General features: G+C 33.2%; 59 protein-coding genes (2 of these 59 cut by a window edge). 35 read left to right on the top strand and 24 right to left on the bottom strand.

Translation table 11 applies throughout. From position 1 onward, the window contains the following. Positions 1-711: the 3' portion of an imidazole glycerol phosphate synthase subunit HisF gene (hisF, locus tag ACFFVB_RS11520; RefSeq protein ID WP_382382952.1), read on the top strand. 45 nt of this gene lie to the left of the window's left edge; only the last 711 of its 756 coding nucleotides appear in the window; its start codon lies beyond the left edge, outside the window; it ends in the stop codon at positions 709-711. 25 nt (positions 712-736) lie between these two features. Beyond that, positions 737-1,336: a bifunctional phosphoribosyl-AMP cyclohydrolase/phosphoribosyl-ATP diphosphatase HisIE gene (gene hisIE, locus ACFFVB_RS11515; protein ID WP_382382950.1), complete on the top strand. Its 600-nt coding sequence runs from the start codon at positions 737-739 to the stop codon at positions 1,334-1,336. 60 nt (positions 1,337-1,396) lie between these two features. Here hisIE and ACFFVB_RS11510 read toward each other — a convergent pair whose 3' ends face one another. Continuing rightward, positions 1,397-1,810: a hypothetical protein gene (locus ACFFVB_RS11510; RefSeq protein WP_382382949.1), complete on the bottom strand. Its 414-nt coding sequence runs from the start codon at positions 1,808-1,810 to the stop codon at positions 1,397-1,399. 105 nt (positions 1,811-1,915) lie between these two features. Between ACFFVB_RS11510 and ACFFVB_RS11505 the strand changes: the two genes are divergently transcribed. The 4 genes from ACFFVB_RS11505 (at position 1,916) to ACFFVB_RS11490 (ending at position 4,518) form a co-directional block, all read left to right on the top strand. After that, positions 1,916-2,704 carry a tRNA pseudouridine synthase A gene (locus ACFFVB_RS11505; RefSeq protein ID WP_382382947.1) on the top strand — a complete coding sequence of 263 codons (789 nt, stop codon included), beginning with the start codon at positions 1,916-1,918 and terminating at the stop codon, positions 2,702-2,704. A 323-nt stretch (positions 2,705-3,027) separates the two neighbouring features. Next, positions 3,028-3,186, top strand: a complete 159-nt coding sequence (locus ACFFVB_RS11500; protein ID WP_382382945.1) for a DUF1328 family protein — start codon at positions 3,028-3,030, stop codon at positions 3,184-3,186. A 44-nt stretch (positions 3,187-3,230) separates the two neighbouring features. Further along, a complete protein-coding gene (locus tag ACFFVB_RS11495) occupies positions 3,231-3,770 on the top strand; it encodes an SANTA domain-containing protein (RefSeq protein ID WP_382382943.1) in 540 nt (179 codons plus the stop codon). Between the two features lie 70 nt (positions 3,771-3,840). Then, on the top strand, positions 3,841-4,518 hold the full coding sequence (locus tag ACFFVB_RS11490) for a DUF2461 domain-containing protein (RefSeq protein ID WP_382382941.1): 678 nt from the start codon (positions 3,841-3,843) through the stop codon (positions 4,516-4,518). A gap of 21 nt (positions 4,519-4,539) precedes the next feature. Here the strand turns inward: ACFFVB_RS11490 and ACFFVB_RS11485 are convergent, their stop codons facing one another. Continuing rightward, positions 4,540-4,953: a glyoxalase gene (locus ACFFVB_RS11485; RefSeq protein WP_382382939.1), complete on the bottom strand. Its 414-nt coding sequence runs from the start codon at positions 4,951-4,953 to the stop codon at positions 4,540-4,542. 120 nt (positions 4,954-5,073) lie between these two features. On the opposite strand from ACFFVB_RS11485, the gene ACFFVB_RS11480 reads away from it, so the two are divergent. The 3 genes from ACFFVB_RS11480 to ACFFVB_RS11470 all read left to right on the top strand — a co-directional run bounded on the left by ACFFVB_RS11480 (position 5,074) and on the right by ACFFVB_RS11470 (position 6,751). Beyond that, positions 5,074-5,466: an acyl-CoA thioesterase gene (locus ACFFVB_RS11480; protein ID WP_382382937.1), complete on the top strand. Its 393-nt coding sequence runs from the start codon at positions 5,074-5,076 to the stop codon at positions 5,464-5,466. Between the two features lie 84 nt (positions 5,467-5,550). After that, a complete protein-coding gene (locus tag ACFFVB_RS11475) occupies positions 5,551-6,054 on the top strand; it encodes a hypothetical protein (protein WP_382382936.1) in 504 nt (167 codons plus the stop codon). A gap of 22 nt (positions 6,055-6,076) precedes the next feature. Continuing rightward, positions 6,077-6,751, top strand: a complete 675-nt coding sequence (locus ACFFVB_RS11470; RefSeq protein WP_382382935.1) for a YiaD family glycine zipper/OmpA-like lipoprotein — start codon at positions 6,077-6,079, stop codon at positions 6,749-6,751. Between the two features lie 89 nt (positions 6,752-6,840). Here the strand turns inward: ACFFVB_RS11470 and ACFFVB_RS11465 are convergent, their stop codons facing one another. From ACFFVB_RS11465 to ACFFVB_RS11440, 6 genes are all read right to left on the bottom strand, one after another. After that, entirely contained in the window at positions 6,841-8,091 is a 1,251-nt protein-coding gene (locus ACFFVB_RS11465; RefSeq protein WP_382382934.1) for a mechanosensitive ion channel family protein, read from the bottom strand. After that, complete coding sequence (locus ACFFVB_RS11460) at positions 8,092-8,382, bottom strand: DUF3817 domain-containing protein (protein WP_382382933.1); 291 nt, start codon at positions 8,380-8,382, stop codon at positions 8,092-8,094. 98 nt (positions 8,383-8,480) lie between these two features. Further along, positions 8,481-9,887: a TolC family protein gene (locus ACFFVB_RS11455; RefSeq protein ID WP_382382932.1), complete on the bottom strand. Its 1,407-nt coding sequence runs from the start codon at positions 9,885-9,887 to the stop codon at positions 8,481-8,483. After that, positions 9,884-11,239, bottom strand: coding sequence for an HlyD family secretion protein (locus ACFFVB_RS11450; RefSeq protein ID WP_382382931.1), 1,356 nt, complete (start codon positions 11,237-11,239; stop codon positions 9,884-9,886). Before ACFFVB_RS11450 ends, ACFFVB_RS11455 begins: the two co-directional genes overlap by 4 nt. Continuing rightward, positions 11,239-12,906: a peptidase domain-containing ABC transporter gene (locus tag ACFFVB_RS11445; protein ID WP_382382930.1), complete on the bottom strand. Its 1,668-nt coding sequence runs from the start codon at positions 12,904-12,906 to the stop codon at positions 11,239-11,241. The genes ACFFVB_RS11450 and ACFFVB_RS11445 overlap by 1 nt, the downstream gene beginning before the upstream one ends. 427 nt (positions 12,907-13,333) lie before the next feature. Further along, a complete protein-coding gene (locus ACFFVB_RS11440; protein ID WP_382382929.1) occupies positions 13,334-14,167 on the bottom strand; it encodes an OmpA/MotB family protein in 834 nt (277 codons plus the stop codon). A gap of 319 nt (positions 14,168-14,486) precedes the next feature. Here ACFFVB_RS11440 and ACFFVB_RS11435 point away from each other — a divergent pair, with 319 nt between their 5' ends. The 8 genes from ACFFVB_RS11435 (at position 14,487) to ACFFVB_RS11400 (ending at position 21,536) form a co-directional block, all read left to right on the top strand. Continuing rightward, a complete protein-coding gene (locus tag ACFFVB_RS11435) occupies positions 14,487-15,200 on the top strand; it encodes a 3-ketoacyl-ACP reductase (RefSeq protein ID WP_382382928.1) in 714 nt (237 codons plus the stop codon). A 138-nt stretch (positions 15,201-15,338) separates the two neighbouring features. Continuing rightward, positions 15,339-16,886 carry an SDR family NAD(P)-dependent oxidoreductase gene (locus tag ACFFVB_RS11430; protein WP_382382927.1) on the top strand — a complete coding sequence of 516 codons (1,548 nt, stop codon included), beginning with the start codon at positions 15,339-15,341 and terminating at the stop codon, positions 16,884-16,886. Positions 16,887-16,989: 103 nt separating this feature from the next. After that, positions 16,990-17,325, top strand: coding sequence for an ArsR/SmtB family transcription factor (locus ACFFVB_RS11425; RefSeq protein WP_382382926.1), 336 nt, complete (start codon positions 16,990-16,992; stop codon positions 17,323-17,325). A gap of 49 nt (positions 17,326-17,374) precedes the next feature. Beyond that, positions 17,375-17,848, top strand: a complete 474-nt coding sequence (locus ACFFVB_RS11420; protein ID WP_382382925.1) for a DUF6428 family protein — start codon at positions 17,375-17,377, stop codon at positions 17,846-17,848. Positions 17,849-17,860: 12 nt separating this feature from the next. Further along, the gene (locus ACFFVB_RS11415; protein WP_382382924.1) at positions 17,861-18,469 is read left to right on the top strand and encodes an arsenate-mycothiol transferase ArsC; all 609 of its coding nucleotides are present in this window, start codon (positions 17,861-17,863) and stop codon (positions 18,467-18,469) included. Positions 18,470-18,471: 2 nt separating this feature from the next. Then, positions 18,472-19,536, top strand: a complete 1,065-nt coding sequence (gene arsB, locus ACFFVB_RS11410) for an ACR3 family arsenite efflux transporter (RefSeq protein ID WP_382382922.1) — start codon at positions 18,472-18,474, stop codon at positions 19,534-19,536. A gap of 69 nt (positions 19,537-19,605) precedes the next feature. Then, positions 19,606-20,493 carry a carbon-nitrogen hydrolase gene (locus tag ACFFVB_RS11405; protein WP_382382921.1) on the top strand — a complete coding sequence of 296 codons (888 nt, stop codon included), beginning with the start codon at positions 19,606-19,608 and terminating at the stop codon, positions 20,491-20,493. Between the two features lie 2 nt (positions 20,494-20,495). Then, positions 20,496-21,536 carry an agmatine deiminase family protein gene (locus tag ACFFVB_RS11400; RefSeq protein ID WP_382382920.1) on the top strand — a complete coding sequence of 347 codons (1,041 nt, stop codon included), beginning with the start codon at positions 20,496-20,498 and terminating at the stop codon, positions 21,534-21,536. Positions 21,537-21,623: 87 nt separating this feature from the next. Here ACFFVB_RS11400 and nhaA read toward each other — a convergent pair whose 3' ends face one another. From nhaA to ACFFVB_RS11375, 5 genes are all read right to left on the bottom strand, one after another. Then, entirely contained in the window at positions 21,624-22,973 is a 1,350-nt protein-coding gene (gene nhaA, locus ACFFVB_RS11395) for a Na+/H+ antiporter NhaA (RefSeq protein WP_382382919.1), read from the bottom strand. 94 nt (positions 22,974-23,067) lie between these two features. Further along, the gene (locus ACFFVB_RS11390) at positions 23,068-24,747 is read right to left on the bottom strand and encodes a SulP family inorganic anion transporter (RefSeq protein WP_382382918.1); all 1,680 of its coding nucleotides are present in this window, start codon (positions 24,745-24,747) and stop codon (positions 23,068-23,070) included. Between the two features lie 49 nt (positions 24,748-24,796). Further along, on the bottom strand, positions 24,797-25,288 hold the full coding sequence (locus tag ACFFVB_RS11385; protein WP_382382917.1) for a hypothetical protein: 492 nt from the start codon (positions 25,286-25,288) through the stop codon (positions 24,797-24,799). 147 nt (positions 25,289-25,435) lie between these two features. Further along, positions 25,436-26,824, bottom strand: a complete 1,389-nt coding sequence (locus tag ACFFVB_RS11380; protein WP_382382916.1) for a HAMP domain-containing sensor histidine kinase — start codon at positions 26,822-26,824, stop codon at positions 25,436-25,438. Further along, on the bottom strand, positions 26,814-27,512 hold the full coding sequence (locus ACFFVB_RS11375; RefSeq protein WP_382382915.1) for a response regulator transcription factor: 699 nt from the start codon (positions 27,510-27,512) through the stop codon (positions 26,814-26,816). Before ACFFVB_RS11375 ends, ACFFVB_RS11380 begins: the two co-directional genes overlap by 11 nt. A 186-nt stretch (positions 27,513-27,698) precedes the next feature. On the opposite strand from ACFFVB_RS11375, the gene ACFFVB_RS11370 reads away from it, so the two are divergent. The 5 genes from ACFFVB_RS11370 to ACFFVB_RS11350 all read left to right on the top strand — a co-directional run bounded on the left by ACFFVB_RS11370 (position 27,699) and on the right by ACFFVB_RS11350 (position 32,327). Further along, positions 27,699-28,550: a universal stress protein gene (locus ACFFVB_RS11370; RefSeq protein ID WP_382382913.1), complete on the top strand. Its 852-nt coding sequence runs from the start codon at positions 27,699-27,701 to the stop codon at positions 28,548-28,550. Positions 28,551-28,874: 324 nt separating this feature from the next. Next, positions 28,875-29,492 (top strand): fumarylacetoacetate hydrolase family protein, encoded by a 618-nt coding sequence (locus ACFFVB_RS11365; protein ID WP_382382912.1) that lies wholly within the window; start codon positions 28,875-28,877, stop codon positions 29,490-29,492. Between the two features lie 90 nt (positions 29,493-29,582). Continuing rightward, positions 29,583-30,155 carry a TetR/AcrR family transcriptional regulator gene (locus ACFFVB_RS11360; protein ID WP_382382910.1) on the top strand — a complete coding sequence of 191 codons (573 nt, stop codon included), beginning with the start codon at positions 29,583-29,585 and terminating at the stop codon, positions 30,153-30,155. A gap of 45 nt (positions 30,156-30,200) precedes the next feature. After that, positions 30,201-31,346, top strand: coding sequence for an MBL fold metallo-hydrolase (locus ACFFVB_RS11355; protein WP_382382908.1), 1,146 nt, complete (start codon positions 30,201-30,203; stop codon positions 31,344-31,346). 63 nt (positions 31,347-31,409) lie between these two features. After that, positions 31,410-32,327, top strand: coding sequence for a DMT family transporter (locus ACFFVB_RS11350; RefSeq protein WP_382383863.1), 918 nt, complete (start codon positions 31,410-31,412; stop codon positions 32,325-32,327). A gap of 11 nt (positions 32,328-32,338) precedes the next feature. On the opposite strand, the gene ACFFVB_RS11345 is transcribed toward ACFFVB_RS11350, so the two are convergent. From ACFFVB_RS11345 to ACFFVB_RS11320, 6 genes are all read right to left on the bottom strand, one after another. Beyond that, positions 32,339-32,716: a hypothetical protein gene (locus tag ACFFVB_RS11345; protein ID WP_382382906.1), complete on the bottom strand. Its 378-nt coding sequence runs from the start codon at positions 32,714-32,716 to the stop codon at positions 32,339-32,341. Positions 32,717-32,753: 37 nt separating this feature from the next. Then, positions 32,754-33,110 carry a hypothetical protein gene (locus tag ACFFVB_RS11340; protein WP_382382904.1) on the bottom strand — a complete coding sequence of 119 codons (357 nt, stop codon included), beginning with the start codon at positions 33,108-33,110 and terminating at the stop codon, positions 32,754-32,756. Positions 33,111-33,115: 5 nt separating this feature from the next. Then, positions 33,116-33,532, bottom strand: a complete 417-nt coding sequence (locus ACFFVB_RS11335; protein ID WP_382382902.1) for a GreA/GreB family elongation factor — start codon at positions 33,530-33,532, stop codon at positions 33,116-33,118. 13 nt (positions 33,533-33,545) lie between these two features. Continuing rightward, complete coding sequence (locus ACFFVB_RS11330) at positions 33,546-34,841, bottom strand: Glu/Leu/Phe/Val family dehydrogenase (protein WP_382382900.1); 1,296 nt, start codon at positions 34,839-34,841, stop codon at positions 33,546-33,548. A gap of 384 nt (positions 34,842-35,225) precedes the next feature. Beyond that, on the bottom strand, positions 35,226-36,551 hold the full coding sequence (locus tag ACFFVB_RS11325) for a sigma-54-dependent transcriptional regulator (protein WP_382382898.1): 1,326 nt from the start codon (positions 36,549-36,551) through the stop codon (positions 35,226-35,228). A gap of 2 nt (positions 36,552-36,553) precedes the next feature. Next, a complete protein-coding gene (locus ACFFVB_RS11320) occupies positions 36,554-37,642 on the bottom strand; it encodes a sensor histidine kinase (protein WP_382382896.1) in 1,089 nt (362 codons plus the stop codon). A gap of 261 nt (positions 37,643-37,903) precedes the next feature. Here ACFFVB_RS11320 and ACFFVB_RS11315 point away from each other — a divergent pair, with 261 nt between their 5' ends. After that, the gene (locus ACFFVB_RS11315) at positions 37,904-38,833 is read left to right on the top strand and encodes an EamA family transporter (RefSeq protein WP_382382894.1); all 930 of its coding nucleotides are present in this window, start codon (positions 37,904-37,906) and stop codon (positions 38,831-38,833) included. Positions 38,834-38,851: 18 nt separating this feature from the next. Here ACFFVB_RS11315 and ACFFVB_RS11310 read toward each other — a convergent pair whose 3' ends face one another. Both ACFFVB_RS11310 and ACFFVB_RS11305 read right to left on the bottom strand, forming a co-directional pair. Beyond that, positions 38,852-39,523, bottom strand: coding sequence for a LytR/AlgR family response regulator transcription factor (locus ACFFVB_RS11310; RefSeq protein ID WP_382382892.1), 672 nt, complete (start codon positions 39,521-39,523; stop codon positions 38,852-38,854). Next, the gene (locus ACFFVB_RS11305) at positions 39,516-40,541 is read right to left on the bottom strand and encodes a sensor histidine kinase (RefSeq protein WP_382382890.1); all 1,026 of its coding nucleotides are present in this window, start codon (positions 40,539-40,541) and stop codon (positions 39,516-39,518) included. The genes ACFFVB_RS11310 and ACFFVB_RS11305 overlap by 8 nt, the downstream gene beginning before the upstream one ends. Before the next feature lie 217 nt (positions 40,542-40,758). Between ACFFVB_RS11305 and ACFFVB_RS11300 the strand changes: the two genes are divergently transcribed. The 4 genes from ACFFVB_RS11300 to ACFFVB_RS11285 all read left to right on the top strand — a co-directional run bounded on the left by ACFFVB_RS11300 (position 40,759) and on the right by ACFFVB_RS11285 (position 44,544). Further along, positions 40,759-41,043 (top strand): EF-hand domain-containing protein, encoded by a 285-nt coding sequence (locus ACFFVB_RS11300; RefSeq protein ID WP_382382888.1) that lies wholly within the window; start codon positions 40,759-40,761, stop codon positions 41,041-41,043. A gap of 275 nt (positions 41,044-41,318) precedes the next feature. Continuing rightward, positions 41,319-42,659, top strand: a complete 1,341-nt coding sequence (locus ACFFVB_RS11295) for a DEAD/DEAH box helicase (RefSeq protein WP_382382886.1) — start codon at positions 41,319-41,321, stop codon at positions 42,657-42,659. A gap of 5 nt (positions 42,660-42,664) precedes the next feature. Further along, complete coding sequence (locus ACFFVB_RS11290) at positions 42,665-43,978, top strand: DEAD/DEAH box helicase (RefSeq protein WP_382382884.1); 1,314 nt, start codon at positions 42,665-42,667, stop codon at positions 43,976-43,978. A gap of 119 nt (positions 43,979-44,097) precedes the next feature. Further along, the gene (locus ACFFVB_RS11285) at positions 44,098-44,544 is read left to right on the top strand and encodes a KTSC domain-containing protein (protein WP_382382883.1); all 447 of its coding nucleotides are present in this window, start codon (positions 44,098-44,100) and stop codon (positions 44,542-44,544) included. A 367-nt stretch (positions 44,545-44,911) separates the two neighbouring features. Here the strand turns inward: ACFFVB_RS11285 and manD are convergent, their stop codons facing one another. From manD to ACFFVB_RS11270, 3 genes are all read right to left on the bottom strand, one after another. Further along, positions 44,912-46,129, bottom strand: coding sequence for a D-mannonate dehydratase ManD (manD, locus tag ACFFVB_RS11280; RefSeq protein ID WP_382382881.1), 1,218 nt, complete (start codon positions 46,127-46,129; stop codon positions 44,912-44,914). Positions 46,130-46,260: 131 nt separating this feature from the next. Next, positions 46,261-48,018: a sodium:solute symporter family transporter gene (locus ACFFVB_RS11275; protein WP_382382880.1), complete on the bottom strand. Its 1,758-nt coding sequence runs from the start codon at positions 48,016-48,018 to the stop codon at positions 46,261-46,263. A gap of 8 nt (positions 48,019-48,026) precedes the next feature. Then, positions 48,027-49,163: a Gfo/Idh/MocA family protein gene (locus tag ACFFVB_RS11270; RefSeq protein ID WP_382382879.1), complete on the bottom strand. Its 1,137-nt coding sequence runs from the start codon at positions 49,161-49,163 to the stop codon at positions 48,027-48,029. Positions 49,164-49,604: 441 nt separating this feature from the next. Here ACFFVB_RS11270 and ACFFVB_RS11265 point away from each other — a divergent pair, with 441 nt between their 5' ends. The 8 genes from ACFFVB_RS11265 to ACFFVB_RS11230 all read left to right on the top strand — a co-directional run. Then, entirely contained in the window at positions 49,605-51,104 is a 1,500-nt protein-coding gene (locus tag ACFFVB_RS11265) for a BCCT family transporter (RefSeq protein WP_382382878.1), read from the top strand. A 201-nt stretch (positions 51,105-51,305) separates the two neighbouring features. Continuing rightward, complete coding sequence (locus ACFFVB_RS11260) at positions 51,306-51,599, top strand: putative quinol monooxygenase (RefSeq protein WP_382382877.1); 294 nt, start codon at positions 51,306-51,308, stop codon at positions 51,597-51,599. A 31-nt stretch (positions 51,600-51,630) separates the two neighbouring features. Beyond that, entirely contained in the window at positions 51,631-52,425 is a 795-nt protein-coding gene (locus ACFFVB_RS11255) for an SDR family NAD(P)-dependent oxidoreductase (protein ID WP_382382876.1), read from the top strand. Positions 52,426-52,447: 22 nt separating this feature from the next. Then, complete coding sequence (locus ACFFVB_RS11250) at positions 52,448-53,461, top strand: zinc-binding alcohol dehydrogenase family protein (protein ID WP_382382875.1); 1,014 nt, start codon at positions 52,448-52,450, stop codon at positions 53,459-53,461. Positions 53,462-53,657: 196 nt separating this feature from the next. Then, a complete protein-coding gene (locus tag ACFFVB_RS11245) occupies positions 53,658-54,989 on the top strand; it encodes a TolC family protein (RefSeq protein ID WP_382382873.1) in 1,332 nt (443 codons plus the stop codon). Then, the gene (locus tag ACFFVB_RS11240; protein WP_382383861.1) at positions 54,989-56,215 is read left to right on the top strand and encodes an efflux RND transporter periplasmic adaptor subunit; all 1,227 of its coding nucleotides are present in this window, start codon (positions 54,989-54,991) and stop codon (positions 56,213-56,215) included. The genes ACFFVB_RS11245 and ACFFVB_RS11240 overlap by 1 nt, the downstream gene beginning before the upstream one ends. A gap of 17 nt (positions 56,216-56,232) precedes the next feature. Further along, positions 56,233-56,979, top strand: a complete 747-nt coding sequence (locus ACFFVB_RS11235; protein ID WP_382382871.1) for an ABC transporter ATP-binding protein — start codon at positions 56,233-56,235, stop codon at positions 56,977-56,979. 91 nt (positions 56,980-57,070) lie between these two features. Then, positions 57,071-57,671: the start of an ABC transporter permease gene (locus tag ACFFVB_RS11230; protein WP_382382870.1), read on the top strand. The gene runs 620 nt beyond the window's last position; the window shows 601 of its 1,221 coding nt (coding positions 1-601); it begins with the start codon at positions 57,071-57,073; its stop codon lies beyond the right edge, outside the window.

Below are 57,671 nucleotides of genomic sequence, written 5' to 3'. Positions count from 1 at the left end.
AGAACCGTAAAAGGTGTTAATTTTGTCGACCTTATTGATGCTGGAGATCCGGTAGAATTAGCAAAGCAATACGCTTTAGAAGGTGCAGACGAATTGGTGTTTTTAGATATTTCGGCAACTTTAGAAGGTAGAGGAACGACTCTCGATATGGTTTTACATGTTGCAGAACAAGTAAATATACCATTTACTGTAGGAGGCGGGATTTCTTCAATAGAACACGTAGACGCTTTATTACAATGTGGAGCAGATAAAATATCTATAAACTCTTCTGCTGTTAAGCGCCCTGAATTGGTTAAAGAATTATCAGAAAAATTCGGAAGTCAGTGTGTGGTTGTAGCCATTGATGCTAAAGAAGTAGACGGACAATGGAAAGTGCATTTGGCAGGAGGAAGTATTCCTACTGAAATCGATTTATTTGAATGGGCCAAGCAAGTTGAAGATTTAGGAGCGGGTGAAATTTTATTCACCTCCATGAATCACGATGGAACAAAAAATGGTTTTGCAAATGAAGCTTTAGCGAAACTTTCAAATATGCTTAATATTCCAATTATCGCTTCTGGTGGAGCAGGAAGCATTCAGCATTTTGTAGATACGTTTAAAGACGGAAAATCTGATGCCGCTTTGGCAGCGAGTGTGTTTCACTTCGGAGAAATTCCTATTTCAGAATTAAAAGAAGAATTAAAGAATAATAATATAGCCGTAAGATTGTAAAATTTTACATTTCAAATTAATAGTGATGAATATAGATTTCAATAAAAATAGCGACGGACTAGTGCCTGCAATTATTCAAGATGTTTCAACTAAAAAAGTGTTGATGCTTGGTTATATGAATGCTGAAGCTTTAGAGAAAACGAAAGAAACGAAATTAGTTACCTTTTACAGTAGAACAAAACAACGTTTGTGGACTAAAGGTGAAGAAAGCGGAAATGTCTTAAATTTAGTGGATATAAAATTAGATTGTGATAATGATAGCTTATTAATTTCAGTACTTCCAAAAGGACCAACATGTCATAAAGGGACAGATACATGCTGGGCAGAACCAAATGAGGAAACTTACGGATTTATTTCACATCTTGAGGATGTTATTAAGGACAGACGTCTAAATTCTACGCCCTCAGAATCGTATGTGTCTTTTCTATTTGAGAAAGGCATTAATAAAATAGCTCAGAAAGTAGGAGAGGAAGCTGTTGAAGTTGTTATTGAAGCAAAAGATAACGATGCTGATTTATTCCTAAATGAAAGCGCCGATTTATTATTTCATTACTTAATTTTACTTCAGGCTAAAGGTTTTGAAATAAAAGATGTTGTTGAAATCTTAAGAGGAAGAGAAAAATAATAAAACTAAAACAGGTACATTTAATCCTATAAAGTGCACCTGTTTTAATTTCTACCTTATTTAAATAAGCCAGTTTTTAGATTTACTATATTTAGAAAATAAGAGTAGTAATATAGAAAACACCAATGTTAAAACGGGTATAAGTAGGCTAGGTGGTTTAACTACGTAAAAGACATAGCTCATCTGAGCAATTACTGCAATTAATGAAGTAAGCGCAGAAGGATATGCAAATCGTTTACGAACCATTAATAATATACTGGCAAGAAAACCAAACATAACTGCTACTGCATAAGCACGCATAACCCACGTGGGCATTTCTGCAATTTCTTGTAATTGTATTTCTGTATATTTTGATCTAAACGCTTCTGTGTTATTCGCTTGGATAAAATACTGTTGAACACCCAAACCATTCCAAAGTAAATAAAATCCGGTTACAATCCAATACCAAATAGGGAGTTTAGCTGAGTCACTCATAAATCAAAATAATTTGTAAATTTAATAGGGTTTAAAAGTAGTGAAATTTTTGAGAAGTCTATTAAAATCGGTTACTTGCGTCTCTTTATATAAAATCATTTTCAGTTGAATAAACGTTATTTCTATCTTATCGAAATTCAGTATCTCGGTTATCGTTTTCACGGTTGGCAAAAGCAACCTAAATTAAAAACGGTACATCTTATGATTGATAAAACCATGCGTTATATCATGGATGGGAAACCCTTTAAAACCTTAGGTTCGGGAAGAACAGATGCTATGGTATCCGCCCAACAAGGAGCTTTCGAATTGTTTTTAGAAGATAGAATTGAGGATGAAGTTGCCTTTTTAGAATTATTTAATTACAATTTACCTCAGGATCTAAGAGCATTATCAATTACAGAAGTCGATAAAGATTTCAATGTTATTAATGCATCTAAAATGAAAGAATACGTTTATGTATTTGCTCATGGTGCTAAATATCATCCGTTTTGTGCACCGTTAATGACAACGATTTTAGATCCTTTAGATATTGAAAAAATGAAGTTGGGAGCGAAGCTTTTTGAAGGAGCTCACAATTTTAAAACCTACTGCTACAAGCCTTCAGAAACAGGTGTTTTTAATCGTGTAATTGACACCTGTGAATTGGTAGAAAATACTGTCTTCACAGCTAGTTTCTTTCCAGAACAGTCTTATATGTTACGTGTAAAAGGAAAAGGGTTTATGAGAAACCAAATTCGTTTAATGATGGGAGCACTTATAAAACTAGGGAAAAATGAAATTACTTTAGACTATATACAGGAGAGTTTAAAGCCAGAAAGTATAGAAGTTATGGATTATATCGCTCCAGCTTCAGGCTTAGTTTTAAATGCTGTCGAATTTGAAACGACACCTTAAATAATCCAAAATCAAGTAATCACTAGTATACTTGTATTATATATAAGAGTACGTTGTTTCTTTAAATTCACTCTCTACTACAAAGTCATAAAAGACACATTAGAATATAGCATTTGGTTATGTTTAAATTCTACAACATATGTGTTCTTGTAACTGTGTTTATACAGTAATGCCTTAAAAACAATACTTTTAAATGCAAATACTGTTATTTATAGGGGGCTTTTTATTGAGTCAAAATAAATTTTATTAGAGAACTTCTACGCCGTACGAAACATTTAATTTTACAATAGATAATAATATTAATCACTTAAAAAATTAAAATTATGTTACGTTGGACCATCACATTTATAATTATAGCAATTATCGCAGGAGTTTTAGGATTTGGAGGAATTGCAGGAGCATCGGCAGGAATTGCAAAAATCTTATTTTTTGTTTTTCTAGTGCTTTTTGTACTATCGCTTCTAAAAGGCGTTATGAAATAATCGCATAGATCTTAAACAAATTAAAATCTTTAAAAATTAAATTTATGAAATCAATATATATAGTAGTAGCATTACTGTTTATGTATACGGTAAATGCCCAGACAGATCCTAAAAAAGATATTACTGTCGAATCTAAGAAAGTAACAACAACAGTAAATAACGGGACGGAAATTAAAAAGAATACTGTCGAGTATAATAAAAGAACAGAGCAAGATGTTAAATTAGCTGAAGGCGATAAAAACAAAATAAATCAAAGCCGTGTAGATACACCGGCTCAGATTACAGAGACTGTTCGCGTAACTGATAACACTCCATTTACATCGGATAGAAAATCTATACGATACGAATTGGAAGGTAAAATGTGTCAGTTCGATATGCACGAAAACGGATTCTTAATTTCAGATTCTTCCAGTAATATTCCTACAAAAGTAGAACAATCGGATGCCGATTCTACTCAATTTGTAATGAATGATAATGGAAAGACGGGAATTGGTTATTTCGATGAAAAAGGAAATTTTATTGTGCAACAGTTCGATAAAAATTCAAATGAAATAGTATCTAAAATATATACTTTAATGAAATAAAAGTAGAATGTTTTAACTTGATTAAGCCCTAGTTTACTGGGGCTTTTTTATATCTTTATCCTAACAAAAAATGTATTATATGATTTCTAAGCGTGTACTTGATTATTTAACTGAATTAGAACAAAATAACGATAGAGTATGGTTTCAAGAGCATAAATCTGAATTTAGGGCTGTTGAAAAAGAGATGAAAGAGGCATACAATACATTATTTACGCTTATAAAAACACATGATGATGTGGATGCGGTAAAAGTCTTTAGAATATATAGAGACGTTAGGTTTTCGAAAAATAAAACACCTTATAAAACGCATTTTGGCGGATCTATTCACCGTACAAAACCCAATCTAAGAGGTGGCTATTATTTGCAAATTAAGCCAAATAACGAATCCTTTTTAGCAACTGGATTTTGGGATCCTTCGAAAGAAGATTTGTTAAGAATTAGAAAAGAATTCGAGGTCGATGCGCAAGAAATGCGAGATATTATGGCAGATGACAAGTTTAAATCGACTTGGGGAAATTTAGAAGGAGAAGAGCTTAAAACATCTCCAAAAGGATTTGATAAAAGTCATCCCGATATTGATCTTATAAGAAAAAAGCAATTTATTTTCACTAAGCATTATACAGATAAAGAGGTTTTACATCCTGATTTTCTTAACAAGGTAAATGATGATTTTAAAACCATTAGACCTTATTTTAATTATATGAGCGATGTGCTAACGACTAATATTAACGGAGAATCGCTCATATAATTTATGAGATTTTTTGTTTAATCAAACCACTTTTGCTAATTGACTATCCAAAACTTGGAGGTTACTAACTAGTTGATCTTTTACAATGTTCATCATGCGTTTATTGAGTGCTGATGAATTTTCGATGTAAGCTAGATATTCATCTACAGTAAATTGTCCGATAATCATACCTTTTATAGCGTTTCTAAATTTGATGTCTTTCTGAATGGCATTTTCAATAAAAATAATTTTTTTTGGTGTTGTTAAATCATAGAACATACTTTTATGTTTTGTGATGTAATTTCTAAACACTTCAATAAATAAGTCCTTTTGAAATTTAATAACTGGCCGTAATGTTTCGTTTTGAAAACGTTCGTCACTACTCATGTTTTCGCTAAGATTTCCGTAAGATGTTGCTGGACGGCTAGCTTTAAGATTGTTGTGTCTTGTTGTCATAATTATTAAACATTTTTATTAAAATTATTAATTATCGGATTTGAATTTTTTGTTAACGCTATAACTTGTTAACGTTGTTATGAACAATTATTAATTTACCTTTACCGAAAAATATTAATTATGAGATTTCATACCAGAAAATGGGTAAAACCAGAAGATTTAAATGCTAACGGAACGTTATTTGGAGGTAAGTTATTAGCCTGGATTGATGAAGAAGCGGCATTGTATTCTATTATTCAATTAGAGAATAGCAAAGTTGTAACTAAGTATATGTCTGAGATAAACTTTTTAAGTTCTGCTAAGCAAGGAGATATTGTTGAAATAGGTATACGTGTTGAAAAATTCGGAAAAACGTCTTTAACACTTTTTTGTGAAGTGCGTAATAAAATGACTAGAGAAGCTATTATTCATGTCGATAATATAATTATGGTAAATTTGGGTGAAGATGGAAAACCTAAAGCTCATGGAAAAACTGAAATCGAGTTTGTTAAGGATCGGTTAGGTAATCAATAATTCTCTTAATTTTTTAAATAAAATAAATAAATAGTACGCTAAAAATATTAAATTAGTATTAATTAATAAATAACCACTTTAAACATGAAAAAATTAATTTACATGACTTTGGCACTTTTGGTATTTTCATGCTCGGGTACTAAGTCTACTACAGCAAAGCAACCAAGTAAAAAAATGTTAAAAGGAACTTGGGAGGTTTCTAATATTAAATTTGTTGGAGATAAAGGATTATACAAAGCATTTTTATTCGACTTAGCAGATTCATCTTGTTTTAAAGGAGGAGAATGGGTGTTTATACCCAATAATGGTTCTGGTAAATTTTCTACAAACGTTAATAGTTCAGTTTGCGAAGCCTATACACAAACCATTCATTGGTCGTTTTTAGAATCAGCAGATGGATTCACGCAATTCCAATTTAAATATGTTGGAGACGATGTTAAAGCTAAAAATGTGAAATCGGGATATAGAGGAACGATTCAAGAAATTAGTGAAAATATGATGATTCTTAAAGTCGCATCTGAATATGAAGGTAATCCGTTCGATGTTATTTTAACGTATAACAAGACTTCGGATAGTATTGAAATGTAATAATTAAAAAAATAAAATAAACATGAAAAAATCAACAAGTATAATACTCGCTATAGCTTTAATGTTTTCATTATCTTTTGTGAGTTGCGATGCACTAAATAATGCAAATGATACTCAAAAAGGAGCAGGAATTGGTGTTGCTGGAGGCGCATTAATTGGTGGACTTATTGGAGGTAACATTACTGGAGCCTTAATTGGTGCTGCTGTAGGTGGTGCTGCCGGAGGGGTTATTGGTCACAGTATGGATAAACAAGCAGATAAAATTGAAGATGCTTTACCTGGAGCAGAAGTTAATCGTGTGGGTGAAGGTATTCAAATTGTTTTCGATGATAAGAGTGGTGTAACTTTTGCCACGAATAAGGCCGATTTAACAGCAAAGGCTAAAGAAAATTTAGATGCTATTGCAGATGTATTTATTGAGTTTCCCGATACTAATTTATTAGTTGAAGGCCATACCGATAATACAGGAAACGACGCTTATAATATGACATTATCTGAAAAGAGAGCACAATCTGTTGTAACATATTTAAAAGGTAAAGGTGTAACAGGAGATCGTTTTGACGTTAATGCTTACGGTGAAACTAAACCTAGATTTGATAATACCACTTCTGAAGGACGTTCTAAAAATCGTCGTGTTGAAATTGGTGTTTCTGCTAATAAAGAAATGATTGATGATGCTAAAGCTCAGGCTAACTAGTTATTACAAACAGTATAAATAAAATAAAAAAAGTCGAGCATTTTGCTCGACTTTTTTATTGATTATATTTTAACACCTTGTGTTAAGTTTTAATTTTGTTCAAGTTCTGGAGAATAATTTGAGAACTCGTAAATTTCTAAATCAAAATAAGGAATGGCCGCTAAACTGTGATCGAAAATATCGGACATGATATATTCGTAATTCTGCCAGCGTTTATCACTACTAAAAGCATAAATTTCTAAAGGAAGACCTTGAGAAGTAGGAGCGAGTTGTCTCGTCATTATCGTCATGTCTTTATTTATTGCAGAATGACCTTCAATATAACTTTGTATATACTTTCTAAAAACACCAAGATTAGTCATGTTACGCCCATTAATTAATACAGACTTATCAATATTATTATTGGTATTATAACTGGAAATATCGCCTTGTCTTTGCGTTAAATAGTCTGTTAGTAGTTGAATTTTTTTAAGCTCATTAATCTTATCATCTGTTAAATAATGTACACTTTTAGCTTTAATAATAAGTGCACGCTTAATTCGTCTTCCCCCTGAATTACTCATTCCTCTCCAGTTTTTAAAAGATTCAGTAATTAGAGCATATGTTGGTATGTTGGTAATCGTCATATCAAAATTCTGAACTTGAAGCGTGTTTAAGTTAATTTCAATAACATCACCGTCAGCACCAAATTTCTCCATGGTTATCCAATCCCCAATTCTTACCGTATCGTTAACAGCGACTTGAATACTGGCTACAAACCCCATAATGGTATCTTTAAAAATTAATAACAAAATAGCAGATGCCGCACCTAAAGTGGTAAAAAACTTTGTGAAATTAATTGATGTAAGCATCACAAAAATAATAGCAATACCAACTAACCAAAGCAGTAGCATGAGTACTTGTATATAACTGTCTATTGGTTTGTCTTTTAATCTCGGTATCGTTTTAAAGAAAGACTCTAAAGTGCGTAAAACACTTCTAATAATCCAGATTATAAGTAATACACAATAAAGCTGTAATAATAATTCTACAGCGCTTTCAAAACCTGGGAAATCTATAAATACAAGAGGTATGCACTTTAAGGCAATAATCAAAGGAACAATGTGAGCGAAATTTCTAGGAACTTTATGGTTGATTAATATATCGTCGAATTTTGTTTTAGATTTCGCCGCAAAAGAGGAGAAAGCTTGAAGTAGTATTTTTCTAGCAACAATATCTGTAATAACTATAATTACAATCAACAAAACCAATAAGGCTAACATATTTAAATATGTAGCTGAGTTCTCAGAAGCATTTAGTTGTATAAAATAATCGTAAAAAAAATGTGTAAATTTTCGCATTTATGAAGCAGGTTTAAAATATTTAGAATCTGCAATAAATGTTCCAAAAGGAACAAGAGAAGCAATTAAAACCAGTCCAATTGTTTTTACACTCCACTTTAATTCAATTCCAACTAATAGCGCTAAAACAATATAGGCTACAAAAAGTAAACCATGGGGCATTCCCAGAAGTTTTACATATTGCGGATCGTCCAAAACATATTTAACAGGAACGGCCACACCTAATAAAAGGATGTAAGAAATACCTTCTAAGAAGCCAACAATGCGCAGTGTTTTTAATAGTGAATACATAAGTTAATTTAATTTTTGCAAATATAAGAAAGGAGACATGAGATGATAACAATTTTGAATATATTCCTTCGCAAATAATTGATTTCTTTTAACTTATTTTAAATCGATAACCCCAAACTATTATAGAGCTTGGCAATAGCTGTTAAGTGTTTGGTTTGTAAACTATTTTCTTTTAATTGGGCATCGATTAATTTTTGTTCACGAGAATTTATTAGAAATAATGAACTGTCTCCCAATGCAAACTTGCGTTCTTCTGCTTTTACCATGGCTTCGTAATCGCTTACCATGGTTTTTAACAATTCATTCTGATTTCTTAGTGAATTTATCTCAATTTCAATAGCTTCTGCTTTATTCTTTATGTTTAAAACGGCGCTCATCCGATCCAACTTGGCATCTTGTAATTTTAAGTTTGCAAGTTGTAAATCGCCACGCTCTTTCCTTAAAAATATAGGCATACTAAAATTCACATATGCTTTATAATTGGCCGTATTAAAGGAGTCTAATCGCTCTGCTTCTTGAGTTAAAAAGTTATACTGTAAATCTAATTTAGGGAGTAATTTCGTTTTTTTATAGAATTTGTCAATATCCAATTGTCCGATTTTTGCATCTAAACTCATTACTTTAGGGTGTAAATCTAATAGCGCATCATTATTATCTAAATCCTCTATAAGTAATAAGGCTTTTAGGTTTTCTATAGATGGTGAAGTTGGTAAAACATCCGATTGTACTTCCATAGGAATATCATTTACCCATAAAAAGTTACTGAGTTGAAGTCTTGATTTTTGCATATTTAAATGTGCCACCTCTAATCCCAATTGTCTATCTGAATAAATAATTCTAGCTTCAGTGATATCTATAGTTGCTAATTCTCCAGCTTCGGCACTACTTTTAATGGCTTCTAAACGTGTTTTAGCATTTTCTAAAAACGATTCATAAATTTGATGTTCTCTATTGGCTTGAAACCAGTCGAAGTAAGCTTTACTGGCTTCAAACAGGACATCATTAATTAATAAGTTACGTTCGGCAAGGGTTTGTTCTTTGAAAAATTTAGCCTTTTTTAATGTCGACATACGCTCGTCAATCAATAAACCTTGAGCTAAAGAGAACGAGACACCTGCGCTGTATAATCCGTCTTCGGGAACCGTTAAACTAGGGTTTAAATAATAGCCTGTATTATTTTCATAATTAGCCTTAAATTCAATACCGTACCATGTTGGTATTTTAAATGTTGAATAAAAGACGTCATAATATTCGGTGCCTTTAAATTTCTTTCTACTATAATCCACCTCAATTTTCGGATCAAAACCACCTCGAGCCTTTAGAAGATTGGCTTCACCAGAGCTCAACGCAATATCGGCTTGTTTCATAACCGGGTGATATTTCTTAACATATCCCAAATACTCTTCAAAAGACAAGATTTCGGGATCTGACAGACTTTGTGCATGTACGGACAACCCAAATGTGTGTGTTGAAATAATAATTAATATGAATAGTCTTAGTTTCATTTCTTACTGCCTTTAGTATTTCCTGTTTCTTCGGGTTGGTAGTAATTAGGAGGGAAGCCATTTAAGTTTCTCCATAATTCGAACCAAATGGGAACATCTTCTAACAGGGCAAAGGTATTAGCACCAGAACCCACACTTACTTTTTCTGGCCAAGGGGTTTCCTCGGAAAACGGAGCGATTAGAACTCTAAATTTCCCGTTAGGACTTATAAAAGATTCTATGGCCACTACTTTTCCAGCAAAAGTTCCGTGCGAAGTATTAGGCCAGCCGCTAAAGAAAATAGATGGCCAACCATCAAATTGAATACGTACTTCGTCCGAGATGTGTAATAATGGTAAATCGATAGGATTTATATAGGTTTCTACAGCATGCTGGTAATTTGCAGGCATAATTCCTACAATTTGTTCACCCTCTTTAAATGTTTCTCCAATACCACCTTTTATAGCTTTAGTAATATAACCGTCTTGAGGCGCTTTAATAAAGTACATATCGCTACGCATTTGGTAATTTGTAGATTGGCTCTCTAACTTAGAAACCTGAGCTTCGGCATCGTATCGATTTGTTTCAGCTGTGAATTTATCACTGTTAGCTTTCGCAATTTTATCTGCATATTCTGCACCAATTCTACTAATTTCAATACGCGCGTTTATAATGTTGTTTTCACTAGTCAGTAACTTATTCTCTGCGGCGATTAATTTCGCTTGTGATTCTTGAAGTTTTACGCGTGTGACTTCAACATCTTTAACCGATTTTAAACCTTCGTCTTGCAACGTTTGTGTCCGAATAAATTGACCTTCAGTAATTTTTAAATTACTTTTTATGGCTTCTAGATCCATACTGTCGCTTACTACTTTAAAATGGGCTTGTTCAAGTTTGTTTTTAGCTTGAGATAATTTTAATTGTTCTTCGTTCTTTAAAGCAACAATTTGTCCTTCTAAAGCACTTACTTTTTCAATATAAGATAATACCGACTTGCTTTTAGCATCTCTTTGTACATTAGTTCGAGCTACTAAATTCGGATCTTGATATTCATTTTTAATTTCAGAAATGTGTAAAATCGTATCTCCTTTTTTAACAAATTGACCTTCCGTAACATGCCATTTTTCAATACGTCCAGGAATAGGAGATTGAATGGTTTGCGGTCTTTGGTCTGGTGTTAACGTTGTCACAAAGCCTCGACCTCTAACATTTTGCGTCCACGGTAAGAATAAAGCAATAATTATAATGATAGAAAAAATGGTTAACAATTTATTAAACACCTTACTATCTTTTGCCGAAAATGCTTTTTTATAGGCCTTAAATTGCTCTAAAGACACTTTTTTATTAAGCTGATTTTTTGATATGTTTAGCATTATATATTCGCTTTATTAATTATTTGTCCATCAGATATTTCTAAAGTTTTATTGCAATAGGTCCACCAATGCACATTCTGACTAGAAACAACGAGTGCCCATGGTCTGTCTTTTCCTGTTAAATATTTTATTAATTGTTCGGCTTCATCATTTTCAAAATATTCTAAAGGATCTTTTAATAGAAGCAGTTTTGGTTGGTGAACTATCGCTCTAGCTAATAGAATACGTTTGGAGACGGTAAACGGTATTTGTTGACCTTCTGGATCTAGCTTCGAGCCAATTCCGTTTGGTTGTGTTTTTATAAAAGGTAATAAGCCTGTGTTTTTTAAAACTTCGTGAAGATGTTCTTGAGAAACATCTGTTCTTCCAAAAGTTATATTTTCTAAAATAGTACCTTCAAACGGTAACTGAGAAGGCAGCACTTGTCCAACACAAGCACGATATTTACTAGGCCAAATACCAATCATTGAAATATCGTTTACATAAAAAGCTCCGTAAGTAGATGTTAGTAATCCTGATAGTATTTTTAATAATGTCGTTTTTCCTGCACCCGATTTTCCATCTAAAATAATACGATCTCCTTTGTTTATGTTGAAAGAAATCTGACTTAAAACCTTATAATTAGTTGGATCACGATAGGTTAATTTATCCAACTCGATATGTAAATCACGTTCTACTTTAAAAGGATCTTCTCCAGATTGTGGTTCTAATTCTTTATCTACTACTTGTCCGATTTTCTCTAGAGAGGTAAGTACATCGTAAAAAGATTCTAAACCATGGATTAATTTTTCGACAGACGAAATCACTAATAAAATAATAATTTCTGCAGCTACAAATTGACCGATATTCATTTGCTGATTAATTACAAGTAAACCACCAATACTTAACAACCCAGCAGTTACCAATACTTTAAATCCGATTAATTGCATGAATTGAACCACTAAAATTTTAAAATGATCTTCTCGTGCATCTAAATATTTTGTGGTTAAATAATCGTTTTTATCCATGGATAACGACGTTTTTCCTGAAAGTTTAAAACTGGTTAACGAGCGTGAAACTTCTTGAATCCAGTGCGCAACTTTATACTTGTTTTTAGATTCAAGTAAACTGGTTTGTAAACCTTTTTCGGCAGTAAAGCGAAATACTATATATATAAGGAGTACCAAAAGTAAACCGTATAAGATAAAAAAGGCATGATAAAAAGATAAAAGGATTAGTCCGAATATAATTTGAAGTGCTGCCGCAGGAAAATCGATTAAAATTTTAGATAACCCTTTTTGAATCATTAAAATATCGAAAAATCGATTTGCCAATTCTGGCGGGTAATTATTATAAAGTTCCTTCATTTTAATTTTAGGAAATCGATACGCGAATTCAAAAGAAGCTCTGGTAAAAATTTTCTGCTGAATAGATTCTAAAATACGCATCTGCATAAGTTGTAAAATACCCTGGAAAGCAACTCCTAAGGTAACTAAAATGACTAATACAATCCAAGAAGAAGAGACTTGTGCTCCTTGAATTAAGTTAATTATGGCTTGTATTCCTAAGGGTAGAGTTAATGCTACTAATCCAGCGAAAATTGCATAATAAAAAATCTGACGGATGTCTTTTTTATCTAATTTCAGTAGATTAACAAAACGTTTCCAGGGAGACATAGTTTCTTTCATATAAACCAAATGCGTTACTTTTTTTTGCAAAAATATTATCAGTAATTGTCTAAAATAGTGTGAAAAGAATGACTCATGTTATAGGTATACCTAAACCCGAATGATGTTCGGCAAGTAGCATTATTGTCGAGCACTTTTAAAACCTATAGACAAAATATATTGCTTTAGAATTGCAGCAATATCTAAAGGTAGATAATTAAAATCGCAAATAAAATATGTACTATTTAAAATTAATTGTTTTTTTTGTGAATACTATTTTACTGGTTTCACAGCGGAAATTTAAAATAATAAATACCCAAATACATGATTAGAAAAGTTAAGGATTTCTTAATTGCGAAATATTGAATTTTTAGCTTTTAATTTTTTTGATATAATAAAAAAAGACCGCCATAAGGCAGTCTTTTGTATATATCAATAAGTGTAAATATTATTCGACATTCCCCATTAACGCAAAGAACTTGTTAATATTTGGGAGTATAACAATACGTGTTCTTCTGTTTTTTGCTCTATTCTCATTAGAACTATTTTCAATTAAAGGATGGTAACTACTTCGTCCAGAAGCAATCATCTTTTCTGGGGCAACTTTATAATCATCTTGTAATTTACGTACAACCGATGTCGCTCTTAAGACACTTAAGTCCCAGTTGTCTTTAATAGCACCAGTATTAATACTTCTAGAGTCTGTATGACCTTCGACCATAACTTCTATACTTGGCTCAGAATTAATGATATCTGCCAATTTTTGAAGGATGTCGTTAGCTTTGTTACTTACTCTATAGCTCGCAGTATTAAAAAGCATTTTGTCAGAAATAGAGATCATAACTACTGTTTCATTAATATCGATCGCAATATCTTCGTCCTCGTTTAAAGAATTATTGTCTAAAGATTTCTGTAAATTATAAGATATCGCAAGATTCATAGAATCCTTAAGTGTTTTTGCTTCACTCAATTTTGAAGGATCTACATGTTTCAACGTTTCACGCATACTTTTCTTGGTATCGTTAGAAATAACAGCAATATCTCCAACGGCAACCATTTGCGCATCGTTTTCTTCGGTTAACGAATTTATTTTACTGTTATATGAATCAACGCGAGATTGAATTTCGCTAAATTTAGCCTCTAACTCTTCCTTTGCAACAGTTGTTTTTGTCAGTTGACTTTTTATTTCTCCATTTTCATGCTCTAAAGCGACGTATTTCTTTTTTGAAACACAAGAGGCCATTAAACATAAAGTAATTACTCCGATTGAAATTCTTTTCATAATTGTCTATTTTGATTTAATATATGTACGCTTAAATTGGATGTATAGATTTTTGAAAATTTATTGGTTTTACATGATTACAGTCTAAAGAATTGATTTATTGTAGGATAACTCCTTAAAATATTTTAAAATAAATCGTTTAAACTTTATTATAACCGACAAAGCGCTAGGTTTTAAATAATATTTTTCAAAACTACAGTTGCTGTAGAAGCTTGACGACTGCATTCTAATATTTTTTTAACGCATTCGCTATGTAAATGTTTTTACTGAAGTGGAATTATTTTTAAATTTGAATGGAATTAAAAACATTAATTTATAGATGAGATCATTAAAAGGACAGCGTGCGTTAATCACCGGAGCAGGGAAAGGCATTGGTAAAGCATTAGCTTTAGCATTGGCAGCAGAAGGTGTACATATTGCTTTATTAGCAGGGTCTGAAAAAGAGATTGAAGATGTGGCCACTAAGGTTAGAAAATTAGGGGTCGAAGCTATTACAGTTACAGCAGACGTAACGTCTAAGGAAGATATTAATATAGCCGCAAAAACCATTTTATATCAGTTTAAAACAATAGATATTTTAATTAACAATGCTGGGATTGCGAAATTTGGTTCCTTTTTAGCCTTGGAGCCAGAAGAGTGGGAGCATATTATAAAAGTGAATGTAATGGGGATATATTATGTAACCCGCGCTTTTTTACAAGATATGATTAATAATAAGTCTGGAGATATCGTAAATATTTCATCTACTGCAGGACTAACAGGAAATGTATCTACAAGCGCATATACAGCATCAAAATTTGCGGTTTTGGGATTAACAGAATCATTAATGCAGGAAGTTAGAAAATACAATATTCGTGTAACCGCATTAACACCAGGTAATTCTGAAACGGGTTCAATGGAATTAAATCTATCCAATATAAATGAAGAAAATGAAAAGCAAGCAGAAGATTTTTCGGAATTAGTTATTGCTCAACTTAAATTGAATAAAAGGATAGTGATTAAAAAATCTAATATTTGGTCTGCCAATTCATAAAAAAACAATTATTAAAGTTGAAAGCACAGTCCTATATAAGTTATGACTTTGAATATATATTAAATCGTATTTAGTCCAATTTAAATACAATTATCAACTAAAATTAAAACTATATTTGCGCGCTTAAAGTTTAGGATCATGAACGAAAACACTGAAGAACAAAATACAGAATTAAATCAAGATCAGATTGATGTTTGTATTGCTATGCTAGAAAAGTTGGTAGGCGATACAAATCAGTTATTCGAACTTCCTGAAGAGAAACGCATTGCTTTAATGAAAGCCGCTGGACAAATTACACGTCCGAATAGAGATGAATTTCAAAAAAGACGTAAGGATGCTAAGAAGGCAGTAAAACGTAAAATGATTGAAAGAGATAAGCATGCGCGTAAAGAAACAGGAATACGTTCTGCCCGCGAAAATCCTATTTTTGTAGCTCCTAAATTAATAGATTTAACAAAAACAGAAGACAGTGATTTGGAATTAGAATCACCAAGAAACTGTTACGTCTGTAAAAAGGTATACACAAAACTGCATCATTTTTATGATACGATGTGTACAGAATGTGCCGATTTTAATTACGCTAAGCGCTTTCAGACAGCCGATTTAAGAAATCAAGTCGCTGTAGTTACTGGTTCTCGATTAAAAATCGGTTATCATATTACATTAATGTTATTGCGCTCTGGTGCTACGGTTGTGGCAACTACGCGTTTCCCCGCAGATTCTGCTTTACGCTTTTCTAAGGAAAGTGATTTTACAGAATGGGGACATAGATTACATATTCACGGTTTAGATTTAAGACATATACCAAGTGTAGAAATCTTTTGTAATTATATCGAACAGAAATACGACAGATTAGATATTTTAATTAATAATGCTGCACAGACAGTAAGACGACCTGCGGGTTTCTACAAGCATTTAATGGCTAATGAAGACTTACCAGTCGAGCAATTACCGAAGTTTGCTCAAGATTTACTAAAAGATCATATCGATTGTATTACCGAATTAAAGACATTAACTCAAGCGGCGTCAGATAATAAAAATATGCCTGTTACTTGGCATGGACCGGAACCAGGAATTGGATTAAGAGCTTCTGCTAAATTATCGCAAATTCCATATAGTTTCGACAATTCTTTACAAGCGAGTGAAGTCTTTCCTGAAGGGGAATTGGATGTCGATTTACAACAAGTCGATTTACGAAAAACGAACAGTTGGAGATTAAAGTTAGGTGAAATAGAAACTACAGAAATGGTAGAAGTTCAGTTGGTAAATGCTGTTGCGCCATTTGTACTTTGTAACCGTTTAGCGCCGATAATGCAGAAGGAAAACACCGGACAGAAACACATTATTAACGTGACTGCAATGGAGGGTAAGTTTCATCGTTTTCATAAAGAAGACCGCCATCCGCATACCAATATGGCGAAAGCCGCCTTAAATATGATGACGCATACTGCGGCAGCCACTTTAGCCAAAGATGGTATTTTTATGAATGCTGTAGATACTGGTTGGGTTACCGATGAGGATCCTGCAGAATTATCGAAACGTAAAGTTGAAGAACACGATTTTCAGCCACCATTAGATATTGTCGATGGAGCAGCTCGTGTTATGGATCCGTTAATAGACGGAATAAACACTGGTAAACACTGGTGTGGTAAGTTTTTGAAAGATTATTTTCCAATCGATTGGTAGGATAAAAATCAAGTATACAATATTAAGAGATAGTTAAATGACTATCTTTTTTTTGTTCATTTAACAATTAATCGTAATATTGCAATGAATAAATAATTATATTATGGGTATTACTAAGTCCGAAATTTTTTCCGATAAACATAACGACATTGCACGTATTGCAAAAGTGTTAGGTCATCCAGCACGAATAAGTATTTTAGAATATTTAATTAAATCTAATAGTTGTGTGTGTGGTGATTTAGTAGAGGAAATAGGTTTGGCACAACCAACAATTTCGCAACATTTAAAAGAATTGAAAAATGCTGGGATTATACAGGGGACTATTGAAGGCACTAGCGTGTGTTACTGTATAAACACAGAAAAATGGAATGACATACAAAATAAGTTGAATCTGTTTTTCAATCAAAATGTATCGTGTTCTGAAACAGATTGTTGTTAAAAAAATTTAAATTTAATCATCGCAATATTGCAATTAATACATTTCAATTATGACCTTACTAGAAATTAAAAATCATTTAGAAGATCTAAATCAAATCGCTTTTCAATTACCGGACGGAAGCTTAGTTCCAAGTCATTTTCATGTGACGGAAGTCGGAAAAGTAGATAAAAATTTTATAGACTGTGGTGGCACCGTTCGTAAAGAATCAGTAATCAACTTTCAATTATGGGAAGCTCATGATTACGATCACCGTTTGCATCCTGAAAGATTAGTTTCAATTATAGAACTATCACAACGTGTTTTAGGACTTGAAGAAACCTTAGATATTGAATTTGAATATCAGGGAGATACGATTCAAAAATATAATTTAGATATCAGAGAAGGTGTATTTCAATTAACTTCAAAATTTACAGATTGTTTAGCAAAAGATAATTGCGGAATTCCTCAAGAAAAGCCGAAACAAAACCTAAACCAATTAACTCAACCAGCTAATACATGCACTCCTAATTCTGGATGTTGCTAAAAAAATAAAGAGATGAATACTAAAATAGCCAATCATATTGAAAGCCTAGATTTTTCAAATATATCAGAAGAACGTAAGCAAGTTTTAAAACCTTTACTGGATTTTATACAAGAAAAGCATTCCAAGAAAATTAAAACGCGATTAAATTTTATTTGTACGCATAACTCTAGACGTAGTCATTTGGCGCAAGTTTGGGCACAAACAGCAGCATTTTATTACAATTTAAAAAATGTATTTTGTTATTCTGGCGGGACGGAGGCTACTGCTATGTTTCCTATGGTTGCCGAAACTTTATCAAATACAGGTTTTGATGTTCAAAAAATAACTGAAGGTGATAACCCGGTATATGCTGTAAAATTTGATCATAATGAACCACCAATTATAGGGTTTTCCAAGCGTTATAATGATGCTTTTAATCCCGAAACTAGATTCATTGCTATTATGACATGTTCTCAGGCAGATGGTGGTTGTCCGTTTATAGCTGGTGCCCAAGAACGTGCCGCGATTACTTTCGAAGATCCTAAAGCGTTCGATAATACACCCGAACAAGCAGAAAAGTATAACGAGCGCAGTTTACAAATTGCAGAGGAAATGTTTTATATATTTTCAAATATCAAATAGTCATGGCTGCATTAAAAAAGTTAAGTGTTTTAGATAATTACCTAACATTATGGATTTTCTTAGCCATGTTAATTGGTGTTGCAATGGGAAATTTTTTTCCTCAAATTCCAGATGTAATAAACTCGTATAATCAAGGAACTACAAATATTCCAATCGCAATTGGTTTAATATTAATGATGTATCCGCCTTTAGCTAAAGTGAATTATGCCCTTTTGCCTAAAGTGTTTAAAGATGTAAAAGTATTATCGATTTCATTAGTTCTAAACTGGATTATTGGACCTTTTTTAATGTTCTTTTTAGCAATAACTTTTCTAAGAGATTACCCTGAATACATGGTTGGTTTAATATTAATCGGACTTGCACGTTGTATTGCAATGGTTTTGGTATGGAACGATTTGGCAGAAGGAAGCAGTGAATACGGCGCTGGTTTAGTGGCCTTAAATAGTATATTTCAGGTGTTTGGCTACAGTTTTTACGCTTGGATATTTATTACAGTTTTACCTCCGTTTTTTGGTTTTGAAGGTGCTATTGTAGACATTTCAATAGCTACTATAGCAGAAAGTGTGGCTATATATTTAGGAATTCCATTTCTTTTAGGGTTTCTAAGCCGTTATTTTTTAGTGAAATTAAAAGGTGAGATGTGGTATAATACCAAATTTATTCCAGCGATTTCTCCATTAACACTTGTGGCCTTATTGTTTACTATAGTTGTCATGTTTTCATTAAAAGGCGAGATGATTGTAGATATTCCGATGGACGTTGTAATCATTGCAATTCCATTGTTAATCTATTTTACTTTAATGTTTATCATCGGATTCTTTATCAGTAAAGCGGCAGGAGCAACTTACGATAAAACAGCAGCCATTGCATTTACAGCCGCAGGAAATAACTTTGAATTAGCTATAGCCGTTGCGATTGCGGTTTTCGGATTAAATTCAGGGCAAGCATTTACCGGAGTTATTGGGCCATTGGTAGAAGTGCCGGCTTTAATTTTATTGGTAAGAGTGTCTTTTTGGTTACGAAAAAGGTATTTTAAGGGATCAAATACGATGAAAATAGATTCATAATTATTTTATATAATCTTTAGCATTTCACTTTTATAAAATAATTACTTTTACAACATAATCTTAAGAGTTATGTCTGTAAAAAAATACAAGATAGCGGTTGTTCAACTAAACTTGAACGACGTTGCTGAGAACAATTTAAAAAAGTGTTTAAGTTGGGTAAGAGATGCTGCAAATAAAGGGGCAGAGGTTATTCTTTTACCAGAATTATACAGTAGTCATTATTTCTGCCAAAGTGAAGATGTAGATAACTTCGCTTTGGCAGAACCTTTATACAGTACATCTTTTATAGCCTTTAGTGCTTTAGCTAAAGAACTAGGAGTTGTAATAATAGTACCATTTTTCGAAAAACGTATGGCTGGGATTTATCATAACAGTGCGTATATTATCGATACAGATGGTACGGAAGCTGGGTTGTATAGAAAAATGCATATCCCAGACGATCCTCACTTTTATGAAAAATTTTATTTCACACCAGGTGATTTAGGATTTCAAGCCATTCAAACTAAAAAGGGTAAAATCGGGACTTTAATCTGTTGGGATCAGTGGTATCCTGAAGCGGCGCGTTTAACAGCTTTAAAAGGTGCCGAAGTTTTATTTTATCCAACAGCAATAGGTTGGCATCCTCAAGAAAAAGAAGAGTTTGGAGAAAACCAACATGGTGCATGGATGAATGTTATGAAAGGTCATGCCGTAGCTAATGGTGTCTTTGTGGCTGCTGCAAACCGTATAGGTTTAGAGCAATATTTACCAGGGACAGCAGGTATTCAGTTTTGGGGATCTTCATTTATTGCAGGGCCTCAAGGTGAAATTTTAGCGCAAGCATCTCACGATCAAGAAGAAATATTAATTGCTGAAGTCGATTTAGATTTACAAGAAAATGTACGTCAGAATTGGCCATTTTTTAGAGACCGTCGTATCGATGCTTTTGGTGATATTACTAAACGTGCAATAGACTAATTATGGATTCTGAAGCAATTAGATTTCCGGCCGAATGGGAACATCAAGAAGGTGTTTTATTATGTTTTCCTTATAACGGAAACGATTGGCCAGGAAAGTATCAGGCCATACAATGGGCATTCGTGGAGTTTATAAAAAAAGTGGCTCAAGTTGAAAAAGTTTTCTTAGTTATTGAAAATAATACGCAACAAAATAAGGTTAATGAAATGCTTGAAATGGCTCACGTTAACTTAAATAATATTAATTATATAGCCCATAAAACAAATAGGAGTTGGATGCGTGATTCTGGTCCGATTATCGTTAAAAAAGGAGGGGAGCGTATCGCGATGAATTTCAATTTTAACGGATGGGCAAAGTATCCAAATCATAAACTAGATCGCGGTGTTCCTAAGGTGGTTTCTGACGTTTTAAATGCGTCTTTAACCCAAGTGATGTATCACGGAAAACCTGTGGTTTTAGAAGGTGGTGCGATTGATTCTAATGGGAAGGGGACGTTATTAACTTCAGAAGAATGTTTATTACATCCGTCAATTCAGGTTCGAAATGAAAATTTCACGAAAGCTGATTATGAGGCTGTGTTCAAAGAATACTTAGGAGTTACCAATGTGATTTGGTTAGGAGATGGTATTGTAGGCGATGATACACATGGGCATATTGATGATTTGTGTCGTTTTATAAATGAAGACACCATTATTACTGTGGTAGAATCTAATACAGAAGACAGTAATTATAAGGCGCTACAAGATAATTTAAAGCGATTACAGGCTTCTAAACTAGAAACTGGTAATACGCCAAATATTGTAACATTACCTATGCCTAAACCGTTGTTTTTTGATGGTCTTCAAATTCCAGCGAGTTATGCTAACTTTTTAATTTTAAATAAAATGGTATTGGTACCTACGTTTAATGACAGTAAAGACCGTGTGGCCTTGAATATAATAGCAGATTGTTTCCCTGATCGTGAAGTGATTGGAATGAGTGCTATAGATCTTATTTGGGGATTTGGCACACTGCATTGTTTAAGTCAGCAAATTCCGGCTTAGCACCCAAAGTAAAAACATAAAAAAAGCGACCTTTTTAGGTCGCTTTTTTGGTTATATAGGTTTTGTAAAGCTATAACTATAAGATGTTTATTCTTCTTCCTCTTCTTCTTCGTCGCTCAATAGAATTTCACCTGATGCTGGTTTTACTGATTTTAAAACAAAATAACCAATTAAACCTGCGATAGATGATCCAATTAAGATACCAACTTTTGCGGAATCTTGATAAAGTAAACTACCGTGAAATGCTAAATTTGATACAAAAATAGACATTGTAAATCCAACACCTGCTAAAAAACCAGTACCTAAAATGTGTTTAAATTTAACTTTATCAGGGAATGCTGCAATACCAAGTTTTACTGCTAAATAAGAGAATCCAACCACACCAATACATTTACCAATAATTAATGCGATGGCAATATGAGAAGCCAAATCGAAATCTAAATGATCGGAAGCCCCAAATACGATACCTGCATTAGATAAAGCGAAAATAGGCATAATAAAGTATGCAACCCAACCGTGGAAAATATGTTCTAAATGTTGTAAAGGCGATTGTACACGACTTGTCCATGCTTGAAGATCATCGATTAAATTAATCTGAGTATGTGTTAGGATCGGACTATCGGAAGTTCTTTTTTTAAGTAGTCTAGTTGTTATAGACTCTAGCTGGTTCATGTCGATAGACAATTCCGTTTTACGTTGAATAGGAATTGTTAAGGCAATTAAAATACCCGCAATGGTAGGGTGGATTCCTGACTTCAAGAATAAGAACCATATAACCACAGCAAGCGTGAAGTATATAATTTTGTGATAAAAACCTTTCCAACCCAGAAAGAATAAAATTCCTAGAGGTATAAAAGAGTATAATATTAATGCCCAATCTATATTGTTACTATAAAAAATCGCGATGGCTAATACAGCAACTAAATCATCTACAATAGCAAAGGCTGTTAAAAATATTTTTAAGGCTAATGGCACACGCTTTCCTAGTAATTGGATAATTGCTAAAGAAAATGCAATATCTGTAGCCATTGGTATTCCCCAACCAGCATGAGTTTCTGGATTTGTATTTAATGCTAAATAAATTCCAATTGGAATAAAAACACCACCTAAAGCGGCAAAAATAGGTAAGGAGGCTTTTTTTAAGCTATTTAATTCTCCAATAAGAATTTCCCGTTTAATTTCTAATCCAATTAAGAAGAAGAAAATAACCATTAAACCATCATTGATCCAGTGCAATAAATTTTTTGAAATATGAAAATTTCCTATTTCAAAACCGAGTTCATAATTCCAAAGATTTACATAGGAATCTGAGAACGGTGAATTGGCCCAAAGTAGGGCGATTACGGCTGCTGAAAAGAGAAGGATTCCTCCAAAACTTTCTACTTGGACAAATTTTGTAATGGGTCTTACAAAGTAATGATCTAATTTTTGTTTCATAGGTCTTTCAAATAAGTGTATATAAAATAAAAAGCCTATAGTTATCAAATTTTTGATAACTATAGGCTTCTAAAATATTATGCGTTATAAAACATTATCCTGCTTTAGGCAAATCCTTAACCTTTAAAACATTTGAAGGAATTTTTAACCCTTCATCTATTTCGTGTAATGCAACTTTATCTTCATTATCTGATAAAACAGAAGTCACATGGTTGACAGAATTTTCAATTTTGTATTCTTTTCTAAATCCTATCAAAGATACATTAATATTTTTGTCAATACAACCATAATTCACAAAGTCTTTTATCAGTTGCAGTACGTCGTGATCTATATATACTGTGTTTGAGGCATCTACGACGATCGAACTATTTGCAGGTAAGTGTGCAAACGTTTGTTTAATCGCTGCTTTATTCAGGAAAGACACCTCTTGAGCAAGCTCCATTTGTATGGTTTTTCCTGTTGAATGATTTTCTCTTCTAAAGAAATATGCTAGTTTTAAATTACCTCTTAAGATAAAGAAAATACTAACTGCCATACCAATACCAACACCTTTAAGTAAATCTGTAAACACCACGGCAATTACAGTAACAACAAAAGGGATAAATTGGAATTTCTTACTGTTTTCCCACATGTGAATAAAAACTTTAGGACTCGCTAATTTAAAACCAACTGCAATTAATACAGCTGCTAAACAAGCTAAAGGAATTTTATTTAAAATTGTTGGCATGGCCAATACAGCAATAAGTAAAAATACACCATGAGAAATAGCTGACAATTTTGTGCGTCCACCAGAGTTTACATTCGCAGAAGATCTTACAATTACAGACGTCATTGGCAGACCCCCAATCATACTGCTAATAATGTTACCTATACCTTGCGCTTTTAATTCTGTGTTGGTGTTAGAGTATCTTTTTAAAGGGTCTAATTTATCTGCGGCTTCAATACATAATAAAGTTTCAATACTTGCTACTGCAGCAATTGTTAAGGCTACAATCCAAACGTTTATGTTTCCAATTTGACTGAAATCTGGTAAACTAAATTGTGATTTGAAAGCTTCAAAAGATTCTGGAACAGGTAAGCTTACTAGATGCGCAGGTGTAATGGCCAAAGGTGAGTTTAAAGCTACAAATGCTTCGTTAACAGCAACACCAGCGACAACAGCCACTAAAGAACTTGGAATAGATTTAATTTTCTTTAAAACAGGAACTTTAGTAAACGCGATAATTATTCCTAAAGATATTAGAACAATAATTATAGCCCCTAAATGCATGTTATTTATACTTTGGATTACTGTTGAAAACATATCGTGTTTACCTTCAGCATTGATATGAAAGAAATCTCCTTCGTGAACTGCGTCGTAACCTACAGCATGTGGTAATTGCGTTAAGATGATAATGATACCAATAGCGGCTAACATACCTTCGATAACATTAGACGGTAAATAGTTGGAAATAATACCGGCTTTTAAAAATCCTAAAATTAATTGGAACACCCCAGCTATTAAACCAGCTAATAAAAAAGCCTCCCAAGATCCTAAGGTTGCAATTGCTGTTAACACAATAGCAGTAAGTCCTGCGGCAGGACCAGATACACTTAAATTAGATCCACTAAAGAAACCGACAACGATACCTCCAATAATACCTGAAATAATTCCAGCGAATAGAGGAGCCCCACTAGCGAGTGCAATTCCTAAACACAATGGTAGTGCTACTAAAAAGACAACTAAACCGGCCTTTAAATCGGATTTTAAATATTTTGTGCTAATGTTCTTCATTGATACTTCTTTTTAAATTATTATTTTAATTAGTTTGTTTGATTGTTTGTTATCTGAAACTGAATTGTTTTAAGGTTAAAAACCAAAAACGGGTAGGTTTGTCTCGTTTTTCTCCTTTATATGCTACGCGAGATACTTCTGGAGATAAATGGTCTATTAATGGTGTGATGTCAAAACATTTTTTATTAGGAAATTGGCATAATTTTGTATTCGGAATTATGGATTTGTCTATGTTGTTCACACGCAGAAAATCATTAAATTCATGATTAGAACTTCCTGTATATAATTCTATTTTTACATTATAAATTTTATTCTTGTGCTCTAAAATTAAATCTGAAAGGGTATTGTTAAAAACCTCATGTGCTAACGTTTTAATTAATCTAGCTTTAGAATAACGTAAAGGATTAAAAGCGCTTAAACGCAATAAATAACCAGAAGCCAATACGAGCTGTATGGGTTCATTAGGATTATGTAATACAGCATTTTTAATAAGCTGTAAGGATTTTGCACTAAAATCGGTTGGTATAAGTACCGTCTTCATTCCTGTAATTTTCTTAATGCAAACATACCTCCACCGTATTAGAGCGATATAAGAACGAGATTAGAATAAGATTAGAATTTCACAACAGACTTAACCCGTTGTTATGTAGTCTTTTGGTGTGTTAAGAAGTAAGAAATGGTGAGTTTATTATTTAGATATAGAAAATTCTTGGTGTTTATTAGGAAATATTAAGGTGACAATGGTACCTTTTTTGTGCTCAGAAAACACTTCTATAGTACCGCTATGGAGTTTCATAATCTTATTTGTAAGTGGTAATCCAAAGCCGTAGCCTTTTACATTTCTAACATTTGCAGCGCGATAGAACGGCTGATAAATGTTTTTAATTTCATTTGGAGGAATACCTACACCTTGATCGGTAACAACAATTTTTATAGACGCATTATTAGTGATTATTTTAACGATTACTTTTTTATTATCAGAAAATTTTGAAGCATTATCTAAGACATTATTTAAAGCAATATTAATTAATCCGTAATTGCCTTCAACCACTAATAAATCAGGGTTGTCGGGGAAATCATTAAAGTCTATTTCTATTTTATTATCGGGATTTATTAAATCTATATTTTCTTTTACTTCTAAAATTAATTCGTCCAATCGAATAGGTGTAATAAGCAATCCTTTTTCATCACTTTCTGTTTGCGCAAATTTCAGGAGACTATTTATTAAGGCATCTAATCGCAAAGCTTCTGTTTCTACTCCTTCTAAAACTTTAGTGTATTCTTCAGGCGAACGCTCTTTAAGCAATGCAATTTCTGTCTGACCTAATATGGCTGTTAACGGATTTTTTAACTCGTGAGAGGCATTATTTATAAAATTACTCTGTATTTCGAAGGAGGTTTCCAAACGATCTAACATGCCATTAAACGTGTTTGCTAACTCGCTTAATTCGTCTTTGTTATTTGTGGTCTGTAATCTTTCGTGTAAATTAGTTACACGAATGGTGTTTACTTTTTCAATGATTCGAGCAAGTGGTTCTAGTGTACGCTTAGCAAAGAAACTTCCAAGAAAGAACAAAACAAGAATGGTTAAAAGGAATAAAAAGATTAGTAAATGTATTAGTTTAGATAATTCATCTATACCATCTTCATCGTGTGCAGTTAGAATGACAAAATGAGATTTATTTCGTTCCTTGTAATTTAAACCCGATAAGAAGGTGTCTCCAATTTTAATTTCAGCGTAATTTTTATTAATTAAATCCGCGTAATATGTTTGGGGAATTTTAAGTTCTATTTCTGAAATAATTTGGTTTAGGGTTGCGTCTGTGGCAAAAATATATTCTTTTTCTTTTGGTAAGGTTTGTAGATGTTTTCTTATGAGTTCTTCATAGATCTCGACACCTAATTTGTTTTTTTCAAAATGAGATTGCTCCGCAATTAAAGTTCGTTTTTCTAACTTTTTAAAAAATTCGTTGGTGCGATAATCGGACGCGAAGACATAAATAATAGAAAAAATAACAAGTTGCATAGTCGCAACAAGTATAACGAAGATGAGGGTGATTTTGTTTTTAATTTTCATCTTCGGGATCTTTCAAAATATAGCCCATTCCAACAACGGTTTGGATTAATTTAGGCGTGAATTTCTTATCTATTTTATTTCTTAAATAATTTACATACACATCTACAACATTTGTTCCCATATTAAAACTAATATCCCAAACGTGTTCTAAAATATCGACTCTGGATAAGACTTTATTTTTGTTTTTAAGCAAATATTCTAACAAACGAAATTCTGTAGAGGTTAATTTAATTTCGGTGTGATCTCGTTTTACTATTTTTGTGTCGTTATTTAACTCTAAGTCTGCTATTTTAAGCAGTGAGCCATCAGGAACTTTAATATTCTTTCGACGTGCTACAGCACGTATTCTCGCCAAAAGTTCTTTAAATTTAAAAGGTTTTGTTAAATAATCGTCTGCTCCAGTGTCCAGTCCTTTTACAATATTGTCTGTACTCCCTAGCGCGGATAAAAATATAATAGGAATAGTTATGAAGCCTAAACCTTTTATTTTAGACGCGATTTCGTAACCATTCATTCCTGGTAAAATCACATCTAATAAAATTAAGTCGATCTCTTTTTGTAGCAAAAGTTCTATGCATGTTTCTCCATCGTAGGCAATACAGGCATTGTATCCAACTTCTTCTAAACCTTTTTTTATAAAAGTAGCGACGTTATATTCATCTTCAACAATTAAAATATTTTTTATCATGAAATAGAGATTCTGATATAATTTAAAGTAAATGTAAGTCGGCTGACTTATAATTTATTTAAAAAAAAGATAAATATACTAGATTTTTAATTAGTGAAATTTTAACCTAATTTTTGGTTTAAATATATGTAAAATCGTTGTGTATGTATGGTTTTGTTAGTAAATTTATAACTGAAAATAATGACTATGATAAATATACTATTACCAACAGATTTTTCTGAAAACGCATGGCACGCTATCGAGTATGCTTTAGATCTTTATAAAAATGACACATGCAATTTCTATATTATAAATTCTTTCGATCAACCAGGTTCTAGTGGTTATATGGGAGTGACTTCAGTAATGGCTAAAGAATCTATTTACAATGCCCAAGTTGAAAATAGTAAAAATGGATTGCGAGATGTGTTAGATAAAATTAATGCGACGTACTCTAATGAAAACCATAAGTATAAGTGCTTATCTATTTTTAAATCGTTTTCTTCTGCCGTTAAAAAAGTGGTTAAAGAATTTGATATCGATTGCATTGTTATGGGAACTAAAGGTGCTGGTGCTTTAAAAGAGATTACTGTTGGAAGTAATACATCAAGTCTTATTGGTGTCGTTAATTGCCCAATTATAGCAATTCCAAAATATGCAGAATATAAAGCTTTTAAGGAAATTGGTATCTCTACAGATTTCGATATTTCATTTACGGAAAAAGGTTTAAGTCCTTTACTTGACATTGCAAAATCTAATGAAGCTTTAGTTTCTGTTTGCCATGTTATGGATCGTGCAAAAAAACTAACTCAGTCACAAGACGAAAAGAAGGAAGCATTAAAGGTGCTTATAAATGATTTTTCTGCGGGGTATTTTACACTTACAGGTATCGGTGTTTCTACGGGAGTACGTGCTTTTGTGCAAAGTAGAAAATTAGATATGTTGTGTGTTATCGCAAAAGAACAAGACTTTTTAAAACGTTTACTAAATCAGTCGTATAGTAAATCTATTAGTCATCGTGCTAACGTACCATTATTGATATTAAATATTAAGAATTTCTAAATACAGATTTCAATTATATATATATAAAAACTCCCGAACCTTATTAGATTCGGGAGTTTTTTTATAAATATATAAGCTTGTTTTTAAGTATTTATAATAGTTTACATATAAAACTGAACGTTGATTAATCATTTGTGTTCTTGGAAAAATAATTAGAACCGATTTTGAAAAAAAAACAAGAAACACAAATTACAATTTGCTTATAAATATCTTAAATTTGTATGACTTGGATACAGAGGATTAATAATCTTCATGTATTTATTAATATGACACTTAAGATTATAAAAGAATAATACAAACACTATTTTTTAAATATACATAACAATGAAAGTACTAGCAATTGGTAAAAATTATGTTCTTAATACAGAAGAATTAAAATCAACATCGAAAAACGGTAAACAACTTATTTTCTCTAAACCAGAGTCAAGTTTAGTCAAAGATAATAAGGACGTAGAATATCCGTCTTTTACAGAAAATTTAGTTTACGAAGTGGAATTAGTTATAGAAATTGGAAAAACGGGTAAAAATATTTCTGAAGCAGATGCCACGTCTTATATTTCTGGAATTGCAGTTGCAATAGACTATACCGCTAAAGATGTTTTAAATGATGTTAGAGAAGGAAAAGGACCTTGGGATTTAGCTAAAGGTTTCGATGGTGCGGCACCAATTTCTCCGGTTAAACCAATTTCAAATTTTTCGGATTTGACTACTATTAATTTCGATTTAAAAATTAATGGCGAAACGGTACAGGAAGGAAATACAGGTTTAATTATCTATAATTTTGAAGAAATAATTGCGTTTACTTCTAAATATTTCACTTTACAACCAGGAGATTTAATTTTCACAGGAACTCCAGCTTACGGTACAGGTCAAATTCATAAAGGAGATCAGTTACAAGCATCTATTGAGGGTGAATTGTTATTAGATTTCAAAATGGTTTAATACTAGTATTAAAACTCGAGAATTATAATCTCGAGTTTTAATTTATATAATAAGCGAATATTTATTCGATTAAAATAATATCTTTGTAACGTGAAACAGAAAGATGACTTAAAGAGAGAGGCTATTATTAACGAAACTATTGCTATAGTTTACGCTAAGGGATTTGCTGCTTTAAAAATGGCTCATATTGCAAAACAAGTGGATATTTCGCCATCCACGTTGTATGTGTATTTTAAAAGTAAAGACGATTTAATTACTACAATTGCTACAGATTTACTTAAAAATATAACAGATATTAGCCGAGATCAATTAAAAACAGACTTGCCGTATAAGTTGAAATTTAAAGCCATTTGGATTTTTTATATCAACTTTGGTATCAATAATAGAAAGGAAGTGAGTTTTATTCATCAAGTAAAACAATCGCCTTATTTTGAAATGATACCGAAAGATATCCGTTATTTAAAGTCGTCTTTTATCTTAGATTTATTAGATGAAGGAAAGCAGGAAGGGCTAATAAAGAATTTGGATAATGCCATCTTATCTGTGTTATTAGAATCGTTTATGAATGAAACAGTAAAATTAATCGATTCTAAGACTTTACAGTTAAACGAAAAAGACACAAACACGATGTTTACTTTAGCTTGGGATGCCATAAGAAATTAAAAAATTTATATAATAATCGAATAAATATTCGGTTAAAATAAGCGTATGCTAAAACTAATATTAAAAAAAATGGGAATTATAATCGGTATAGGTATACTAATCTTGGTATTGGGAATCATCTTATTTCTTTATTTAAGTCCGCAATTTGGAGGAACACCAACGGCTGTTCAAGAAGAAAAATTTTCTTTAACCAATCATTATAAAGAAGGTAAATTTATAAATAGTGGCAATGTAGATATGAGTATGGGACTTCAAGATATGGGAAAAAGTATTGTGGGTTATTTTAAACAGACTAAAGGCGTAATACCAGAACAGCCGATTTTAGTTGAGACTATTCTACCTTCAGATTTATTAAATTATACGGGAAAAATACGTTTGTTTTGGTTTGGACACTCTACATTTTTACTTCAAATTCAATCTAAAAACATTTTAATCGATCCTATGTTTGGAGAAGTACCTGCGCCACATCCTATGTTGGGAAGTAAACGATTCAGTAATCACCTTCCAATAACCATTAAAGATTTACCTCGAATAGATGCGGTATTAATCTCTCACGACCATTACGATCATCTGGATTATGATAGTATTTCGAAACTTAAGGATAAAGTAGATGCATTTTATACGCCTTTAGGTGTTGGTTCACATTTAGAATCTTGGGGGATCTCTAAAGATAAGATTCATGAATTAGATTGGTGGGAGGAAATTATGTTTTCAGATTTAAAATTTGTCTGTACACCAGCGCAACATTTTTCAGGTCGAGGTATAAGCGATAAAGCTAAAACATTATGGAGTTCGTGGATTATTACATCCAAAGACGACAATATCTTTTTTAGTGGAGATAGTGGCTATGGAAAACACTTTAAAGATATCGGTGAAAAATATGGACCGTTTGATTTTGCAATGATAGAATGTGGACAATACAATACGCTGTGGCACGACATACATATGTACCCCGAAGAAACAGTTCAAGCCGCTTTAGATGTAAAAGCAAAATTAATGATGCCTATACATTGGGGAGCTTTCAAATTAGCGATGCACGAATGGAACGAACCTGTAGAACGTTTACTTGAAGCATCTAAAACGCAAAATATCAACATAATTGTACCTAAAATAGGTCAGGAAATTCAGATAGAAAAAGACACCAATAACACTGAAGCTTGGTGGGATGAAGTTAATGCGGAGGCTAATTAATTAAAATGAATCACGCTTAAGATTTGATACTTCTTTTAAATGTATATTTTTGCCACTTAAAATATTCAAAATTATTTATTTGAAGACTTCAAAAGCAACACAAAAATGCAATTAAAGGAGACTATAAAATTAATGTTGCTAAGTACATTCGCTTTTGCCTGTATGAATGCAACTGTAAAATATTTAGATAATATTGGAGCCTTTCAAATTGTGTTTTTTAGGTCTGCTGGATCTTTGTTTTTTACATTTGGTTATTTGTTAAAAAATAAAATTCCATTAATTGGAAATAACAATAAATTACTGATTTTACGAGGTGTTGTAGGCTTAACATCAATGGCATTGTTTTTTATGTCTACTAAATACTTGCCCATTGGGACGGCAGTATCTTTAAGATATTTAGCTCCCATTTTTGCTGCTATTTTTGCTGTTATTTTTTTAAAAGAAAAGATTTTTCCGTTTCAATGGGTTTTCTTCATTTTGGCTTTTTTGGGAGTCGTTATTTTAAAAGGATTTGATTCAGATTTAAATACTTTTGGGCTTATTCTTATTTTAATAGCAGCGGTGAGTAGTGGCTTGGTCTATATTATTATTAGTAAAATAGGAAAGTCTGAACATCCTGTGGTTATTGTAAATTATTTCATGGTTATATCTGCTACAGTTGGAGCAGTATTAACTATTAATAGCTGGGTAACGCCAATAGGTATGCAGTGGGTGTTTTTAGGATTACTAGGTGTGTTTGGCTATTTTGGGCAATTATTAATGACAAAAGCCTTCCAGAATGCACAAACGAATCAGGTGGCGCCAATAAAATATATTGAAGTTATATTCACCATGTTATTCGGGGTTTCTCTTTTTGGTGAAGTGTATTCGTTTTGGTCTTTATGCGGTATAGGTTTAATTATAGCCGCTTTAATTTTAAATATTATTTATAAAGACAAAAAGACTAAAAAAATAGAAGCGCTTAAGGATTCTAAAGTTTAGTCTTTTTAGTGTTATTTACGTTTATACTGTGTTAGTTGATTGTAAATGGTAGTTTTAAGGACGCGATAGTCTTTAATAAACATTAAATATTCTACACGCTTTTTTTCATGAACTTTTGCGCGCTGTACATCATATTCAACGGACCCAAATTCTAATTCCTGACGTAAATTTTGCTCGTATTTACAAAGTGCGGCCATAGCAAGTGTATTCCTTCGTCTAAAATCCTGAATTAAACTCTGAATTTTTTCGCATTTTACTAACTGTCTGTTTAGAATACTAAATGTATTAATCTCGTTATTTTTAGATTCTAAATCGTCTGTCCATTGCGAAATTTCTAGAATATCCTTCTTAATAAATAAACGTCTATTTTCATCTACTTTAAATTGCATTTGATTATTTACTTGGTTGTATTGCAAGATGCCCATGTTATTTTTTAGTTAGTTTAGATCTAAATAATCGGTATTCTTTTATATGTCTTAGATAATCACTTTTATGCTTCGAGTGCTCGTAAATAAATGGTGTTTCAGAATTAAAACCTTCGCATTTACTCCAATAGTCCCTAAATTCCTTATAATTTTGAATCGCTTTTAATATTGAATTGTTGGTAGATGCTTTTAATAAAACAGCCGATTTAATTAAATCCTGATTGTTATATTTCTTTTTAGCACAGAATTGTTTTAATTCTTGTTTGATTTCCTCTAAGTGATGAATCCAAAAATCTACCTCATTCGTACTTTTCTGTGGTGTATTATTAAAAGCGATATCTAAATTATATAAGTTCATAAGCGTTATATTACGATGTCCAATCCTCTATAGTTATATTCCTGTTCTACATTTATAATTTTTAATTCTTTAGTTCCATTAGGAAATTCCCATGTAATTGTATCTCCAATAGCGTAACCAAATAGGGCAGAGCCCATAGGCGTTAGAATAGAAATTTTATTTTGACTCAAATCTTTGTTTTGCGGAATGACCACTTTTATGGTTTTTTGCCAGTCACCTTGAGCGACCGTTACCAAACTATTAAAGCGAATAACATCACTCGGCATAAGTTCGTGGTCTATAATTTCTGCATCTACCAATTCATTACTTAATTTTTGTAAAGATGTTCTGGTTTCTTTATCTCTTGAATAGCCCGAAAGATTGAGTACGCGTTTTAAGAATACGTACTCTTTTTTTTCGAGAATTAAATGTCCATACTTCATATTTATTTTGTTATTATGGGAAAATTCCACGTTGTATATAAGCTTTTTCGATACGCTGAATGGCTAAGCAAAACGCAGCAGTTCGCATATCTATATTTTCGGCAATAGAATAGTCATAAACACGTTTAAAAGATCCTTTTAAGGTTTTTTCAAGTTTTAAAACCACTTCATCCATATGCCACAATTCACCGTTTCGGTTTTGTAACCATTCAAAATAGCTGCCAATAACGCCTCCGGAATTACATAAAATATCAGGAATAATCTCTATTCCTTTTTCTAATAAAATTTGTTCTCCTTCAACATTTGTCGGACCATTTGCACCTTCAGCAATAAGTCTAGCTTTAATTGAATGGGCATTTTCACCCGTAATCTGATTGCCTAAAGCGGCAGGAATAATAATATCACAATCCAATCCAAAGAAATCTTCTTTTTCAATAGCCTTAGAATTAGGGAAGTTTTTAACGCTACCATCATTAGAAGTCACATGCATTTGAAGGTGTTTTACTTCAATACCTTCAGGTTTATAGATACTAGCAAACGTATCTTGTACTCCCACTAAAGTTGCACCTTCTTGTTCCATAAAATGAGACGCCCAATACCCAACATTTCCAAACCCTTGAACAATAAATCGTTTTCGTTTAAGTGTTATATTACGTTGTTCTGCCCATAATTTTATAGTTAAAAACACGCCATATCCAGTAGAACGATCCCGACCTTCTATGCCACCAGAACCCACAGGTTTTCCTGTAACAACATGCTGATAGGTAGAACGCTCTGAAGGACTTTTTGTAGACATATAAGTATCTGCAATCCATGCCATAGTTTGCGAATTGGTATTTACATCTGGAGCAGGAATATCATGTTCTGGTCCAATATTATCGCCTAATGCGTAAGTAAACCGTCTGGTAATACGCTCTAATTCTGACTGTGAATATAATTTGGGATTGATTTTAATACCTCCTTTGGCACCTCCATACGGCAATCCAGCCAGAGATGTCTTCCAAGTCATCCACATTGCTAATGCTTTAGCTGCATCTATATCTACAGTTTCGTGGTATCTTAAACCTCCTTTATAAGGTCCCAAGGCATTATTGTGCTGTACGCGATATCCAGTAAATATTTCCACATCTCCATTATCCATTTTTACAGGAAAATGAATGATAATTTCATTATTAGTAACGTTTAATATTCTTCGGATATTTGGATTTAAATCTATCTGGTCGGCTGCTTTATTGAACTGTTCAAGAACATTGGCAACCATACCAGTCTCGCTTTTCTTTACAGGTAATTTTATTTCTTCTGCTATCATATTAAAATATTTAAAACTGATATTAATAAAATGAGTTAATCTTTTTTGTTTCTATTTTCGGTCTATTTATTAAGTCTAAAAAAAGCGCACTTTCAAACTCACTACACGACCAAACTTTTTCTTTTTGTGTGGTTAAAACACACGTTTTACAATGCACACAATCTGGACAAATATTTAATTCAGAGCTTTTCATAATAAATATTGTTAATTACAGTGGTAAAAGGCAAGTGTTGTGCCAATGCATTTTAAGTTATGAGCGGAAACAAGAAACCCCTTTAAAACACTTGGTTCTAAAGGGGTTTCGTTCAAAATTATTTAAATTATCCTTTTCGGTGAGCGGTACAAAATTACCCATATGGGTGAATTGTAACCGAAATTATAAACTTAATCTTTAAGTTTGTCTCGCAATGTTTTTCTATTGATTTTTAGAATTTGCGAAGCCTTAGTTTTATTATTCTTACAGGCACGAAGGACTTTTAAAATATATTGTTTTTCCATGTCTTTGAGTGAAACAAAATCGTCTTCAGTAAAATTAATATTGTACTTTAAAGATGCTGGTAAAGCCTCTAGAGTCACGATATTATCTGATAGAATAATGGCACGTTGTAAAATATTTTCTAATTCACGAATATTTCCAGGCCAAGTATAACGTTCTAAAATGGTTAGTGCTTCGGGATCAATTTTCACAAAACGATCTTTGTATTCTATACCATATTTAAATAAAAATTTGTCGACTAGTAATGGAATGTCTTCAGAACGGTCTCTTAGTGGCGGCACATCAATTTCGACTACCGTTAATCTGTAGTACAAATCTTCCCGAAAAGTCTTTGCCTTAATCATTTCCTTAAGATTACTATTGGTGGCTGTGATAATTCTTAAATCCATTTTTTCCGGCTTTTGTGTCCCTACTTTGATGACTTCTTTTTCTTGAAGTACACGGAGTAACCTAGATTGAACGGCTAATGACGCATTTCCAATTTCATCTAAAAATATGGTGCCTCCATTTGCAGCTTGAAAGAATCCGTTGCGATTTGTTTCGGCTCCGGTAAACGCACCTTTCACGTAACCGAATAATTCGGCTTCTAACAGATTTTCTGGAATACCACCACAATTTACGGCTATAAATGGGCCTCTCGAAAATTGACCTTGATAGTGAATCGAGCGTGCAACTAATTCTTTTCCAGTACCACTTTCTCCTGAAATATAAACCGTTGCCTTATTGTTTTTTACACGCTCAATAAGCTGAATAACATGCTTTATGCCTTGAGAACGCCCAATAATGTCTCCGTATTTTCCATCGGTTACAATAGTGCCGGATTCTGTTTTCGATTTCGGTTTATTCTGATCTAAAGTTTTGTTTAAAGCATCAATTAATTCGCTTTTAGTAAAAGGTTTTGTAAGATATTCTACGGCGCCAGATTTAATTACGGCTAAAGAATCTTGGATAGAAGGGAAGCCCGTAATTACTAATTTAGCCATATTGGGATAATGTTCTGAGGTGAATTTTAATAGTTCAAATCCATCCACTTCAGGCATTTTTAAATCCGTAATTAAAACATCTATTTTAGTGTCTTTTAAAATGGTAACTGCTTCGCGCACAGAAATAGCTTTAAACGTGTGGTAGTTTAAAGATTGCAAGTGGCGCTGTAATAATTCTAGAATATGAACGTCGTCATCTACAATTAAAATATTTTCTTTCAGTATTGACATCCTTATAATTTTGGTAATTTAACAATAAAAGTAGCACCGGTAGGTGAGTTGTTTTCGACTGTAATTGTGCCTTTATGACTTGCAATTATACCATGAACAACACTTAATCCTAATCCCGATCCTTCGCCTACAGGTTTAGTTGTGAAAAAAGGTTGAAAGATTTTATCCTTATTTTCTTCGGAAACACCTTCGCCTTGGTCACTTATATTTAAACAAATGCTATCTCCAATTTCGGTTATAAAAATGGTAATTAAATCATTGGGTTTAGATACATATATTGCATTTATAACTAGGTTAAAAATAATTTGCGTAAGCTGTACCGTATCTGCTTTTAAGTCTATGGCATCACGATCTGTTTTTACAATATATTTTACCTGATGTTTTTTAAAACTAGGTTCTAATAAACTCAAGGCATCCTTAATTACAGCAACAATGTTTACAGTAGTCATTTCTTGAGGCATTTCGCAAGCAAAAAACATGAGTTTTTTAACCACCTCTCGAGAATAAATAGCACTATTTAATATTTTATCTAAGTCGTTTAATTCATCCCGATTTGTAATCTTATCTTGTAATAATTCAGCAAAACCAAGAATGTTTGCGAGTGGTGTGTTGAGTTCGTGAGCAATGCCAGCAGTAATTTCTCCCAAAATATTTAAGCGATCGGTGTGCTCCATTTGGCGCTTTAACGAGGCTTCGTTTTTAATGATTTGAAACCGTTCTAATAAACTCCCTATTTTTAAAGCTATGGTATTCAGTAATTTTTGTTCTTCTTCAAGAAAATCTATTTGAATTAAGGCTTTCGAAGAATAAGATGCTTTTATATAACCATTTTCAACATTAAATAATGTTATAGGACTTTTAATACATGGTGAGCTTTCATCACGCTCTCCCGTTCTTACGGTAATATAATTACTTTGAATACAAATTTCTGTTTGTTCAGGATATTGAAAGGCCTTCTTTAAACTGTATGAAATCGCGTGAAACATATCCTCAATTTGTTCGTAATTGGCATTCACTATAATGGAAGACACTTCGTATAAACACGTCAATTCTTTAATACGTTCCTTTAAGGCATTTTCGGTGGTATTCATAAATTTTTAATTAATCAATAAATTTACACAAATATTACACCATTATATGAGATATATGAAGAATTTATAAGTCGTTTGTTACATAGAAAGAGACAATATGTTAAAATAAATTCCAAAGGCAAAACAGATGTAAGTAATTGATTATTAGGTTTTTGATTTAGTTTGTGTAAATTCATATTTTAAATCAAGTATTGAATTTTCCTGAAATTTATTTCATAAGTTTGCTTCTCTAATATTTATTAATCTTTCATTCTTTATATTATGCCTAAACCCCAAAAAGGTATTTTAATTATACTGTCATTTTTCGCTATATACGTCATTTGGGGGTCTACTTATTTGTTGAATAAAATTGTAGTTACAGAAGTCGCTCCGTTTCTTTTGGCAGCCATTCGTTTTTTAAGTGCGGGTACTTTAATTATGATTATCGCAAAATTCTTAAAGCTCTCTTTAAGGGTTACTAGAGCTCAATTTTTTAATTGTGTTATAGCTGGATTTCTATTCTTATTTTATGGTAATGGTATTTTTGTATGGGCTTTAAAATATGTAGATAGTGGTTTTGCGGCCTTAATAGTTGCCACGCAACCGTTGTTTGTTATTTTCTTAATGCGTATTATTCAAGGTAAAAAAATAAAGCCAAAATCTTTAATAGGTGTCGCTTTAGGAATGCTAGGAATGTATCTGTTAATGAGTCAAGATACACTTAATTTAACGCGAGAGAGTACCATTGGAATAGTGGTTATATTTACTTGTGTTTTAGGTATTAGTTTTGCCAGTATATTCGTGTCTAAAGCGAATCTGCCTTCTCATTTTTTTGTAACCACAGGCTATCAAATGCTATCGGCAGGAACACTTTTGCTTTTAGGAAGTTTAAGTTTAGGTGAAACTTGGACAAGTCCGATAGATTGGAGTACTAAGGCTCAAGTAGCCATGGTTTTGCTTATTTTATTCGGAAGTATTATCGCATTTACGGCGTTTAACTTTTTATTAAAAGAAGTCTCTACAGAAAAAGTAGCGACCTCCGCTTATGTAAATCCGGTGATTGCTTTATTATTGGGATGGTATTTCTTAGACGAAAATATTAGTCAGCAATCTATAGTCGCTGGTGGTACTTTATTAATGGGGGTTTACTTTATTAACTCAAAGAAAAAACTTGTTATGTTTTCTCGATTTAAGAAAAACCTTAAGATTTAAAACCTTATAAATTACTATTTAAAATAAGGTGTTTTTTACCGTATCGTAATACGAATCACTTACTGGAATGGTAGTTGCATTTAAAATTAAGTCTCTTCCTTTTAAGCCAGTCACTTGTAACTTATTTACGATATACGAGCGATGAACGCGTATAAAAAGTGATTTAGGTAAGGATTTTTCAAGTGATTTTAAGGTCTGATAACTCATTATTTTTCGGTTATCAAGATGAAATACGACATATTCGCTATCACTTTCAATATAATTGATATCTACGAGTTTAATTTTATGCAAATCGTATCCTGATTTTACGGTAATAAATTCAGCAATAGGGGATTCAACACTATCTGGTTTCAGCTTATTTACAGCCTTTAAAAAACGCTCGAAAGTAATCGGTTTTAATAAATAATCTAAAGCATTAAGTTCAAATCCTTGTAACGCATATTCGGAATAAGCGGTGGTGAAAATGACTTTTGTTTCGTCAGGAATTAATTTTGCAAAATCTGTCCCTTTCAAATCAGGCATTTGAATATCGAGAAAAATAATATCGATAGCCTTACTTTTTATAAGGGGCATAGCCTCTAAAGGATTTTCAAAACTACCTTCTAATTCCAAAAAATCTAACTTGTTTACATAGCTTTCTAATAAGGCTCTTGCAAGTTCTTCGTCGTCTATTATTATACACTTATACATGTTGTTCTAATTTTAAGGACACACTAAAGGTATTGTTTATTGTGGTAATTTTTAAATCGTGTGCATTCGGATAAATAATAAGTAAACGCTTTTTTACATTTTCTAAACCAATACCACCTAATTCATCTTTGTTAATGGGAGATTCAGGGATGCTGTTTCTAATTTCAAATTGAATGGTATTTGCAGAAGTTTCTAAGTCAATTGTGATAAATGTATCGATTATCTTTTCAATATTAGAATGTTTAAATGCATTTTCTATAAACGGAATTAAAAGCATAGGAGAAACCATAATATTGGGATTCGCTACCTTGAAATTTGTGGTTATCGGATAGGTTTTACTGCTTTTTAGGCGGAATAGTTTGATGTAATTATCGATATAATCCATCTCTTTCTGAAGCGTTACTTGTGGTTGTTCGCATTCATAGAGTACATAACGCAACATATCCGACAGGTAACTAATACTTTGCTGTGTTTTTGTGGTGTCTATGCCTGATAACGCATAAATATTGTTTAATGCATTAAATAAGAAATGCGGATTAATCTGAGATTTTAATAATTTAAGTTCTGTGTTTAAATTTTCGGCTTGACTTTTTATAAGAGCTTCTTCATTTTTCTGATTATGAAATACGACTTCAACAACAACTGCCAATACATAAGCCAAAGCAATAAGTAAAGCTTGGGTTAAATACATTTCTGGAGGCCTGCGTGGTAACGGACCAGGACCAGATTCTCGTGGTCTTGGAAATGGCATTCCATTTTGAGATATAAAAAAAGAGGCTATAAGCGTGACTAATAAGATGGCTAAGATAGAAACACCAATAAACGTGACGTATTTTTTAGTGAATAAAAACTTAGGAGCCGCTACATAAATAAGAAGGAGAATCAACAGTATTTGAGCTATGAAAGCAGAAATATTTTGAAGTAAAAAATGATTGACCCAATCTTGCCCAGACCACAATACAAGCCATATAATTAGAAGTAATCCTATCTGAAAACTAAAGCGTTTTAATTTGTTCATGTGTAATTTTTCTCGTTGCAATTTCTGTAATAAGATACAAATTAAGGTAATTTAAAATGAATGGATAGCTAATTTAAGTCGGATTCTACAGGTGTAAACAGGCTTTTACCTAAGTATTTAACGTATTCACTTAAAAGAGTGTACTACTCATTGAATACCTTAAAAAGGTAAACAAGTAATGCAGAACTTTGTAGTGTAAAATAAATATATAATAATTATGAAAACAAATATTATTAAAACCGTATTAGGAATTGCATTTGTAAGTATTTGCAGTGTTCAATCTATGAGTGCTCAAGATAAAGGCGATAGAAAAGAACCGCCTATAGCTGAAGAATTGATACAGAAAATGGATGCAAATGAAGATGGTAAATTATCTGAAGATGAAATTAAAGGCCCTTTAAAAGAGCATTTTAGTGATATCGATACAGATGAAGATGGATTTCTTACGCTTAAAGAATTGAAAGAAGCACCAAAACCAAAAGGTAAACCTTCTAAAGATTAAATTATAAATACCTCCCAGTATTACGCCTGTTATCAGGTTCAATTAATAGTGTTTAAAGGCTTGTTTTTAATTAAACAGGCCTTTTTTATATTAAAAAATAGCACATTAAGACTACATTAAAGAAGTTGATTTAAGCTATTTTAAAAGGGTAATTCATATAGAAATAGTAATGAAATGAAGTTGATATAGCTACTATTATTACGCTGAAATTCGAATAAATTAAAATTGCCACCATTCCCGAGAAAAGTGTCGTTATCTTTGCCGAAAATTACATTATGTCAAAATCCTTTTCTGAATTAGGAATACAAGAAGCTTTATTACAAAGTTTAACCGATTTAAAGATTACTGTACCTACAGATATTCAAACCAAAACCATTCCGTTAATTTTAAATGAAACTAAAGACGTTGTTGCTTTAGCGAAAACAGGAACAGGTAAAACAGCCGCTTTCGGACTACCTTTATTACAATTAATAGACACAGATAATACCAATATACAAGCGTTAATTTTAGCGCCAACACGAGAATTAGGACAGCAAATATTCGCTAATTTATCAGATTTAGCGTCTCATAGTTCTGAAATTTCTATCGCTTCAGTATGCGGAGGAATCCCTATAAAACCTCAAATAGAACGTTTAAAAACACCAACTCAGATTGTTATAGCAACACCGGGACGTTTGGTCGACCTGGTAAAGCGTAATGCCATAGATATTAAACACATTTCTCATTTTGTTTTAGATGAAGCCGATGAAATGGTAAGTGCACTTAAGGAAGATTTAGATCTTATAATCAAGGAAATTCCGAAATCACGTCGCACATTGTTGTTTACAGCGACTATGCCAGGAACCATAAAGCAACTCATTCAGAACTATATGTCTAAACATGTGGTTCAGGTAGAAGCAGATATGGAAACCGTTGGTCATCAAGGCATCGATCATCAATATATTGTTGTAGAACCTATAGAAAAACTAGAAGTTTTACTTCATTTCTTAAAATCAAAAGAAGGACAACGTGGTATTATTTTCTGTAAAACAAAAGCAGCAGTTAACAAATTAGCTAAAAATTTAGCGATAAATAAATTTTCATCTGGAGCCATTCACGGGAGTTTAACACAAGGTATTCGTGACCGTGTTATGGGGCAATTTAGAGAAGGTTATATCGATCTTTTGGTTGCAACAGATTTGGCTGCACGTGGAATTGATGTAAAAGATGTGGCATTTGTTATTAATTACCATTTACCAGATGTTTACGATACTTATGTACACCGTAGTGGTAGAACCGCTAGAGCAGGAGCAAAGGGCTTATCATTAACTATTCTACAAGAAGAAGAAGTAAAAGATATTGCAGATTTTGAGAATGAATTAGGTATATCTTTTTCTGAACTTAAGAAGGCAGATGCGCAGACTATCGAAGAAAGTAATGCCTTAATTTGGGCAAATAAAATATTTAAAACAAAGCCTAATCGCGATGTTTCTGAAACGTTTAGAAATAAGATTCATACCACGTTTCACCACTTAACAAAAGACGAATTGGTCGATAAAATTTTGGCTCAATACATACTTCAAAACGCAGCAGTTGTTACCAAAGAAGAAACGTCTAAAAAGAAAAAAAACAAATAATTTCAATGGCAAATTTTTTAAAAGAACAACAGGATATTTTAAATAAATTAAATATCAAAGCGTTAAACCCGATGCAGGAAGATGCGCTCTTGGCTATTGAAAACGCAACAAATACCATTATACTTTCTCCAACAGGAACAGGGAAAACCTTAGCATTTTTGTTACCTATAATAAAAATGTTAGATCCTGAAGTGGGCGAAGTACAAGCATTGATTGTAGTCCCAACTCGAGAATTAGCAATTCAAATAGAGCAAGTGATTCGTGAAATGGGAACTGGATTTAAGGTGAATGCTGTGTACGGCGGACGTCCAATGTCTAAGGATAAAATAGAACTTAAACACACACCTGCTATTCTTATTGGAACGCCAGGACGTATTTTAGATCACTTTAGTGCGAATCGTTTTTCTAGAGAATCTATTTTGAATCTGATTTTAGATGAGTTCGATAAATCTTTAGAACAAGGTTTTGAAGAGGAAATGCGTGGTATTTTAACACAGTTGCCAAATATTAACAGACGCGTGTTAACCTCAGCAACTCAAGGCGTGAAAATTCCGAATTTCGTTAATCTACATCAACCCGTAATCATAGATTTTTTAGATGCCAAAGTACCTTCAAAATTAACCATTAAAACGGTAGTGTCTCCAACTCAAGATAAGGAACAAACCCTTATAGATTTATTGCTGCATATCGGAAATAAGCAAGGGATCATCTTTTGTAATCTAAGAGATAGTATCGAAAATGTAAGTGAAGCACTTCGGAAAAAAAGAATCAGTCATTCTTGCTTCTCTGGAGGTATGGAACAAAAAGATCGTGAGCGTGCTTTAATTACCTTTAGAAATGGAACCAGTCAAGTATTATTAGCAACCGATTTGGCTGCTCGTGGTATTGATATTCCTGAATTAGATTTTATTATTCATTATGAATTGCCTCATGCAAAAGAAGAGTTTACACATAGAAACGGAAGGACTGCTCGTGTAAATGCAAAAGGAACCGCTTATGTTTTAAAGTGGAATAATGAACAATTACCAGAATTTATCGAGAAAGGTAAACCGATGGACATCTCTAAGAAAGTGACGTATAAACCTCAGTTTTGGGAGACGTTATTTATTTCTGGCGGACGAAAAGATAAAATTTCGAAAGGAGATATTGCTGGATTATTCTTTAAGCAAGGTGGATTAACAAAAGATCAGTTGGGAGATATAGAACTTAAACAAGATTGCGCCTTCGTTGCTGTACCTAAAAGTATGGCGGACAACTTGGTCTCAACCCTAAATAATTCACGACTTAAAAAGAAAAAAGTTCGTATTTATATATTGTAGATTTAATTTAGAAGTAACCATTTAGTAACCTGCTGATTTATAGTTGTTTTTTATTTACAAAAGATGATGTATACTATAAAATTAAAATGTACTTTTGCGCCTTCAAAAAATAATTGAATATGAAACGCATAACGGAATACAGAAAACTTTTTGAGGTTGATAAAAGCGCTGATTTAAAGACTTTAAAGAAGCAGTATCGCAATCTTGCAAAGGAATGGCATCCAGATAAATTTCAAGCAGGAGATCCGTTAGTGGAAGAAGCTGAAGCTAAAACACGTAAAATTACAGATGGTTACCATTTTTTAGTGAGTATTGCTCCTGAAACTAGAGAAGCCAATAAAGAGGTTTATAACGAAACGATTAATTCTGGTGTTGCAGATTTTCAGTGGAACAGTTTAGTTTTAGAAGTTACTTTTGTAGATGGTGAGACTTACGAATATTTCGGAGTTACAAAACCAGTATATATAAAAATGGTTAATAGTGATAAAATAACTCGTTTTGCAAAACGTAGTATTTTTCCTAAATACACATATAGAAAATCTAAACGTATTGCTGAAACAGCATAATACGTCTGTTTTAAGAATATATTAGATGATATAAAAAAGCACGAATCTCAATAGAGGTTCGTGCTTTTTTATGGGCTAATTCTAGCAATTTATTTTATTGATTGCCTGTAATATGTTATTAAACGCGCGTCATGCTGAACGTGTTTCAGCATCTCACAAGTAGTCAAACTATTTAACTTATGAGATTCTAAGAATGCCACCCCAAACTAAATTTAGGTTAAGGCCGTCAAGCAACATCTATTATGCCCTAATAGGCTGCTAGAGCGGAGTCGAAAGCCTTTTAAACAACTACATTAAGGAAGACGGCAAACTAAGGATTTTTATCCTATTCCTAACTAATTACCGTAATCCTTCAACTATCAACCATCTACCAATTCCACAACGTGCCGTCTTTTAAGCGACTTACAGGTAAATAAGATCGTTTGTATGGATATTGCTCAGCTGCTTTTTCATCAAATTCAACACCTAATCCTGGTGTGTCATTAACAATTAAATGACCATGTTCAAAGGTCATCGGATATTTAAAAACACTGTTTAAAGCTTCGCCTCCAAAACCAATAAATTCTTGTATTCCAAAGTTTGGTGTCCATGAATTTAAATGAGCATGAGCAGCGTGACCTATTGGAGATATATCTGGTGGACCGTGTGGTGCCGTTCTAACATGGTAAAGCGAAGCAAAATCTGCCATGCGTCGCATTGGTGTAATACCTCCTGCATGTGTGGCTGCTGTTCGTAAATAATCTATATACTGATTTTCGATAAGTTCTTTTGCATCCCAAATCGAATTAAAAATTTCACCTACAGCAAGTGGTGTCGTCGTATGTTCACGCACATATTTATAACCCGTTTGGTTTTCGGCAGTCACGCTATCTTCTAAAAATAATAGATTATAAGGTTCAAGCATTTTACCTAATCGTGCAGCTTCAATAGGGGTTAAACGGCTGTGGGTATCATGTAATAAATCGACACTATTACCATATTTTTCTCTCGCTTTCTTAAATAATTCAGGAACAAAATCTAAATAGGCTTTGGTGTCCCAAAGTTGTTCAGGAGGTAAAGGTCTATCGCTTTGTAATTCAAAATAATCCTTTTTACCAGCTAAAGTACCATACGTGCCTTCAAGTCCAGGTATGGCGCATTGCAACCTTACGGCATTATAGCCTTCGGAAATTAAATGGTCTAAATGATGTAAAGTGTCATCGATATCTTGACCATTCGCATGACCGTAAACTCTAATTTTTTCGCGGCTTTTTCCTCCTAATAGGTCGTAAACAGGTAAACCTGCTACTTTTCCCTTAATATCCCAAAGTGCCATGTCTATTCCCGCAATGGCTGTCATGGTTATCGGACCGCGTCTCCAGTAACACCCTTTGTATAAATATTGCCAGATGTCTTCAATTTTATGTGGATCTCTGCCTATTAGACACGGTTTAATATGTTCTTCTAAATACGCAACCACAGCCAGTTCTCGGCCATTTAGTGTGGCATCACCCAAACCAAAAACACCTTCGTCGGTTTCTATTTTTACCGTGACAAAATTACGGCCAGGGTTACTTACAAATATTTTTATATCAACTATTTTCATGTATTCAAACTGTGTTTTTTTATTAATGTGGTATAAACTGTATTTCAAATAGATTTAATACCATTAGTATTTTTCTATAAATTTAAAATATGAATTTTCATTATTCAAGTATTTTGTTGATTGTTTTACCCTTAAGTTATCTTTGAGCTACGCTTTAAAACATAGCCAATTCCTGAGATTATAAGTGAACAGACGGCAAAGATTAGTTTTCCCCATAGCGGATTGGGAATGAGTACCATTAAGAAAATACCAGCACCCATAATCATAACCATAGTGCCTAACTTATTCCGTTGTTGTTGATCAAATTTATCTTGGTCGTCTGCCGCAATAACAGGGGTTTCAAATAATTTGAAAAAGTGTTCTGTTTCTAGTTTATTATCATCTTTAGCTTCTTTGTAGAATAATGAGGTTAAGCAGAAAAAGCCTCCGGTTATAAATACGTGTGCACCTAGTGTTAGTATTAAATTCATATCTGTGTCTTCTCTTGCTGTAAAGTCAGGGATTCCAATCCAACCCGCAAAGACATTTGGAGTAATCACACTCGTCATTAACCAAGAGATACATAGCCCAAGGATAACGGTTGCCCAAGGTGCCCATTTTGGTGTTTTTTTTATAAAAAGACCTAGAAGAAGTGGTATTAATAAGGGGACTTGAATCATGGCTGAAAGTGACATCATTAAATCAAAAAGACTATACCCTTTAAGGGATTTAAAGAATAAAGCCATAGCAATAACTAAAATACCACTGATAAAACTCAAGACCATACTCAGGCGTAATAGTTTTTTATCGTCTACTTCTTTTCCTCTTTTTCTTAAAAAAGGCTGATAAATACTACGTACAAGAATACCTGTGTTTTTGTTTAAGGCAGAATCCATAGACGACATGGTCGCCGCAAATAATCCGGCTAGTAATAAACCGACTGTTCCTACGGGCATTACATTCCGCGTAAATATTAAGTAAATCGCATCTCCAGCTTTGCTTCCTAATTCTGGATAGGCTGAAGCCGCATCTGGATATAAAATGGCCGATGCCCAGGGTGGAATAAACCAAATAATACTCCCCAATCCCATAAGAATCATAGCTAATAAAGATGCTTTTTTAGCATTTTTAGAATCTTTAGCATTTAAGAAACGAAAGGCGTCGTGCATATTCATTATGGTAATTAATTGCTTGGCTAAGAAGAACACAAAGGTTCCTACTAATATGAGTCCATAATTCATGTCTGGACCCATAATAAAATCTGAAGGGTATTTAGACACCAGTTCCACCGGTCCGCCCACTTTAACTAAGGCGACAACAGCGCAAGCAATAGAAATGACAGCAACCACTAAGGTTTGCATAAAATCGGATGCTACAACGCCCCATGCACCGGATAGTACAGACACAAAAACGACGGTTAATCCCGTTACTATTATTGTGGTGCCAATATCTGCATCGAAAACTGCACTAGTAAAGACACCAAGTGCATTAAGCCAAATACCTGCATTTATTAAAGTAAATACAATAAGGGCCCAGGAGAAAAATTTTTCATTTTGTAGTCCAAATCTACCTTTTATAGCTTCTGTTGGCGTGTCTACTCGCATTTGCCTGAAGCGTTGTGCAAAATATGCCCATCCACAGAAGTAAGCAAAGGTGTTGGCTAAAAACACCAAACAAACTGTAAATCCATCAGTAAACGCTTTTCCTGCGGCACCAGTAAAGGTCCAAGCAGAAAATTGCATCATAAACGCAGTAGATCCGACCATCCACCACAACATTTTTCCACCACCGCGAAAGTAATCACTAGTAGATTTACTAGCCATGTTTTTAAATGTAAAACCAATCCCAATAATAAGTAAAAAGTACCCAGCAATAACCAAGTACTCGTAAGTCATAGCGTTATTCTCCATAACTTATCTTATTGAAGTTGACTAACATCTGTCCAATTGTTATTCTCTCTAATTAAATCGATAAGTTGTTGGTATAGGCTTCCTTCTTTAAAGGATTGATATGGTTTAAATTCTTCCCCTTTTATATCTTTTGTAAATTCTCTAGCTAAATATTGCCAATTACGTTCTGTATCTCCTTCTACTTTTGGTTGATCATCTATTATGGATTGTGGTAAAGGTAGTTCCTTCCATGTTTTATCCTCGTATATATAAAGTGGTCCCATGCCATAGTGCCCTTTTATATAAATGGCTCCTTTTGTACCGTAGAATACTATATGATCTTCATTAAACCTAGGGTTTAGTCCGCCGTGTTTGAATAAAACCGAAACTGGTTTTGTAGCAAATGCACTTTCTAATTTAGCCATTACAGTATACGACCATTCTACATTACTATCTCCCCATTTCAGGTTAGGATCGTTTAGGTTTTTTGGAATATGATCTCTTCTGGTTTTAAAATTATGCACGCCATCTACTATAGGTGCTTTTCCAAGATCGTCGCGTACTTCACCGATTAATTGCAGTATATTTTCTCCAATTACAGATGTTGCAATAGACATCATATGCGTGAAATTATTGTTTAAGCGTCCGCCACCATCTTCCTTTCTATGAGACCATCCAAAAGGGATTTCACGTTCTAAATTAAAATGAGATATAAATTCAGCTTCAGTAGGCTCTCCAATAACCCCTTCTGCAACTAATTGTTTGGCATGAATAATACATGGCATATAGCGAAAACTCGAAGCGAATGCCGTTTTTACATTTTTTTCTTTGGCTAGTTCATACAACTTTCTGGCTAAGTCACCATCTACTGTTAAAGGTTTATCGCTAAACACATGACAACCAAATGCGATTGCTTGAGTTATTGTTTCGTAGTGTGCACCTCCAGGAGTTGCAATTGAAACAATATCTGGCTGACAATCTTTAAGAGCTTGTTGCCAATCTGTCCCGAAGTAGGGGATATTCATTTTCTTTGCGACGTCTTTGACAACACTTGGTGTTCTTCCAACAATTCCTACCACCTCGGCACCAACGTCACGAAAGGCGTCCGTATGACCTTGTCCTGCAAATCCGGTTCCAGAGACTAAGACTTTTAATGTATTACTCATAAGTTAATGTTTGTTTATTGTCAATTTAATAGAGCGTTAATTTAATAAAATATAAACTGGTAAACCAATTTTGGAGGTAAACATTCCAAATGATTTTCAGCTAAAGAATCTGAATAAAAGAAGTGCCTTGTGCCATAGGGTAACTAATGTTTATTTTGGAATTATAAAATCAAGTTCTTTTAAGAAGAGGGTAATAATGAAAAAATAAATTGTTTTCTGAAACCTTAGATTATTTATATTCATATTTAAATAATTAGAAACTTTTTTTGATTCTGATACTTATCGCTATTTGGAGAATGGCTTAAGCTAAATCAAACATGACCTTCTTTATTTTATTTGCACCTTATATACTGTAAAACCTTGGCTATATAATTGGCGTAAATCAATTTGAATTTTGAGTATTAAAACAATTGCCTATTTTTAATAAAAAAATAATCAAGTTTGATCATTAAGTCTTTACAAAAACATGCCGTCTTAATCGCTTCCATTGGAATCATATTTATCTGCACATTAATCGTTTTTTTTGCTACAGAATCCAGTTATAACGCTATTGAGCAAGCCTCGTTATGGGTTAGAAATTACTTCGGATATTTTTATCTGTATCTCGGTTTAGGATGTGTACTTTTATTATTGGGTGTGGCTATTTCTCGGCTAGGTACTATAAAATTAGGAAAGCCTGATACTAAACCCGAACATTCTCTTTGGGCATGGACAGCCATGTTATATAGTGCAGGAATGGGCTCTGGTATTTTGTTACGTGCCGTTCAAGAACCTGTATTTATGCAACAACATCCGCCATATGCTTCTGGTTTATCAGCAGAAACATTAGCCTTAGAGTATACCTTTTATCAATGGGGCTTAACCGCTTGGGCCTTTTATGGCCTTTTTGCAATGGTTGTGGGATATGCACTTTATGTAAAACGTAAACATGTACGTATTAGCGCCACGATAGAAGATGAAATACAAAGTAATACAATAAGAAAATCGGTAGATGTGATTACTATTATCACTACCGTTTTCGGACTCGTAGCTGCAATTGGTTTAGGAACGACTCAAATTAAAGGCGGATTAAATCATGTTTTTAAAACAGATTTAGGATTGACAACAATACTAGTATTGTGTATCGGAATTTCGTGTATTGCATGTTATTCTGCGTGGCAAGGTGTAAATAAAGGTATCAAGTTATTTTCTAAATTAAACATTATAATCACACTATTCATTCTGCTTTTTGTGTTTGTAACGAGCGATATGTTGGCGATTCTTAATGCCTTTGCAGAAAGTACGTTTCACTATATTATCGATTTTATTCCTATGAGTCTGGCTTTAGGCGATTATAATCCTGGAATCACCTTTTTAACAGACTGGACCTTTTATTATTGGGCATTTTGGTTGGCCTGGGCACCTTTTACAGGCATCTTTATTGCACGAATCTCTAAAGGGCGCACATTGCGCCAATTGTTGCTGGGGGTTTTAATTATTCCATCTTTGGGAACCTTCTTTTGGTTTTCTGTATTTGGTACATCGGCATTTCAGCTAATTGCAGGTATGGAGACCTATTCTAACGAATTTGGAAATGTATTCTCTTCCATTTTTGTGTTCTTCCAACATTACCCATTTGCGGCTGTCCTAAATCTAACAACCATTTTATTACTCATTAGTTTTTTAGTAACTTCTGTAGATTCAGCGGTTTTTGTACTGAGTATGTTCACCGATAATGGGTCTAAAGATCCGAATAAAAAACATCGTGTTATTTGGTCTGTTTTTATATTATTAGCCACCATCGCTTTAGTGCTTCTGGGGAATGTAAAACCCGATATTGATGTCTTGGGAACGGTGTCAAAATTACTTATTATAACTTCTCTACCGTTTGCTTTTTTTATCCTCATCATGATTGTCGTCTTTTTAAAAGATGTTATAAAACTGAAGAAATCCATTTCATAGTGAATAAAATTTAAGACCGATTTAAGTTTTAAAAGGTTCCGTGTGGATGAAATTACTTGTAAATTTATAGCTATAAAAATTAGATTGTCGAGAGCTCTAGTTAAGATAGACGTTAATCAATTTCATTATAAATGATTAGTCTCTTTTCTGTCAAAATTATAAGTATTACGACAATTACTTTCTAATAGTAAAATATATATCATGAAAAATCAATTAACAATAGTCGCTACAATTATCGCGAAAACAGAAAACACTGAATTTGTAAAAGCAGAACTTCTAAAACTAGTAGAGGCTTCTCTAAACGATAAAGGGTGCATTAATTACAATTTACTTCAAGATAATACAGATTTAAATAGCTTTGTGGTTTATGAAAATTGGGATGATGAAGATGCGCTTACAGGGCACTTAAATACAATTCATTTTAAGGCGTTTACAGAAGCAACAGAAGGTAAGCTCAATGCGTTTACCGTTAATAAAATGACGATGCTTTCTTAATGTTAGAAGTAGATTTTAAAAAACAAGAAAAATGGATTTAAAGCTTAAAGATAAAGTCGTATTTATAAGTGGTTCTACGGCAGGAATAGGTTATGCCACTGCAGAGCGTTTTTTAACTGAAGGTGCCACTGTTGTTATTAACGGAAGAAATCAAGATCGTGTAGACGATGCGGTTAATAGTCTGAAATCTAAAATAGAAAGTGCAAATGTATCTGGAATTGCTGCAGATTTTTCTAAATCAGATGAAATTGATGCGTTACTAGAACAACTTCCAGAGGTAGACATTCTAATAAACAACACCGGGATTTTCGAACCGATGCCTTTTGAAGATATTAGCGATGCAGATTGGTTGCGGTTTTTTGAAGTAAATGTTATGAGCGGTATTCGTTTGTCTAGACATTACTTTCCTAAAATGTTAGCTAAAAACTGGGGACGAGTTATTTTTATATCGAGTGAATCTGCCGTTTTTATTCCCGAAGAAATGATTCATTACGGGATGACTAAAACAGCACAATTAGCGGTGAGTAGAGGTTTGGCTGAATTAACGAAAGGGACAAATGTAACGGTGAATTCAATTTTACCTGGGCCAACAAAATCTAAAGGTATCAGTCAGTTTATTGAAGATTTATCGAAATCTGAAAACAAATCTATAGATGAAGTAGAAAAAGACTTCTTTAAAGAGCAACGCCCAACGTCTCTTATTAGTCGTTTTGCAGAAGTAGAAGAAGTTGCCAATACTATTGTCTATTATTCTAGTCCGTTGGCATCTGCCACTAATGGCGCATCTATTCGTGTAGAAGGTGGACTGATCAAATCTATTTTATAATTAGAATTAAAAACGCATCCAAATGAAAGCCATCGGATTTAAACAATCATTACCCATAACAGAAACAAATAGTTTTATCGCTTTCGACACGGAGAAACCAGCACCAAAAGCATACGAATTATTGGTAAAAATAAAAGCGATTTCTGTAAATCCAGTCGATTTTAAAGTCAGACAAAATGCCGCAAAAGATACAACTTTAGAGACTCCAAAAATTATTGGGTGGGATGCCTCTGGAGTGGTAGAAGCTGTAGGAGATAAAACGTCTAAATTTAAAGTTGGAGATCAGGTATATTATGCTGGAGATATTACTAAAGACGGCTGTAATGCAGAATATCAAGTTGTTGATGAACGTATTGTTGGAAAGAAACCAAAATCGCTTACTCATGCTCAAGCGGCCGCAATGCCACTCACAACCTTAACGGCTTACGAATCTCTTTTCGATCGCATAAAAATTGATCCTGAAAGGGATAAAGCTAAAACCGTTTTAATATTGGCAGGTGCCGGAGGAGTAGGTTCGATCGCGATTCAATTGGCTAAAAAGTTAACCAATCTTACGGTAATTGCAACAGCATCTCGAGAAGATTCAATACAATGGTGTAAGGATTTAGGAGCCGATTTTGTGGTGAATCACCATCGTTTAAAAGAAGAATTACAGAACATTGGTCATCCTGAAGTGAACTATATTTTAGATTTCGTCGATTTGGAAGGCTATTGGGAATTAGCTTCCGAAATTATAAAATCTCAAGGACATATTGTTTCTATAACGGGGAGTTCTAAACCCTTAGATTTAAATCTACTCAAAAATAAGAGTGTGACGTTTTCTTACGAGTTTATGTATACACGTTCAATGTACACTACAGAAGATATAGAAAAGCAACACGAGATATTGAATACAATAGCCGATTTGCTAGATGCTGGAACTCTGAAATCTACATTAACAACCACGCTTAAAGGTTTTACTGTAGACAATTTAAAGGAAGCACATCGCATGCAAGAATCAGGTAAAAGTATCGGTAAAACGGTGATTGCGTTTTAATTCATCTATATAATTTAAAGTATCAAAAAAGCTCTAGTTCGTCTAGGGCTTTTTTGTTTTTATCCAGTTCTTAAAAAATCTCATCGTTAAAATAACCGTTTTCGTATAGAGAAAAGGGGCAAACTTCTATTGCCTTTTATATAGAGACGATAGAATCTCACCTTTGAAGTGTTAATTGATAAACACATTCAAAACAATGAAAATAATTTCACACATATTTTGCTTTTTCTTTGTGATTATAGCTTCGGCTCAAACCAACGATTCTACTACAGAACCAAAAATATGGTCGTTAGAAGATTGTATTACGTATGCCGTAGAAAATAACATCACGGTTAAAGATGCGGGTTTAGGTAAAGACATATCTGAAGTAAATTACGATAAAGCAAAATCGGCGCGTTTACCAAATTTATTTGGTAGTGCTTCTCAGAATTTTTCCAATGGAAATACCATTGATCCGATTACTAGTGACTATGTTACCGATCAGATTTACTCATCTAACTTGGGATTTACAAGTGCGATGACTCTGTATCAAGGGAGTCAGTTAACCAATCAGATCAAACAAAACAAATTAATTCTCGATCAAAATGAGTTTTTAATTGAAGAAGCTAAGAATAACATCATCGTTAGTATTTTAGAAAATTACCTTCAAATTTTATTCACTAAAGAGGATATCGTTATTGCTGAAAATAATTTAGAAGCTTCAGAAAAAGAAGTCATTCGTTCTAAAGCACGCCTAGACGCGGGTACAATTGCACTTAACGATTATACCGAAGCACAATCGCAAGCAGCAACTAATAAGTACAATGTTATTACGGCAAAAAACAATTATCATCAATACATAATTGCCCTAAAACAATTGTTAGAATTAGGACCGTTAGACACCATTGAAGTGGAGTCTATAGCAGAAGATATGGAGCTAGTTAATCTTGAAATGGATAAAATGAATATCTATTACAAAGCATTAAATGTGTTGCCAGAAATGAATACTAGCAAGTTAGACATTGCTATAAATGAAAAGGAATTAGATATTGCCAAAGGTGCTTATATGCCAACCTTGTCTTTAATAGGAAGTGCGGGTTCTGGATATACAAGTATTTCTGATATCAATTTTTCAGATCAGATGAATGTGAATTTTAATCAGAAAGTCGGGTTGAATTTATCGATTCCGATTTTCAATAGAAACGAAACAAAATCTGCAGTAAAAATAGCAGAGATAAATATTGAACGGGCTGAAATTCAGAAGCAATCTACAGAAAAGGAAATCTTTAAGAAAGTAGAAACGGCCTATCAAAACGGATTGTCGGCTCAAGAACAACTTATGGCTGCAGAAGCTTCGCAGGAAGCGGCATTGCAATCGTACACTTTAGCTAAAACCAAATACGAATTAGGCGATTTAAGTACTACAGATTTAATCATTAATCAGAATACGTACACTACTGCCCAACAGAATTATATTCAAGCTAAATATTTAAACATTTTATACCACCAATTACTTCAATTTTATCAAGGAAACGACATTAAACTATAATCAACATGAAAACGAAAAAAAATATAATTATAATCAGTATTGTCATCATTGCACTTGCAGTAGTCGCCTATATATTTATGAGTAAAGAGGATACTAATGTAATTGCAGCACAAACAATAGCTGTACAGAAAGGAAGTGTAACCACTATGGTTACTGCAACAGGGACTATAGAGCCTATTACACAAGTAGAAGTGGGGACGCAAGTTTCTGGTGTGGTCGAAAGAATATATGTCGATTATAATAGCGAAGTTAAAGAAGGACAGCTTATTGCTGAATTGGATAAAACCAATTTAAAAGCTGAAACTACACAAGCGCAAGCAGCTTATGATAATGCTGTGACGCAACGTAATTATATGAAAACTATTTTTGACAGACAAAATACTTTGTACTCAAAACAAGTGATTAGTAAATCGGATTTCGATGACGCTGTTTTTAACTACGAAACTGCTAAAAGTACGGCCATTCAGCGATTATCCGACTTACAGAAGTCGAGAACAAATTTAGAATATGCCAATATTTACTCGCCAATAGATGGAGTCGTATTATCTAGAGACATAGACGAAGGACAAACAGTAGCGGCAAGTTTAAGCACACCAACGTTATTTACCATTGCAAAAGATTTAAAAGAAATGCAAGTAGAAGCCGATGTCGATGAAGCTGATATAGGAGAAGTGGAAGTAGGGCAACGTGTAACCTTCACTGTAGATGCTTACCTTGGAGAAACTTTTGAAGGTGTTGTTACGCAAGTTCGTTTGGCGCCTACAGTTACTTCTAACGTTGTAACATACACCGTAGTAATTAAAGCCGATAATCCAGATTTAAAACTAAAACCAGGATTAACAGCAACCATTTCTATATATACTTTAGAGTTGAATGATGTATTAACTACCGAAGCTAAAGCTATAAACTTTCGTCCAGAATTAGCTGCTTTAGAAGCCTATAATACACAACATAATTTTACTGTTACAAAACCAAATACTGGCGAAAGACAAAACACTAAAAAAGAAAAAGCTACTAAGGTTTGGGTAGAATCTCCAGACGGTTCAATACAACCACAATCTGTAACAATTGGTGCTAGCGATGGTGTAAATGTTCAAATATTAAGTGGTCTTAATGAAGGGGATAAAGTACTATATGCTTTAAAAGCCGATGCAGGTGTAAAATCCTCTAGAGACGGAGGCACAAGCGGAAGTCCATTTATGCCATCCAAACCAGGAAGAAAATAATAAAACCCAAAAGCATCATGACAAAAGACATCATAAAAATTGAAGATTTAAAGCGTGAGTTTACTATGGGAAACGAAACGGTTCATGCTTTAAAAGGAATTTCGTTTACTATTAAAGAAGGGGAGTTCGTAACCATTATGGGATCTAGTGGATCGGGAAAAAGTACGATGCTAAATATTCTAGGCTGTTTAGATCAGCCATCTTCTGGTGGCTATGAAATTGATAGCGTAAAAGTAAAAGACCTATCTAGAAATGAATTGGCAACGATTAGAAACGAGAAAATTGGTTTTATTTTTCAATCTTATAACTTATTAGCGCGTACTTCAGCAATAGAAAACGTAGAATTACCTTTATTATACAACAGTAAAGTATCGAATAGCGAACGCCGTGAACGTGCTATAAAAGCACTTGAAATGGTCGGTTTAGGTGAACGTTTACATCATACACCGTCGCAACTTTCTGGAGGGCAACAACAGCGTGTAGCCATTGCAAGAGCACTTGTAAATAATCCGGTTATGATTCTTGCCGATGAAGCTACAGGAAATCTTGATACGAGAACCTCTTACGAGATTATGTCTCTATTTCAGGAGTTAAATAAAACACAAGGTATTACAATAACCTTCGTAACTCACGAATCTGATATCGCTACGTTTAGTAGTAGAACCATCGTTTTAAAAGATGGTCATGTTATAAAAGATGTGAAGAATGATACCATTTTATCAGCAGCAGCAGAATTAGCAAAATTACCTAAAGAAGATCATTAATTATGAAATGCCCCAACAAAAATTCGATACGAACCTATATGTTAATTATGGCATTCCATATGACCATAAAAAACAATAAATACACAAGCAGATGAGACTACTAAATCTATTAAAAATCGCATATAAAGCCATTGTTCTTAACAAAGTAAGAACCTTATTAACCATGCTAGGTATTATAATTGGTGTGGCTTCGGTTATTGCAATGTTAGCCATTGGAGAAGGTTCTAAAGAAAGTATTAGAACAACAATTTCGGCTATGGGATCGAATATGATTACCGTAAAACCGGGTTCGGATAACCGTGGAGGAGTAAAACAAGATCCTAGTGCTATGGAAACCTTAACGCTTAAAGATTTCTTTGCGATTAAGGAACAAGCAACCACTTTAAGTAATATGTCGCCTATGGTAAGCGGTAGCGGACAGGTAATTAACGGATCGAATAACTGGCCATCTTCAATTTATGGGGTTAATCCAGAGTATCTAGACATAAAAGTTGTGGGCCTACAAAATGGGAGTATGTTTACTGATGCTGAAGTACAGACTGCAGCTAAAGTTGCTGTAATTGGTCAGACGGTTGTAGATAATATTTTTCCCGATGGGGAAGACCCTGTTGGTAAAATGATTCGTTTTAATAGCATTCCGTTTAAAGTTATTGGAGTTTTAGAAGAAAAAGGAACCAATACTTTCGGGCAAG

The organism is Formosa undariae, from assembly GCF_042427615.1.
In the GTDB taxonomy this organism is placed as follows: domain Bacteria; phylum Bacteroidota; class Bacteroidia; order Flavobacteriales; family Flavobacteriaceae; genus Formosa; species Formosa undariae.
The sequence above is the reverse complement of the archived record's forward strand: the minus strand, read 5'-3'. Positions and strand labels throughout refer to the sequence as shown.

Excerpts from the sequence above, each read along its gene's own strand:
- ACFFVB_RS11485 (WP_382382939.1), bottom strand. The coding sequence starts at position 4,953 with ATGACAACAAGACACAACAATCTTAAAGCTAGCCGTCCAGCAACATCT.
- ACFFVB_RS11250 (WP_382382875.1), top strand. The coding sequence starts at position 52,448 with ATGAAAGCCATCGGATTTAAACAATCATTACCCATAACAGAAACAAAT.
- ACFFVB_RS11330 (WP_382382900.1), bottom strand. The coding sequence starts at position 34,841 with ATGATAGCAGAAGAAATAAAATTACCTGTAAAGAAAAGCGAGACTGGT.
- ACFFVB_RS11345 (WP_382382906.1), bottom strand. The coding sequence starts at position 32,716 with ATGCAATTTAAAGTAGATGAAAATAGACGTTTATTTATTAAGAAGGAT.
- arsB (WP_382382922.1), top strand. The coding sequence starts at position 18,472 with ATGGCTGCATTAAAAAAGTTAAGTGTTTTAGATAATTACCTAACATTA.
- ACFFVB_RS11385 (WP_382382917.1), bottom strand. The coding sequence starts at position 25,288 with ATGAAGACGGTACTTATACCAACCGATTTTAGTGCAAAATCCTTACAG.
- ACFFVB_RS11370 (WP_382382913.1), top strand. The coding sequence starts at position 27,699 with ATGATAAATATACTATTACCAACAGATTTTTCTGAAAACGCATGGCAC.
- ACFFVB_RS11405 (WP_382382921.1), top strand. The coding sequence starts at position 19,606 with ATGTCTGTAAAAAAATACAAGATAGCGGTTGTTCAACTAAACTTGAAC.
- ACFFVB_RS11400 (WP_382382920.1), top strand. The coding sequence starts at position 20,496 with ATGGATTCTGAAGCAATTAGATTTCCGGCCGAATGGGAACATCAAGAA.
- ACFFVB_RS11320 (WP_382382896.1), bottom strand. The coding sequence starts at position 37,642 with ATGAATACCACCGAAAATGCCTTAAAGGAACGTATTAAAGAATTGACG.
- ACFFVB_RS11490 (WP_382382941.1), top strand. The coding sequence starts at position 3,841 with ATGTATTATATGATTTCTAAGCGTGTACTTGATTATTTAACTGAATTA.
- ACFFVB_RS11300 (WP_382382888.1), top strand. The coding sequence starts at position 40,759 with ATGAAAACAAATATTATTAAAACCGTATTAGGAATTGCATTTGTAAGT.
- ACFFVB_RS11415 (WP_382382924.1), top strand. The coding sequence starts at position 17,861 with ATGAATACTAAAATAGCCAATCATATTGAAAGCCTAGATTTTTCAAAT.
- ACFFVB_RS11420 (WP_382382925.1), top strand. The coding sequence starts at position 17,375 with ATGACCTTACTAGAAATTAAAAATCATTTAGAAGATCTAAATCAAATC.
- ACFFVB_RS11380 (WP_382382916.1), bottom strand. The coding sequence starts at position 26,824 with ATGAAAATTAAAAACAAAATCACCCTCATCTTCGTTATACTTGTTGCG.
- ACFFVB_RS11430 (WP_382382927.1), top strand. The coding sequence starts at position 15,339 with ATGAACGAAAACACTGAAGAACAAAATACAGAATTAAATCAAGATCAG.
- ACFFVB_RS11450 (WP_382382931.1), bottom strand. The coding sequence starts at position 11,239 with ATGCTAAACATATCAAAAAATCAGCTTAATAAAAAAGTGTCTTTAGAG.
- ACFFVB_RS11270 (WP_382382879.1), bottom strand. The coding sequence starts at position 49,163 with ATGAGTAATACATTAAAAGTCTTAGTCTCTGGAACCGGATTTGCAGGA.
- ACFFVB_RS11235 (WP_382382871.1), top strand. The coding sequence starts at position 56,233 with ATGACAAAAGACATCATAAAAATTGAAGATTTAAAGCGTGAGTTTACT.
- ACFFVB_RS11285 (WP_382382883.1), top strand. The coding sequence starts at position 44,098 with ATGAAACGCATAACGGAATACAGAAAACTTTTTGAGGTTGATAAAAGC.
- ACFFVB_RS11475 (WP_382382936.1), top strand. The coding sequence starts at position 5,551 with ATGAAAAAATTAATTTACATGACTTTGGCACTTTTGGTATTTTCATGC.
- ACFFVB_RS11310 (WP_382382892.1), bottom strand. The coding sequence starts at position 39,523 with ATGTATAAGTGTATAATAATAGACGACGAAGAACTTGCAAGAGCCTTA.
- ACFFVB_RS11455 (WP_382382932.1), bottom strand. The coding sequence starts at position 9,887 with ATGAAACTAAGACTATTCATATTAATTATTATTTCAACACACACATTT.
- ACFFVB_RS11355 (WP_382382908.1), top strand. The coding sequence starts at position 30,201 with ATGCTAAAACTAATATTAAAAAAAATGGGAATTATAATCGGTATAGGT.
- ACFFVB_RS11470 (WP_382382935.1), top strand. The coding sequence starts at position 6,077 with ATGAAAAAATCAACAAGTATAATACTCGCTATAGCTTTAATGTTTTCA.
- ACFFVB_RS11335 (WP_382382902.1), bottom strand. The coding sequence starts at position 33,532 with ATGAAGTATGGACATTTAATTCTCGAAAAAAAAGAGTACGTATTCTTA.
- ACFFVB_RS11375 (WP_382382915.1), bottom strand. The coding sequence starts at position 27,512 with ATGATAAAAAATATTTTAATTGTTGAAGATGAATATAACGTCGCTACT.
- nhaA (WP_382382919.1), bottom strand. The coding sequence starts at position 22,973 with ATGAAACAAAAATTAGATCATTACTTTGTAAGACCCATTACAAAATTT.
- ACFFVB_RS11495 (WP_382382943.1), top strand. The coding sequence starts at position 3,231 with ATGAAATCAATATATATAGTAGTAGCATTACTGTTTATGTATACGGTA.
- ACFFVB_RS11440 (WP_382382929.1), bottom strand. The coding sequence starts at position 14,167 with ATGAAAAGAATTTCAATCGGAGTAATTACTTTATGTTTAATGGCCTCT.
- ACFFVB_RS11365 (WP_382382912.1), top strand. The coding sequence starts at position 28,875 with ATGAAAGTACTAGCAATTGGTAAAAATTATGTTCTTAATACAGAAGAA.
- ACFFVB_RS11390 (WP_382382918.1), bottom strand. The coding sequence starts at position 24,747 with ATGAAGAACATTAGCACAAAATATTTAAAATCCGATTTAAAGGCCGGT.
- ACFFVB_RS11305 (WP_382382890.1), bottom strand. The coding sequence starts at position 40,541 with ATGAACAAATTAAAACGCTTTAGTTTTCAGATAGGATTACTTCTAATT.
- ACFFVB_RS11460 (WP_382382933.1), bottom strand. The coding sequence starts at position 8,382 with ATGTATTCACTATTAAAAACACTGCGCATTGTTGGCTTCTTAGAAGGT.
- ACFFVB_RS11245 (WP_382382873.1), top strand. The coding sequence starts at position 53,658 with ATGAAAATAATTTCACACATATTTTGCTTTTTCTTTGTGATTATAGCT.
- ACFFVB_RS11295 (WP_382382886.1), top strand. The coding sequence starts at position 41,319 with ATGTCAAAATCCTTTTCTGAATTAGGAATACAAGAAGCTTTATTACAA.
- ACFFVB_RS11340 (WP_382382904.1), bottom strand. The coding sequence starts at position 33,110 with ATGAACTTATATAATTTAGATATCGCTTTTAATAATACACCACAGAAA.
- ACFFVB_RS11480 (WP_382382937.1), top strand. The coding sequence starts at position 5,074 with ATGAGATTTCATACCAGAAAATGGGTAAAACCAGAAGATTTAAATGCT.
- ACFFVB_RS11445 (WP_382382930.1), bottom strand. The coding sequence starts at position 12,906 with ATGAAAGAAACTATGTCTCCCTGGAAACGTTTTGTTAATCTACTGAAA.
- ACFFVB_RS11255 (WP_382382876.1), top strand. The coding sequence starts at position 51,631 with ATGGATTTAAAGCTTAAAGATAAAGTCGTATTTATAAGTGGTTCTACG.
- hisIE (WP_382382950.1), top strand. The coding sequence starts at position 737 with ATGAATATAGATTTCAATAAAAATAGCGACGGACTAGTGCCTGCAATT.
- ACFFVB_RS11290 (WP_382382884.1), top strand. The coding sequence starts at position 42,665 with ATGGCAAATTTTTTAAAAGAACAACAGGATATTTTAAATAAATTAAAT.
- ACFFVB_RS11260 (WP_382382877.1), top strand. The coding sequence starts at position 51,306 with ATGAAAAATCAATTAACAATAGTCGCTACAATTATCGCGAAAACAGAA.
- ACFFVB_RS11325 (WP_382382898.1), bottom strand. The coding sequence starts at position 36,551 with ATGTCAATACTGAAAGAAAATATTTTAATTGTAGATGACGACGTTCAT.
- ACFFVB_RS11510 (WP_382382949.1), bottom strand. The coding sequence starts at position 1,810 with ATGAGTGACTCAGCTAAACTCCCTATTTGGTATTGGATTGTAACCGGA.
- ACFFVB_RS11435 (WP_382382928.1), top strand. The coding sequence starts at position 14,487 with ATGAGATCATTAAAAGGACAGCGTGCGTTAATCACCGGAGCAGGGAAA.
- ACFFVB_RS11500 (WP_382382945.1), top strand. The coding sequence starts at position 3,028 with ATGTTACGTTGGACCATCACATTTATAATTATAGCAATTATCGCAGGA.
- ACFFVB_RS11425 (WP_382382926.1), top strand. The coding sequence starts at position 16,990 with ATGGGTATTACTAAGTCCGAAATTTTTTCCGATAAACATAACGACATT.
- ACFFVB_RS11275 (WP_382382880.1), bottom strand. The coding sequence starts at position 48,018 with ATGGAGAATAACGCTATGACTTACGAGTACTTGGTTATTGCTGGGTAC.
- ACFFVB_RS11315 (WP_382382894.1), top strand. The coding sequence starts at position 37,904 with ATGCCTAAACCCCAAAAAGGTATTTTAATTATACTGTCATTTTTCGCT.
- ACFFVB_RS11465 (WP_382382934.1), bottom strand. The coding sequence starts at position 8,091 with ATGCGAAAATTTACACATTTTTTTTACGATTATTTTATACAACTAAAT.
- manD (WP_382382881.1), bottom strand. The coding sequence starts at position 46,129 with ATGAAAATAGTTGATATAAAAATATTTGTAAGTAACCCTGGCCGTAAT.